Source organism: Chloroflexia bacterium SDU3-3, from assembly GCA_009268125.1.
GTDB lineage: Bacteria > Chloroflexota > Chloroflexia > Chloroflexales > Roseiflexaceae > SDU3-3.
In genome coordinates this window covers 373,150-430,820 of the sequence record WBOU01000006.1, presented here as the reverse complement: position 1 = coordinate 430,820, position 57,671 = coordinate 373,150, and the positions used below count along the sequence as shown (strand labels likewise).

Here is a 57,671-nt window from a genome sequence, read left to right as displayed (position 1 = left end):
CCAGCACCTCGGCCAGCAGCCCCTCGGCGAAGTCCTCCTGCACGCCTAGCCGCACGCCGCCGCGCAGATCTGCGCCGCGCAGGGCGTCCAGCGCCTCGTCGTTCAGGGCCAGCATGCGGCGGGCGTAGCCCAGCAGCGCCTCGCCCTGCGCGGTGAGCGCCAGGCCGCGCCCAGCGCGCTCGAACAGCGGCGCGCCCGCCTGCTGCTCCAGCCTGCGCAGGTGCCCGCTGAGGGTGGAGGGCGAGCGGGACAGGCGCTCGGCGGCCATGGCGAAGCTGCCCAGCTCCACCCCCATCACAAAGCTGCGCAGCGCCTCAAGGTCGAGGTTGGTGCGATGTCGCGGCATCGTTCGACTTTCTCAAAGGATCGCTTCGGATCTTGGCGATTGATGCGCGCAGAATACATGGCTAGACTGGGCGTGTCAACCGAGCATAGTGAGGAGATCGATCATGGAGAGCGATACAACGCAGCGTAGCGCCCGCCAGCACCTGCTGACGGCGGCCCTGGCCGAGGAGCGCGCGGTCGAGCGGGTGGAGGTGGTGGAGGTGACGCTCGCGCCGCGCCAGGCGGCGGGGCTGCACCTGCACCCCTGCCCGGTGGTGGGCTGTGTGCTGGCGGGCAGCATCCGCGTGCAGGTCGAGGGCCAGCCAGCCCAGGTGCTTGGCCCGGGCGACGCCTTCTACGAGCCTGCCGACACGCCGGTGCCCCACTTCGACAACCTTGGCGACGAGCCGGCGCGGTTTGTGGCCTGCTACCTGCTGGGCGCGGGCCAGCACGAGCTGATCCGCATGCTCTAGGCGGGCCGGATGCGGTAGACCACCTCGACCTCGGCGGTGATGCGCTTGGCGTGGGTCACATCCATGCCCAGATCTTCGGATGTGAGCGAGCGTGTGCGGGGAGCCTTCGCCATCGCCGCCTGGGGGTAGAAGGGCCGCCCCTCCTCGTGGTCGAGCAGCGACTCGGTGGCGGTGTGCACGCGGTCGAGCGCGCTGCCCAGGCTCTGGGCGATCAGCTCGGCCTTGGCGCGGGCGCGGGCTAGGCCCTGGCGCAGCAGGCCATCCTGCACCGCGTCGAGGTCGGCGTAGAGCCAGGTGGTGGCGATGATCTGGGCGTTTTTCTGCGCGGTGATCGCGCCCAGCACATTGGCTAGGTTGTCCAGCGGGGTGCGCACGCGCAGCTGGTAGTTGGCCGACGAGCTTTTGCCGATCACGCTGCTGGATGTCTCCGCCGTGACCGAGCGCAGCGTCACCGCCTGCTCGGGCAGACCCACGCGGGCCAGATCCTGCACCAGCTGGCGCACCTCCTGGGCCTTGGTGAGCGCCGCCCCGCCGGTGACGAGCGAGGAGCCGCGCACCGACACCAGCAGGTCGGCGCGGTCGGCGTAGACCTCCTCGCTGGCGCTGGCGCGGACGGTGATGGTGTCAATCGGATGTTCCATAGCTGCTCCTTTGCTGTGCGCTTGGCTGCGGTGGTATGGTACCATTTTTCTCGCTCGCTGGGCGAAACATTACCCCTGGATGCGCGTATCCATCTCTACAGAGCGATGTTTTTTTGTAGAAATGTGTGTAACGATGAATGCGCGTGCGTGGGCGATCTGGCTTGTGTGGCTTGCTACGGCGATTATTTGTGGGCTTATAGGTGGCGTGGTTGCCAGCATCGGATCCCCAGCGATCATGCTGGCGGGCCTTGCGCTGTTTCTTGCGCTGTGGGTTGTGGCCCCACATCTGGCCCTGCGTCTGGGCGGCGACCGCGCCCTGGTGTGGCTGGTGGCGCGCTATCTGTTTGAGTCTATGTGGGTGCTGCTCCTGCTTATGAGCATGGGCTACCGCGGACTCAGCCAGTTTCCATCGTTTGGCACTCCTCTCTTGCTGCTGTCGGGGGTGCTGTGTACCGTGCTGGTGAGCGCGCTGCTGGCGGGCGGCATACTGCACAGGCTCTGGCCGGTGCTGCGCGGGCGCTGGCGGCAGTGGATGCTGGCCATGGGCGGCGGCGTGGCGCTGAGCGTGCTGCTGGTGGTGGCGCTGGCCCGCCCTGGGTTCTACTGGGTCGCGATGCCCAGCGCGTTGCTGGCCGGGGCGATCTTCGGGCTGGGCTGGGGGCTGCTGCCGGGGGCCGTGCTGGGCCTTGCGATGCGTGATCTGCCCCAGCAGCAAGAGGCGGAGGCAGCCCAGACCGCCGAGCGCTACGCCCGCCCTCGCCAGGGCTGGCTGGCGGCGAGCGCCGCCGTGGCGCTGCTGGCCGGGGCCTGCGCGGGCGTGGCCGCCGAGCGCTGCCACTTCGTCGCGTGCCAGCCGCTCACGTGGCCCGAGCTGCGCGCCCTGGCCCAGCAGCAGGCCGCCAGCGCTGGCGCGGGCTACCAGGTCGAGTCGATCTCGGCATCCCCCAGCGCCCCCACCGCGATGACCGAGGATGGCCCCTACGATCTGGAGTTCACCATTTCGGCGCAAGATCCCCAAGAGTCAAAAGTAGCGCCTGGGATGTATGGCAACAAAATCTTTGAGATACAGGATCGCAGCCGCAGCATCCGCTGGTGGGGTGACGAGGGCGGCAGCTCGGATGCGCTGCCCGCCGATGCGGCAGCTCGGCTTCAGCGCGTGCAGTTCGGCCCGCGGGAGGTGATCGCTATCACGTGGCCCGAGGCGCAGCGCGAGATCCAGGCTTCCCAGATCACCAATATCCAAACGCTGCTGTATATCAACTCGTGGACAAAGCAGATGACCGGCGTGGATACGACGTGGTCGGTCTCCTACATCGGACGGGGCGTCTCTATCTCCTACCGCGTGGATGCCGAGACGGGGAAGATTGTCGAGACTAGGCGGACGGCGTATTAATTTTGGCGGTGTAGGATCCATATGGAACGACGCGCGCTTTTGCTGTGGCTGCTCGGCTGGGCTGTGCGCTAGGCAGCTCGCTGCTGGGCATTTTCTATCGACGTGTGGATGGCATGCGCTCGGTTGGCTATCTGGTGGTATTTGTGGCGCTGGGCGTTGGCCTACCCTAGCTTATGGTGCTGGTGCAGCGCAAGCTCTTCGGCCCCCGTTCACTTGCGACGCTGCAGCGATTTTTCAACGCCATCATCGCGGGGGCGCTGATACTGCCGGGCGCGCTGGCCTTCTCTATGCCCACAATCGTCGCCCTGCTGCGGTCATCGGCGCTGGGCCTGGGGCTGCTGGCCGGGCTGGGGCTGCTGGCCGGGCTTGCCGTGGGCGCTCAGATGTGGCGCTTGGTCGACCGCGCGGCGCTGCCGGGCTGGCTGGCCGCGCACGCCGCGTGCGGCGCGCTGACGCTGCCCATGGGCTTCGCCACGCTGTGGCTGCTGCCCGCCGGTGCGCCCGCGCTGCTGGCGTGTGGTGCGCTGCTAGGCGTAGGGCTGGGTGCGGTGCCTGGGGCCATGGCCACCACGCTGGCGGTCGCCCGTGCCGATGCTGCAGCGCCCACGCAGCTCAATGCCCGCCCGCGACCGAGCATCCGCCGTATGCTAGGTCCGAGAAGGTAGCAAATTCGTTCGTTTGATGGGTAGCGCGGCCTCACGATCTCTGGTACGATAGGCGCGCCGAGCAAATGTTTAATAGCGCCAAACGCCACCAGGAGGGAACGATGGCCGAGATGATGCAGACCAAATTCCTGACCGACACGCTGCAGATCGTGCTGGAGGAGACGTTTGAGAAGGTGACCGGCATCTACCTAGATCGCGGCACCTCGCTGGGCGAGACCCTGGCCGATGTGACGGCGGAGGAGGCCTCGCGCCCGATCTCATCGCGCTGTGCCAGCCTGGCCGCGCAGGTGCGCCATGTGTGCTACTACCTCGATGTGCTGTCCGAGTACACCCAGGGCCGCAAGCCGACCGATGTGGACTGGACGATCAGCTGGACGCAGACCACCGCCACAGCGGAGGAGTGGGACGCCCTGCGCGAGGATCTGCGCTCGGCCTACGCCCGCACCCGCGCCCTGTTCTCCCGCATATCGGACTGGAACGACGACGCGGTGGGCGGCGCGGTGGCCATGCTGGTGCACACCGCCTACCACCTGGGCGAGATCCGCCAGGCCATCGGGGTGCTGCGCGGCTAGGGAGTGGCTATGGAGACGCTCGATCTGCGGCGCATCCGCTGTGTGGTCTTCGACTTTGGCTTCACGCTCTCGTCCGACCACTACTTTCGCACGGGGCCGACTGGCTGCCCCGAGTGGCGCGAGGTGATCCAGCGCCATGTGTTTGGCAGCCAGCTGGTGGTCGAGGGCTGGATGCGCGGCGACCTGCGGCTGGCCGACATCGCCTTGATCGTTGGGCACCATGTCGATCTGCCCCAGCGCGAGATCGTGGCGGCCATGGAGCGCGGCTGCGTCGAGATCGGCTTCAACCCGGCGGTGTGGGGCTTCGCCTGCGCCCAGCGCGCCCAGGGCCGCCGCACGGCCCTGGTGACGGCGAACATGGACATCTTCACCAGTATTATTGTGCCCACCTTCCAGCTCGACCAGATCTTCGATGTGATCCTCAACACCGCCGACTACGGCCACCTGCGCAAGGAGCTGCTGTGGGACCGCGCCTTCGCCCAGCTGGGAGGGGGCATCGGCTACCGCAGCAGCCTGCTGATCGAGGATGGCGAGCGCGAGCCTGCCCTATTCCGCGAGCGCGGCGGCGTCGCCCACCAGTACGAGGGCGAGGCCGCGTTCCACCGCTGGCTTGGCGAGCTGGGCTGGGTGCCCTAGTTTCAGCATCAGGCCGCCACAAACTCGCGCTGGTAGATCTGCTGCATGCGCCGCAGCACCGCCTCGCCGTACTGCCCGAACCGCACCTGCTTCGCCTTCCCATTATCGATAAAAATGCCGACCTTGCCACGGTGCGGCCCGATGGCGGCCTCCAGGGTGCGCCGCGCGCCCTCCTCTGGCTCGACAAACAGCATGTTGCGCAGCAGCCGCAGCGGGAGGGGTATGCTCTTGCCCGCGCTCATCTTGGTGCGGTTGGGGCCGGGGCAGACGCTGCGGATGGCGATGCCCTCGGCCTGCAGCTCGGGGGCCAGCGCCTGCGTCCACAGCGACAGCGCCAGCTTGGATGCGCCGTATGGCCCGATGATCGGTCGATAGGTGGTGGGGTGCTCCATCAGGCCTAGGTCGAAGCGGCGCACGAACAGCTGGGCGTTGGATGAGGTGTTGATGATGGTCTTTAGCTCGCCTTTGTCCAGCAGCGGGCGCAGCTCGGTGGCGATGATGTAGGGCGCGACGGCGTTGGTCTCGAAGTGGCGCTCGTGGCCGCGCGGCGTGTGCTCGATCCCCGGCACCGCCACCCCGGCGTTGTTAAACAGGATGTCGATCTTCGCCTCGTGGGCCTGGATGTCGCGCAGGGCCTGCCGGAGCGCGTCAAAATCGGCAAAGTCCGCGCGGTAGATGCGCAGTCGCCCCTGCTCGCGGGCCTGGGTGATGGCGGCATCGTCTGCGGGGAATTCGGATCGGATCAGCGCGATCACATCCGCGCCCTCGGCCAGCAGCAGCCGCGTGAGCGCCAGCCCCACCCCCGAGTTCGCGCCGGTGACAAGGGTCGTTTTGCCCGCTAGTTTGCTCTCCATGGTCGCTCCTCTTGTGCTATTGATTTATTTTAACGATCACTATATAATATACAATACACGAGAACAGAGGTAATGTCAAATTTTTCTAGTGATCGCTATATAAATCAAATGGCAGAACAGAAACCACGCGGGCGACCGCGAACCTTCGACCGGCAGGCCGCGCTCGGCGCGGCCATGATACACTTTTGGGCGCACGGCTACGAGGGCACATCCATCTCCGACCTCACCGCCGCTATGGGCGTGACCGCACCGACGCTCTACGCCGCCTTTGGCTCGAAAGAGCAGCTCTACCGCGAGGCATTGCAGCAGTACTTCCAGCAGGGCATGGGCGGCTGGGCTGCCGCGCTACATGACGATACCCCCGCCTACAGCGTGCTTAAGGAGAGCATGCACATGATTGCCGAGCGATTCACCCACCCTGGTCGCCCGCGCGGCTGCATGGTCTCCACCGCATCGCTCTACTGCGCCGCCGAGAATGAGGCCGCCCGCCAGATCGCCGCCGACCTGCGCGATGTCTCGTTCCGCATGCTGCTGAGCAAACTTGAGCGGGCCAAGGCCACGGGTGAGCTGCCCGCCGAGGTGAACGTGGTGGTGCTGGCGCGCTTCTACAGCGCGGTGGTGGAGGGAATGTCGGTGCAGGCGGTGGATGGGGCTAGCACCGCCGAGCTACACGCACTGGTGGATGTGGCGCTGGCCGCATGGCCTGGGCAGCGGCCTAACTAGCCGCCGCGCTGCGTGAAGCCGTCGCCGTGCTGGATGAGCTCGATGCGGTTGCCGAAGGGGTCGCTGGCGTAGCAGCGGCGCACCCCGGCCACCGCTGTGTCGGGGGTGGTGGCCACGCCCGCCTCGGCCAGCCGACGCACCAGCGCCGCCAGATCGGCTACCAGGAAGGCGGGGTGGGCCTTGCGGGCCGCCGCGAACTCGGCCTCGACGCCCAGGTGCAGCTGCGCACCTGGCAGCGCGAACCAGCAGCCGCCGCGCCCGCGCAGCGCCTCGGGCTTGGCGATCTCGCGCAGGCCCAGCAGCTGGCCGTAGAAGGCGCGGGCGGCACCCTCGGCCCCGGCGGGCATGGCGATCTGGATGTGGTCTAGCCCGGTGATGGTCATCGCGCGCTCCGATCTGTTCTGTCACGGTTCCTGCACAGAAGCGTACCCAGATCGGAGCGCGCGCGCTAGCGGGATGTGGCTATGGGCGGCATAGGCCGCATCTATCGCCCTAGTACAGCGAGTAGGTGAACGAGCAGCTGACCGGCGTGGTGTACACGGTGGTCGCGCCGGTGTCGAGCAGGATGTAGGCGTGCACATTGGCCCCGCCCGCCACCGAGACCGCGCTGGCTGTCTGGTTGTACGAGTAGCTGTAGGCGTCGGTCATCGAGAGGCCGAGCGTGAAGCCGCTGAGGCCAGTGCGCAGGTTGGTGACCGCCTCGATCCAGCGGAACGAGCCGCTGTAGCCCACGTTGATGTCGGCGGTGGTGCTGAAGGTGGCCGCGCCCGCGTTCGCCGCGCACGAGCGGGTCACCAGGCCATAGCTGGTGGCGGCCACCGTGCCGCCGGGCTTGCGCGTGGCTGGCTCGGCGTAGCGCGTGTGGCTGCCGCGCGCCCCACGCGCCAGGCCCTTGGCCAGCGCCGCCAGCTGGGCGGGGCTGTGCACCCGCAGCGGGGTGATGCCGGGCGGCGCGGCCTGCACCACCTGCATGCCGTAGGAGTCGATCACCTCCTGGTAGCTGCCCTCGCCGCCCTCGGCGTATGCGCCCTGGAATGGCGCAAGAGCACACATCAGCGCCACAAGCATAAAGAACGTCTTCTTGAAACCCATGGTCTTCTCCCAATCCCTCGGTAGGTACAGCAAGAAACCCTTGCCGCGCTGATGGAATACATCAACAGTGATCAACAGGCAATTTTTTGGCATGGCGATAAAACACGGCATCAATCGTAAATATGCCGTATCGTACAAAATTCAGCGTAGAGAAGCAGCAGCGCACGCTGGCGCTTCTCTATGCCAGTAGGGTGAGCTATATGGTTTGCTGTAGTGCTAGTGGGTATCTGGGATGAAAGGGGTGGGAAAGCTAGCTGTTGGCCATATCCCTCGCCGATGGGTGTGTGAAAAGAAATGCCAGAGGGCCAAAGATTGGTACGAAGATGATCAAGAGCGACCAGAGCAGCATGGTGAAGCTTCCGGCCCTGCAGGCGCTCATGCGCTTGAAGGCCATGAGAATCAGCGCTATGATCGCAATCAGCAGCATAAGATTGACGATCTGCATCAGAAGAAGGGCTGATTCTGGGTTAAGGAGATTGAGGGGCGACAAGATATCCTCCATGCCAGGTTAGGTGATCTGGAATCTATCATAGAAAGATTTGTTTGTCAACGATTCTTTGTAATACGAAATAATATAGTAGCTCTTGTATTTCTGTGGATGCCAGCGGATGTGAGGGTGCCCGCCCTCACATGGTGTCACTTTTTCATCGATGCTGGGCTTCTTTCCCATGAGCGGTGGCGCGTGTTTGGTGGGTGGATGCCCTGCGTGGGCGGCGCCGAGGGACCAGCGCCTAGGAACCCCGCCAGGGGGTGTGACCCTCACATGGTGTCACTTTGTATGGTTTTCTGAGGCGTTGTTGACGAAACGGCGCGTTGCCGTTGATTTGGCCAGGGTATGCCTTCGTGGAATAGTGGGTGTGTTTAGATGGTGGTGTATGCCCTGTGCGGGCGGCACCAAGGGCTCCGCGCCCTTGGAACCCCGCCAGGGGCGATGCCCCTTGGAACCCCAATTTGCAGCGTTCCGATGCCGAATGCTGGCCGCTGATGTTCGTGCATATGGCCAGCAAAACATCAGCAGCACCTTCGCCGCATGGGAACGGTGGGAGGGTTCGTCCCGATCATGAGGTGGCACAATGTGCATGGTTTGTATGGCCCGCCATGCGGGTTTGCAGCATGTACCGCATCCAGAGGCCCCGCTCATGAAAGTGACACCTGCTGAGCGGCGTGACCCCCTTGGAACCTCCAATTTTGAGTGTTCCTGTGCTGCAAACTGGTGGCTGGTGTTTGGGCATATGACCATCAAAACACAAGCGGCACCTTCGCCGCATGGGTCGGCTGGGCGGGGCTGGCTTCTGGCCCTTTCTTGTGGTGCTTGGTGTCTTGGTGGTAAAAAACGTCGTGCCTTCGTGTCTTCGTGGTATGGGTTTTTTGTACTCTTTGGTGTCTTTGTGGTGAAAGCTCTCCTGTGTGTTGAGAGCGCAGCGGCCCGAGATGTGGCACCTGCGCGGGGCAGATCTGGTATAGTAGCAGCGACATCCTGTTGATCTATGGCGGGCGCAGCAAGCGCGTGCCATGGCTGTTTCTCGCGTCGTGGCGATATCAGTTCGCCACGGCGCGTGCTGTATCAGAAGGCGAAAATCAATGCTCAAATCGATCACGGCACTGCTTATTTTCCAGCTGCTCGGCGAAGTCATAAGCCGCACGCTCGGCCTGCCCATACCTGGCCCGGTCATCGGCATGCTGCTGCTGGTGGCGGCGCTGTTTGTGCGCGGCTCGGCCCCGGCCTCGCTCACCCGCGCGGCGGGCGGCCTCATCCAGAACCTCTCGCTGCTGTACGTGCCCGTGGGCGTGGGCATCATGGTGCAGTTCGGGCTGCTGCAGCGCGAGTGGCTGGCCATCCTGCTCACCCTGGTGGTCAGCACCGTGGTTACGATCGTGATCACCGCGCTGAGCATGCGTTTCCTGATGCGCTGGCTGACGCCGGGCGCGCTGGGCGAGGAGGCGTAGCATGAACGACCGCATGACCGGCGTGTGGGTCTATCTGGCCCAGGCCCCGCTGTTCTGGCTGACGGTGACGCTGCTGGTGTATCAGTTCGCCAGCTGGCTCTACGCCAGATCGCGCAGCTTCCCGCTCATCCACCCGGTGATCGCCTCGATCCTGATGCTGGTGGGCCTGCTGCTGCTGACCCACACCGAGTACAAGGCCTACTTCGACGGCGCGCAGTTCATCCACTTTCTGCTTGGCCCGGCCACGGTGGCGCTGGCCATACCGCTCTACGAGCAGCGCGCCATGCTGCGGCGGCTGATGCTGCCGATCGTGGGCGCGTTGCTGATCGGCTCGGCCTCGGCGATTGCGGTAGCGTGCCTGTGCGCGCGGCTGTTTGGCGCATCCAGCGTCACCGTGCTGTCGTTCGCGCCCAAGTCGGTGACGACGCCCATAGCCATGGGTGTGGCCGAGCAGATCGGTGGGCTGCCAGCCCTAACGGCGGTGTTCGTTATCCTCACCGGCATCATAGGCGGGGCGATCGCGAACGAGGTGCTGAACCTGATCGGCGTGAAGGAGCACCCGGTGCGCGGCTTTGCGATGGGGCTGGCCGCCCACGGCGTGGGCACGGCGCGGGCCTTCCAGATCCACGCCGAGATGGGCGCGTTCTCGGGCCTGGCCATGGGCCTGAACGGCGCGGTGACGGCGCTGATCGCGCCGATCATCATCCGGCTGCTGGGGCTTGGCTAGATCTGCCGATTTGTCTTTGCGCCGCCCTGTCTCCTGAACTGGATGCGGGGCGGCGTTTTTTATTTTTTGGGTTTCATATCCAAGAAGGCGGCGTGCTGGCATACATGGCATTGGAATGCCTCAGATCTTTGTTTTAAACACAAACAATTTAACTAGAAAAAACTTGACAAATAGTGGTTATTAGTATAGTCTAATACCGATTTGATGCAGATATTAACATAATGAATTTTTGCCCTATGTGCAGTACTCTATAGATACCGCAGAAATTTGCTGTGCCGAAGCATCCCAGGCGGGCGGCTATGGCGTAAGGAAGAGAACAGACCATGGGTTCTGAGCAGGTGGCGCTGGTGACGGGCGCGGCGCAGGGGATCGGGGCGGCGGTGGCCTGGGCCTTGGCCCGCGAGGGCATGGCCGTGGCCGCGCTCGACCGGCAGGCCGAGGGCGCGCAGGCCGTGGCCGCCGCGCTGCGCGCCGAGGGGCACCGCGCCCTGGCGCTGGCCGCCGACGTGGCCGACCGCCGCGCCGCCGAGGCCGCCGTGGCCGAGGCCGAGGCCGCGCTGGGGCCGATCGGCGTGCTGGCCAACGTGGCCGGGGTGCTGCGCATGGGCGCGGCGCTGGATGTGGACGAGGCCGACTGGCACGCGACCTTCGCGGTGAACACCAGCGGGGTGCTGTTCATGTCGCAGTCGGTGGGGCGGCGCATGCTGGCGCGCGGCGGCGGCTGCATCGTCACGGTTGGCTCGAACGCGGCCAGCGTGCCACGGGTGGGCATGGCCGCCTACGCCGCATCCAAGGCCGCCACGGCCATGCTGGTGAAGACCATGGGGCTGGAGCTGGCCGTACACGGCATCCGCTGCAATCTGGTGTCGCCTGGCTCGACCGACACGGCCATGCAGCGCCAGCTCTGGCGCGACGAGCGCGGGGCCGCCGCCACCATCGCGGGCGCGCCCGAGGCCTACCGCGTGGGCATCCCGCTGGGCCGGATCGCCGCGCCGGAGGATGTGGCCGAGGCGGTGGTGTTTCTGGCATCCGAGCGGGCGCGCCATATCACCATGCACGACCTGCGGGTGGATGGCGGGGCGACGTTGGGCTGCCTGTAGCCGCAGCCCGCGCTTTCTGCGGTATCCTTGGCCTGTACCTTGTCTGTACGCTGAATGCGAAGGAGTGCGCCTGTGATAAACGAATGCGACGCGGCCCCGGCGGTCTATGCCGCCGAGCTGCTTGACGAGTATAGGCCTGGCGAGTCATTTTTCTTCTCGACCGCCCGCCACACCATGCTGGCCCAGGGCAGCTGCGCCGAGATCCGCTGCCCCGCTGGGCTGAACTTGCCCGATGTGGTGGCGAGCGCGCTGGGCAATGCGCTGGGGCTGGCGGGCGAGCCGCCGGTGGCGGTGGGCGCGGTGCCCTTCGACTCGGCCCAGCAGGCGCGGCTGCGCATTCCCGCCCAGGTGCTGCGCGGCGGGCCGCTGCGGCTGCCGCTGGAGCACGCGCCCCAGCGCCCGGTGCTCACATCCTACGCCGCCCGCTCGGTGCCCGAGCCAGCCGAGCATATGCGCAATGTCGAGCGTGCGCTGGCGATCATGGCGGCGGGCGAGGTGCGCAAGATCGTGCTGGCCCGCACGCTGGAGCTGGAGTCGCCCGAGGCTGTGGATGTGCACCAGCTGCTGCGCAACCTAGCCCAGCGCAACCCCGGCAGCTACACCTTCGCCGCCGAGACGGGCGGCGGGCGTGGCCAGCGCTGCACGATGGTGGGCGCTAGCCCCGAGCTGCTGGTGGCCCGCAGCGGCACCCAGGTCATCTCCAACCCGCTGGCCGGGTCGGCGGCGCGCAGCCCCGACCAGGCCGAGGACAAGCGCCGCGCCGCCGCGCTGCTGGCCTCGGCCAAGGACCGCCGCGAGCACGCGGTGGTGGTGGAGGCGGTGGCCGCCGCGCTGCGCCCGTTTTGCCGCACGCTGGATGTGCCCGCCGAGCCGTCGCTGATCAGCACGCCCACCATGTGGCACCTCTCCACCCGCGTCACCGGCGAGCTGCTGGACCCCGCGATCAGCTCGCTGACGCTGGCGCTGGCGCTGCACCCCACCCCGGCGGTGTGCGGCACGCCCACCGCGCAGGCCCGCGAGGCCATCCGCAGCATCGAGCCGTTCGACCGTGGCTTCTACAGCGGCGTGGTCGGCTGGTGCGACGCCGAGGGCGATGGCGAGTGGGTGGTGACGCTGCGCTGCGCCGAGGTGGCCGAGCGCGCCGTCCGGCTGTTTGCGGGCGGCGGGATCGTGCCTGGCTCGCGCCCCGAGGCCGAGCTGGCCGAGACATCCGCCAAGTTTCGCACCATGCTCCAGGCTATGGGCCTGGGCCAGGAGGCAAAGGATCTATGAGCGAGCGACAGGTGCGCGCATGGCCCCCGCTGCCGGGGGTGGTGCCGTGGCCCGAGGATGTGGCCGCGCGCTACCTCGACGAGGGCTACTGGCGCGGCGAGACGTTTGGCGCGATGCTGCGTGAGCGCGCCGAGCGCCACGGCGACCGCGAGGCGCTGGTGTGTGGCGAGCGCCGCTGGAGCTACCGCGAGCTGGATGCGCGGGCCGATGCGCTGGCCGCCGGTTTCCACGCCCTGGGCATCCGCCCGCAGGATCGTGTGGTGGTGCAGCTGCCAAACATCGCCGAGCTGTTCGAGGTGATCTTCGCGCTGTTCCGGCTGGGCGCGCTGCCGGTGTTCGCGCTGCCCGCCCACCGCAGCGCCGAGATCGGCTACTTCTGCCAGCTGACCGAGGCCGTGGCCTACATCATCCCCCAGAGCTTCGCGGGCTTCGACTACCGCGCGCTGGCGGCCCAGGTGCAGGCCCAGGCCCCCAGCCTGCGCCACGTGGTGGTGGCCCAGGGCGACGCGGGCGCGTTCACGCCGCTGGATGCGCTGCGCGCCGCGCCTGTGGCGCTGCCCGAGCCAGGGCCGGGCGACATGGCCTTCTTCCAGCTCTCGGGCGGCAGCACCGGCCTGCCCAAGCTCATCCCGCGCACCCACGACGAGTACATCTACAGCCTGCGCGGCAGCGCCGAGATCTGCCAGCTGGATGAGCGCAGCACCTACCTGTGCGCGCTGCCCGCCGCCCACAACTTCACGCTCAGCTCGCCGGGCACGCTGGGCGTGCTCTACGCGGGCGGGCGCGTGGTCATGTCGCCCTTCCCCAGCCCCGATGTGGCCTTCCCGCTGATCGAGCGCGAGCGCGTGACGATCACCGCGCTGGTGCCGCCGCTGGCCATGGTCTGGCTGGATGCCGCGCCCAGCAGCCGCCACGACCTCTCCAGCCTGCAGGTGCTGCAGGTGGGCGGCGCGAAGCTGAGCTACGAGGCCGCGCGGCGTGTGCGCCCCACGCTGGGCTGCACGCTCCAGCAGGTGTTCGGCATGGCCGAGGGCCTGGTGAACTACACCCGGCTGGATGACCCCGAGGATGTGATCGTGGCCACCCAGGGCAGGCCGATCTCGCCCGCCGACGAGGTGCTGGTGGTGGATGACGCGGGCCAGCCTGTGCCCCAGGGCGCGGCGGGCCACCTGCTGACGCGCGGCCCCTACACCATCCGAGGCTACTACAAGGCCGATGCGCACAACGCCGAGGCCTTCACGCCCGATGGCTTCTACCGCACCGGCGACATCGTGCAGCTCACGCCCGAGGGCAACCTGGTGGTCGAGGGCCGCGCCAAGGACCAGATCAACCGTGGGGGCGACAAGATCGCCGCCGAGGAGGTGGAGAACCACCTGCTGGCCCACCCGGCCATCCACGATGTGGCCGTGGTCTCGGTGCCCGACCCGTTCCTGGGCGAGCGCACCTGCGCCTTTGTGATCACGCGCGGGCAGCCGCCCCGCCCCGCCGAGCTGGGCCGCTTCCTGCGCGAGCGCGGTCTGGCCGCCTTCAAGGTGCCCGACAAGTTTGCCTTCGTCGAGTCCTTCCCCGCCACCGGCGTGGGCAAGACCAGCAAGAAAGACCTGCGGCGGCTGCTGGCCGAGCGCGCCGCCGCGCCGACCGCACCGCCCAGCTGACCGACCGCTGAAGCCAGCGCACCGCCCGTTTTCCGCATCGCGAAGAGCACCATAGAAAGGACTGCCCTATGGCACTGCCCGCCATAGCTCCATACCCTATGCCCTCCGCCGCCGAGCTGCCGCCCAACAGGGTGGCCTGGGCCGCCGACCCGTCGCGCGCCGCCCTGCTCATCCACGACATGCAGAACCACTTCCTGAACGCCTTCCGGCGCGACGAGCAGCCCGTGCCGCAGCTGCTGGCCAACATCGCCCGCCTGCGCGAGGCCTGCGCGGCCCAGGGCGTGCCGGTGTTCTTCTCGGCCCAGCCGGGCGGCCAGAGCCTGGCCCAGCGCGGGCTGCTCCAGGATTTCTGGGGCGGCGGCATCGCGGCGGGCGAGCAGCCGCAGCGGATCGTGGATGAGCTGCACCCCCGCCCCGGCGAGACCCACCTGACCAAGTGGCGCTACAGCGCGTTCCAGCGCACCGACCTGCTGGCCCAGCTGCGCGCCCAGGGCCGCGACCAGCTGATCATCTGCGGCATCTACGCCCACATCGGCTGCCTGATGACGGCCTGCGAGGCGTTTATGAGCGACATTCAGCCGTTCTTCGTGGCCGACGCCGTGGCCGACTTCACCCCCGAGGATCACCAGATGGCCATCGCCTACGCGGCCCGCCGCTGCGCCGTGGTGGCCACCACCGACGCCGTGCTGGCCACGCTGGCCCCCGCGCCCGCCGCCGAGGCGCTGAGCCTGGAGGGCCTGCGCCAGGCTATCGCCGACCTGCTGGATGAGTCGCCCGCCAAGATCGGCGACGACGACAACCTGATGTACCTGGGACTCGACTCCATCCGCCTCATGACGCTGATGGAGCAGTGGCGGCGCGCCGGGGTAGAGATCTCGTTCATCGAGCTGGCCGAGCGCCCGACGCTGGCCGGCTTCTGGTCGCTGATCTCGGCCCAGGCCACGGCGTAGGGAACTGCTTCACCACGAAGACGCGAAGGCACGACGTTTCTTACCACCAAGACTCCAAGGCACCAAGGGAATGAAGGAACTGCTTCACCACGAAGATGCGAAGGCACGACGATTTTTACCACCAAGACTCCAAGGCACCAAGGGAATGAAGAACAGTAGCCCTCATCTCATCTTTCCCATGCGGCGAAGGTGCCGCTGATGTTTTGATGGTCATATGCACGAACAATAGTGGCCAGGGGCCAGCGAAGACGCGAAGGCACGACGATTTTTACCACCAAGACTCCAAGGGTTGGGGGACGAATACCACGAAGGCACGAAGGGGACGAGCGGGAAGAGGGGGCAGTGGCCCATCATCTCATCTTTCCCATGAGGCGAAGGTGCCGCTAGCGTCTTGATGGCCATATGCACGAACACCAGCGGCCAGCGAACAGCACGGGAACGCCCAAAATTGGGGGTTCCAAGGGGGTTACACCCCCTGGCGGGGTTCCTAGGGGCTGGCCCCTAGGCGCCGCCCGCGCAGGGCATTCACCCACCAAACACGCGCCACCACCATGGTGGATGGGTGCGAAAACGCACAACGAAGGCGGGTGAGCGCACGACGAAGGCAGGTGAGCGCACGACGAAGGCAGGTGAACACCAGAGAGAGACGAGAGAGAGGTTGGCTTGTCCTCCCCAGCGCAGGGGAATGATGGCGATGACGCCACGGTGTTTTTTTGAGACAAAGGTGAAGACCCATGCGAAAACTGCTCATCTCCCTTGCGCTCTCCAGCGCCCTGCTGGCATCCTGCCAGTCGGCCCCGGCGGCCACTGCGCCCACCGAGGCCCCCGCCGCCACCCAGGCTCCCGCCGCTACGGCGGCGCCCACCGAGGCCCCGGCTGCCACGGCTGAGGCCAGCGCGACCCGCACCATCACCGACGCGGCTAGCCGCGAGGTCGCGGTGCCCACCAGCCCGCAGCGGATCGTCACGATCAGCGAGCAGGATCTGGATGGCGCGCTGGCCCTCGGCCTCAAGCCCGTCGGCTCGGTCAACGGGCGCGGCCAGCAGAGCCTGCCCAGCTACCTAGGCGACAAGGTCGCGGGCATCGAGTCGGTCGGCAGCCTGGCCGAGCCATCGCTGGAGAAGATCGCCGCGCTCAAGCCCGACATCATCCTGTTTGGCAGCCTGAGCGACGCGCTGAGCGATCAGCTGGCCCAGATGGAGAAGATCGCCCCGGTGGTCGTCACCTACAAGCTGGCCGACGACTGGAAGACCGCCTTCCGTGGCACCGCCAGCGCCCTGAACCAGGATGCGCAGGCCGAGGCCTTCCTGGCCAGCTACGACGCGCGGGTGAAAGAGGTGCGGGCCGCGCTCGGCGAGCACGCATCCGACCTGATCAGCATTGTGCGCTGGAACGCCACCGGCCCGGGCATCATGGCCCGCGACGCCTTCTCTAGCCTGGTGGCCCGCGACCTGGGCCTGCAGCGCTCGGCCTTCCAGCAGACCGTCGAGGGCTTCTCGCACTCCGAGCCGCTGAGCATGGAGGAGCTGGACAAGCTCGACGGCGACTGGCTGTTCGTGGGCACGCTGAACGCCGAGGGCGACGCCGCACTGACGGCGGCCAAGGAAAGCCCGCTGTTCCAGCAGCTGGGCGTGGTGAAGGGCGGGCGTGTGGTCGCGGTCACCGGCCAGATCTGGGGCAGCCGTGGCGGCCCGCTGGCCTCGCTGATCGTGCTGGATGAGATCCAGAAGGCTATGGGCAGCGCCTCATAGCGCCGAGATATTGTGGGAGTCTTCTCATGCGTGAACTGTGGGATACCGATCTTCCGCTGCTCGCCGCCCAGTCGGGCGTGTGGTTTGCCCAGCAGCTCGACCCGGCCAACCCGATCTACAACACCGGCGAGTACCTAGAGCTGCGCGGGCCGGTCGACCATGCCCTGCTGGCGCGGGCCATCCGCCAGGCCGTGGGCGAGGCCGAGGCGCTGCACGTGCGCCTTGCCGAGCGCGGCGGCGAGCTGCGCCAGTCGCCTGCGGCGGGGGAAACCTGGCCGCTGCACATGCTCGATCTGAGCGACGCGCCCGACCCGCGCGCCGCCGCCGAGGACTGGATGCGCGCCGACCTGGCCAGCCCGACCGACCTGCGGCGCGGGCCGCTGTTCGCCCAGGCGATCATCCGGCTGGGGCGCGACCACCTGCTGTGGTACCAGCGCATCCACCACGCCGTGATCGACGGCTACGGGCTGGCCCTGATCGAGCGCCGCGCCGCCGAGGTCTACGCCGCGCTGGCCGCTGGCACGCCCGCCGAGGCGGGCGCGTTTGCGCCGCTGCGCCCGCTGATCGAGGAGGAGGCGGCCTACCGCGCCTCGCCCGATTTCGCCAGCGATGCGGCCTACTGGCGCGAGCAGCTGGCCGACGCGCCCGAGGCCGCGACCCTGGCCGGGCGGGCGGCGGAGACATCCCACAGCTTCACGCGGCGCAGCACCGCGCTGCCCCGGCCCACGGCCCTGGCCCTGCGCGCCGCCGCCGAGCGCTGCAAGGCCAGCTGGCCCGAGCTGGTGCTGGCCGCCGCCGCGATCTACCTGCACCGCATGACCGGCGCGCAGGATGTGGTGCTGGGCCTGCCCAGCATGAACCGGCTGGGCAGCGCCGCGCTGCGGGTGCCCGCCATGGTGGTGAACGTGCTGCCGCTGCGGCTGGCGGTCCAGCCTGCCATGCCCGTGGCCGACCTCGTGCGCCAGGTGGTGCGCCAGGTGCGCGCCGCCCGCCGCCACCAGCGCTACCGCTACGAGGACATATTGCGCGACACGCGGCGGGTCGGCGGGCGGCTGATCGGGCCGATGGTTAACATCCTGCCGTTCCAGGAGCGGCTGTCGTTTGGCGAGGTGATCGCCGAGGCCCACAACCTCTCGGCGGGGCCGGTGGATGATCTCTCGATCGCGGTCTACGACCGGGGCGACGGCCTGCGGATCGACCTGGACGCCAACCCCGCGCTGTACTGCCCCGAGGAGCTAGAGACGCACCTGCGCCGCTTTGTGGCCCTGCTGGGGCATATGGCGGCAGGCGATGCGGCCACGGTTGGCGGCCTGCCCATGCTGCTGCCCGAGGAGCGGGCCGCGCTGGAGGCCCAGTGGGCCAGGGCCGAGCATCCCATCCCCGCCCTGGCCATCCCAGCCTTGTTCGAGGCCCAGGCCGACCGCAGCCCCGACGCGCTGGCGCTGGTGGCCGGGCCGGAGCGCCTGAGCTTTGCGCAGCTCGATGAGCGGGCCAACCGGCTGGCCCACGAGCTGATCGCGCGGGGCGCGGGGCGCGGCCAGGTGGTGGCCGTGGCGCTGCCGCGCAACGCGTGGGCCATCGTGGCCCTGCTGGCCGCGCTGAAGGCGGGCGCGGCCTACCTGCCGCTGAACCCCGACTACCCGGCGGAGCGGCTGGCCTTCATGCTGAATGACGCCAAGCCCGCCCTGCTGCTCACCGCCGCCCAGCTCGCGCCCGCGCTGCCGGGCGGCGCGGCCACGCTGGCGCTCGACACGGCGGAGCTTTCCGCCGCCCTGCGCGCCCACCCGAGCATCCGCCCGCCCGCGCCCCGCCCCGACGACGCGGCCTACATCATCTACACATCCGGCTCGACGGGCGCGCCCAAGGGCGTGGTGGTGGAGCACCGCAGCCTGGTCAACCTATTCTGCTGCCACCAGCACGAGCGCTTCGCCCCGGCCATGGCGAGCGGGCGGCTGCGCGTGGCCCACACCGCCGCGCTCAGCTTCGACGCCGCGTGGGACCCGATTCTATGGATGTTCGCGGGCAACGAGCTGCACCTGCTGGATGAGCAGACCTACCTCGACCCCGCCGCGCTGGCCGCCTACGTGGCCGCGATGAAGATCGACTACCTCGACTTCACGCCCTCGCACTTTCAGCAGCTGCTGGCCTACGGCATGTTTGGCCAGGGCCGCCACCGCCCCAAACTGGTGGTGCTGGGCGGCGAGGCCCTGCCCGCGCCGCTCTGGGACGCGCTCCAGCAGATCGGGGGCCTGACCAGCTACAACTACTACGGCCCCACCGAGGCCACCGTGGACGCCTACATCTGGCGGGCCGACGCCGACGGCGCGCAGCTGGGCGAGCCGGTCTGGAACACGCGGGCCTATGTGCTGGATGCGGCGGGCCAGCTTGCGCCCCCCGGCGTGGCGGGCGAGCTGCACCTGGCGGGCTTGGGGCTGGCGCGTGGCTACCTGAACCGCCCCGAGCTGACCGCCGAGCGATTCGTGGCCGACCCGTTCGGCCCCGCCGGATCGCGCATGTACCGCACGGGCGATCTGGTGCGCGCCGATGGGCGCGGCACGCTCACCTTCCTGGGCCGCACCGACGATCAGGTGAAGATTCGCGGCCACCGCATCGAGCTGGGCGAGGTGGAGGCCGCGCTGGCCCGCCTGCCCGGCGTGGCCCAGGCGGCGGCGCTGGTGCGCGAGGATGCCCCGGGCGAGCGGCGGCTGGTGGCCTACGTGGCGGGCCAGGGCCACATGCCCGACCCCGCCGCCCTGCGCGCGGCGCTGGCCGCAGCGCTGCCCGCGCCCATGGTGCCCGCCGCTATTGTGGCGCTGGGCGCGCTGCCGCTCACGCCCAACGGCAAGCTGGACCGCAAGGCCCTGCCCGCCCCCGAGGCCCCCGCCGCCCCGGCTGGCCGCGCCCCGCGCACCCCGCAGGAGGCCGCGCTGTGCGGCCTGTTCGCCGAGGTGCTGGGCCTGCCCGCCGTCGGCATCGACGAGGGCTTCTTCGACCTGGGCGGCCACTCGCTGCTGGCGGTGCGGCTGATCACCCGCGTGCGCGAGGCGCTGGGGGTGGATGTGGCCATCGGCGCGCTGTTCGAGCGGCCCACGGTGGCCGGGCTGGCCGCCCGCCTAGGCGCCGCCGCCGCCCAGCGGCCCGCGCTGGTGCCCGCGCCGCGCGGCGCGGATGCGCCGCTCTCCTTCGCCCAGCGGCGGCTGTGGTTCCTGGGCCAGCTGGAGGGGCCAAGCCCCACCTACAACCTGCCGCTGGTGCTGCGGCTCTCCGGCCCGCTCGACCGCGCCGCCCTAGAGCAGGCCCTGGCCGACCTGCTGGCCCGCCACGAGAGCCTGCGCACCGTCTTCCCCGCCGAGCAGGGCGCGCCCCGCCAGCGCATCCTGCCCGAGCGCACGCGGCTGCCGCTGCACCTGGTGGAATGCCAGTCCGCCGCGCTGGACGCGGCCCTGCTGGAGGCCGCGCGCCACGGCTTCGACCTAGCCAGCGAGCTGCCGCTGCGGGCCACGCTGTTCGCGCTCGGCCCTGGCGAGCACGCGCTGCTGCTGCTGCTGCACCACATCGCTGGCGACGGCGCGTCGCTCGACCCGCTGGCGCGCGACCTGGCCCAGGCCTACGCCGCCCGCCGGGCCGGGGGAGCGCCCGCCTGGCAGCCCCTGCCCGTGCAGTACGCCGACTACGCCGCTTGGCAAGCCCGCCTGCTGGGCGACGACGCCGACCCGGAGAGCCTGATCGCCCGCCAGCTGGCCTTCTGGCGCGGCGCGCTGGCGGGAGCACCCGACCAGCTGGAGCTGCCGACCGACCGACCGCGCCCCGCCGTGGCCAGCTACCGCGGCGCGACGGTGCCGCTGGCCATCCCGCCCGCGCTGCACGCCCGCCTGGCCGCCCTGGCCCGCGAGCGCGGCGCGACCGTGTTTATGGTCATCCAGGCCGCGCTGGCGGCGCTGCTCACCCGCCTGGGCGCTGGCAGCGACATCCCGATCGGCAGCCCCGTGGCGGGCCGCGATGAGCGCGCGCTCGACGGCCTGATCGGCTTCTTTGTGAACACGCTGGTGCTGCGCACGCGCACCGAGGGCAACCCCAGCTTCGCCGCGCTGGTCGACCGCGTGCGCGAGGCCGATCTGGCCGCCTACGCCCACCAGGATGTGCCCTTCGAGCGGCTGGTCGAGGCCCTGAACCCGCCCCGCTCGCTGGCCCGCCACCCGCTGTTCCAGGTGATGCTGGCCTTCCAGAGCGCGCCCGACGCGCCGCTGGCCATGGCCGATCTGCGCGCCAGCATGCGCCCGCTGCACATCGGTGCGGCCAAGTTCGACCTGCTGCTGAATCTGGACGAGCGGCGCAGCGCCGACGGCTCGCCCGCAGGCATCGAGGGCTTTCTGGAGTACAGCGCCGACCTGTTCGGCCTGCCCAGCGCCCAGGCCCTGGCCGCGCGGCTGCTGCGCCTGATCGAGGCGGCGGCGGCCAGCCCATCCACGCCCATCGGCCTGCTGCCGCTGCTCTCCGCCCAGGAGCTGGCCCAGATCGAGGCCTGGAACCGCACCGCGCACCCCGTCGCACCCGAGACGCTGCCCAGCGCCTTCCTGGCCCAGGTGGCGCGCAGCCCCGACGCGCCCGCCGTGGTGTTCGAGGGTGCGCAGCTCACCTACGCCGAGCTAGATGCCGCCGCCTGCCGCCTGGCCCGCCTGCTGATCGACCACGGCGCGGGGCCGGAGCGGATCGTGGCGGTGGTGGTGCCGCGCTCGCTGGAGCTGATCACCGCGCTGTATGCCATCCACAAGGCGGGCGCGGCCTATCTGCCGATCGACCCAGACTACCCGCTCGACCGCATCGCCTTCATGCTGGAAGATGCGGCCCCGGCCTGCGTGCTCAGCCTCGCGCCGGTGGTGGGGGTGCTGCCGCAGGATCTGGTCGCGCCCGTGCTGGTGCTCGACACGCCCTCGCTGGCCGAGGAGCTGCGCCGCTACCCCGCGCACGCCCTGGCCCCCGCCGAGCTGGCCGAGCCGCTGCGCCCCGACCACCCGGCCTATGTGATCTACACCTCTGGCTCCACGGGCCGCCCCAAGGGCGTGGTGGTGCCGCATGCGGGCATCATCAACCGGCTGCGCTGGATGCAGGCCGAGTACCGCCTGGGCGCGGATGACCGCGTGCTCCAGAAGACCCCATCCAGCTTCGATGTGTCGGTGTGGGAGTTCTTCTGGCCGCTGCTAGAGGGCGCGACGCTGGTGGTGGCCCGCCCCGACGGCCACAAAGACCCAGCCTATCTGGCCGAGCTGATCCAGGCCGAGCGGATCACCACCATCCACTTCGTGCCATCTATGCTCCAGGTCTTCATCCACGAGCCGAGCGCGGCCCGCTGCACCGGCCTGCGCCGCGTGATCTGCAGCGGAGAGGCGCTGCCCGCCGAGCTGGTGGGCCAGTTCTACGCGCGGCTGGATGTGCCGCTGCACAACCTCTACGGCCCCACCGAGGCCTCGGTGGATGTGACCTACTGGCCATGCCGCCCCGGCGATGCCGCCACGTCGGTGCCCATCGGTCGGCCTGTGTGGAACACCCAGCTGCGCATCCTAGACGCCAACATGCAGCCGCTGCCTGTTGGCGTGGCGGGCGAGCTGTACCTAGCTGGGGTGCAGCTGGCGCGCGGCTACCTGAACCGCCCCGAGCTGACTGCCGAGCGCTTCGTGGCCGACCCGTTCGGCCCTGCCGGAGCGCGCATGTACCGCACGGGCGACCTGGCCCGCTGGCGCGACGACGGCGCGGTCGAGTATATTGGGCGGATCGACCACCAGGTGAAGATTCGCGGCTTCCGCATCGAGCTGGAGGAGATCGAGGCCCAGCTGGCCCAGCGCCCCGAGGTGGCCCAGGTGGCCGTGGTGGTGCGCGAGGACGCGCCGGGCGACCGGCGGATCGTGGCCTATGTGGTGCCTACCGCCCTGGCCGAGTATGATCCCGTGCGCCTGCGCCGCCACCTGGCCGGTCGGCTGCCCGAGTATATGGTGCCCTCGGCCTTCGTGGCTGTGGCCGCGCTGCCGCTCTCGCCCAACGGCAAGCTGGACCGCAAGGCCCTGCCCGCGCCCGACGCCCCCGCCAGCGTAGGCGGTCGCCCGCCCCGCACCCCGCAGGAGGCCGCGCTCTGCGAGATCTTCGCCGAGGTGCTGGGCCTGTCCGAGGTCGGCGCGGAGGACAGCTTCTTCGACCTGGGCGGCCACTCGCTGCTGGCCGTGCAGCTGATCAGCCGCGCCCGCGAGGCGCTGGGGGCCGCCCTGAGCATCGGCAGCCTGTTCGCGGCCCCCACCCCCGCCGCCCTGGCCGCCTCGCTTGACGCGGGCGCGGCAGCCGACGCGCTGGGCGTGCTGCTGCCCCTGCGCGCCAAGGGCGACCAGCCGCCGCTGTTCTGCCTGCACCCGGCGGGCGGCCTGAGCTGGTGCTACTCGGGGCTGGCCCGCAGCCTGGGCGCTGGACGCCCGGTCTACGGCATCCAGGCCAGGGGCGCGGCCTGCGACGAGCCGCTGCCCGCATCCATGGACGAGATGGCCGCCGACTACATCGCCCAGCTGCGCGCCGTGCAGCCCAGCGGCCCCTACCACCTGCTCGGCTGGTCCACCGGCGGCATCATCGCCCACGCCATGGCCCGCCAGCTCCAGCGCCAGGGCGAGGAGCTGGCCCTGCTGGCGATCATCGATGCCTACCCCGCCGACCTGATGGCCGGGCTGCCGGTCTCCGACGAGATCGAGGCCATGGAGGCCCTGCTGATCATGGCGGGCTACGACCTGGATGCGCTGGGCGACCTGCCGATGGAGTTCGGCAGCGTGATCGGCGTGCTGCGCCAGGATGGCAGCCCGCTGGCCAGCCTGGATGAGGCCACGATCATGCGGCTCAAGCAGATCTACCTCAATACCAACTGGGCCATGCGCGCCTACCGCCACCAGCGTGTCGCGGGCGACCTGCTGTTCTTCCGCGCCACCGTGGAGACCGCCGATGACGCGCTGACCGCCGAGACATGGCGGCCCTACGTGGCGGGCGAGATCGAGAGCCACGACATCGCCTGCTCGCACAAGGACATCACCCAGCCCGGCCCGCTGGCCGAGATAGGCCGCATCCTAGCCGCCCGCCTCGCCGCCGCGCTGGAGACACGCTAGCCACGAAGGCGCGAAGACGCGAAGGAGAAGAGGGGACTGATTCACCACCAAGACACCAAGGCTCCAAGGGGTAAACGGGGAGTTGGGCGTGAGACTATCTCACCTCTAAGGTCTTGATGGCCATATGCGCGAACACCAGCCGCCAGCGAACAGCACGGGAACACCCAAAATTGGGGGATCGAAGGGGGCGATGCCCCCTGCGCGGGGTTCATAGGGGCCAGCCCCCTATGCGCCGCCCGCGCAGGGCACACACCCAGTGCCCACGAGGAACCGCCATCGCCGAAGGCACACCCTGCCTGACCCGACGGCAACGCACATGTTCACCAAAAATGTCCGATTCTGCACGAAAAAAACAAGGCTCACCAAAACCCACGAAACCTTGGCGTCCGAGCGCCTTGGTAGCAAAAAAACATATGCCAAAGATCAGCCCCAAGCTTGCCATCTGCATCGTCTACGTCGCCGCCATGATGATGGACGGCCTCGACGCCACTATTGTCGGCCCGGCCCTGCTCGCCATCGGCGGTGCGCTGGGCGTCTCGCCCGCCGCCACCAACATGGTCGAGGTCTCCTTCCTGGTCAGCTTCGCGCTGGTCATCCCGGCGGCGGGCTGGCTGGCCGACCGCTTCGGCACGCGGCGCGTGTTCCTGGGCGCGCTGGCCGTGTTCACCCTGGCCTCGGGGCTGTGTGGCGCGGCCACCACGGCGGGCGGCCTGGTGGCGGCCCGTGTGCTCCAGGGCCTGGCGGGCGGCATGCTGGCCCCCGTGGGCATGGCCATGCTCTTCCGCAGCTTCCCGCCCGAGGAGCGCCTGGGCGTCTCGCGCTTCCTGATGCTGCCCACCACGCTGGCCCCCGCGCTCGGCCCCATCCTGGGCGGCTTCCTCACCGACCACCTCTCGTGGCGCTGGGTGTTCTGGATCAATCTGCCGCTGGGGCTGGCCACTGTGCTGTTCGGCCTGCTGGCCCTGCCCGAGCATGTGGAGGAGGACGCGGGCCGCTTCGATCTGCGCGGCTTCGCCCTGGCCACGCCTGGCCTGGGCCTGCTGATGTTCGCGCTGGGCGAGGGCGCGGCGCGCGGCTGGGGCGACCCGCTGGTGCTGGGCGCGGGCCTGCTGGGCGCGTGCCTGCTGGCCCTGCTCATCCCCGCCGAGCTGCGCAGCCCCGCGCCCATGCTCGACCTGCGGCTGCTGGCCGACGCCCCGTTCCGCAGCGCCGCGCTGGTGGCCGTGCTGGCATCCGGCGGGCTGCTGGGCATGCTCTACGTCTTCCCGCTGATGTACCAGGATGCGCTGGGCGCGACCGCGCTGGACGCGGGCCTGACCGTCTTCCCCGAGTCGCTAGGGCTGATGCTGGCCACCGCCGCGATTGGCTGGAGCTTCCCGCGCCTGGGTGCGCGCCGCGTGATGGCGCTGGGCCTGCTGGGCGCTGCCGCCGCCTTTGTGCTGATGAGCCGGGTCGCGCCGGGCACCAGCCCGTGGGCCGTGCGCGCCCTGCTGCTGGCGGTGGGCTTCTTCCTGGGCCACGCCGTGCTGGCCGTGCAGACGGTGGTGTTCGATACTATCGCCGACGAGGCAATGGGCCGCGCCAGCTCGCTGCTCAGCGTGCTGCGCCAGATCGGCGGGGCGGCGGGCGTGGCCGCATCCGCCGCCGTGCTGGCGGCCTCGGGCGGCGCGGGCCTGGGCGCGTACCAGGCGGCCCTGCTGGCCAGCGTCGCCTTCTTGGGCGGGGCGCTGCTGTTCGCGCTCCAGATCCGGCCCGCGCCCGCCCCGCAGCTGCGCGCCGAGGCCGAGCCGAGTGTATGAGAGGAGCGACATGACCACCCAAGCCCCACAGTCCCCATCCGACCGCCGCACGCGCCCGCTGCCCGTGGCCGCGAGCCAGCGTATCGCCGCCCTCGCCCACGCGCTGGCCCAGGGCGATGCCGACGCGCTGGCCGAATTTTGGCGCGAGGCCGAGGCCCACGGCACGCCGCTGGTCGAGCCTGCCCCCGACGGCTCGGGCGACTGCATCGCCACCTTCCTCTGGCGCGACGGCGCGGCGGGGGCCGAGGGCGCGCTGGTGCTGCTGCACACCGTCACCGACAGCGCCCGCGACGACCTGCGCCAGAGCATGATGGAGCGCATCCCCGGCAGCGACGTGTGGCACCGCAGCTTCCGGCTGGGCGCGGCCTTCCACGCCACCTACCAGCTGCTGCCGCTGGCAGGCGCGTACGCCGCGTTCGACCCTCTTGCCCACGGCAGGCGGCCCGAGTGGCTGCGGATCATGGCCGCCGCCGCGCCCGACCCGCTGTGCCTGCGCCGCTTCCCCAACACCCAGGAGCAGCGCCAGCCCATGTCGGTGGCCGCCATGCCGCAGGCCCCGCTGCCGCCGCTCGATCTGGCGGGCGGCGGGTGCGAGCGACACCGCTTCGCCAGCGCCGCGCTGGGCAACCAGCGCGACGTGTGGGCCTACCTGCCCAAGGGTGCCGCGCCGCGCGGCCTGCTGGTGCTGTTCGACGGCGAGGTCTGGGAGCCGCGCATGCGCCTCTCCGCGTTGCTCGACCACATGATCGCGGCTGGCCGCATCCCGCCGCTGGCCGTGCTGATGCTGGACTCGATCGACGCCGAGGCGCGCGGACGCGAGCTGCCCTGCAACCCGCAGCTGGCCCGCATGCTGGGCGAGGAGCTGCTGCCCTGGGCGGCGGCGCGCTGGCCGCAGCTGGCCTTCGGCCCCGAGCGCACCGTGGTCTCGGGCCAGAGCTACGGCGGGCTGGCCTCGCTCTACCTGGGGCTGCACGCGCCCCACCTGTTCGGGCACGCCCTGGCGCAGTCGGCCTCGCTGTGGTGGCCGGGCGAGGCCCTGCCGGGCCGCGAGCCGGGCTGGCTCGCCCGCGAGATCGCGCAGGTCGCGCCGCCCACGCGCTTCCTCATCACCGTGGGCCAGCGCGAGTGGATGCTGGCCGAGCCAGCCCGCGAGCTGCGCGACGCGCTGGCGGCGGTGGGCCGCCCCGCGCTCTACCGCGAGTACGACGGCGGCCACGACTACCTGTGCTGGATGGGCGGGCTGGAGCGCGGTCTGACCGAGCTGTGCGCGGGCTGGTAGGGGGCTGATTTACCACCAAGACACCAAGAGATACGGAAAACCAAGGGCAGGGTCTGAGAGCAGGAATGGAGCATTCCCATGCAGGGCCGACCGGGTAATGCTTCAAGCATTGCCCGGTCGGCCCTCCGTATATGGCCACGTTACCCTATGTGTAAATTGCAAGGAGTGACATCAACTGAAGGGTTCGCACCTCAGCAGGTGTCGCTTTTGTATTGATGAGGTGCATGTCTGAGTTGACAAAAGCCAAAGCGGAATTAACGAGAGCCAGAGCGAGGTTGACGAAGGTCAGAGTAGTGTTGACAAGGGTCAGAGCGGGGTTGATGAGAGTCAAAGCAGAGTTGACGAGGGTCAGAGCGGGATTGACGAAGGTCAGAGCAGTATTGACGAGGGCCAGGGTGATGTTGACGAAGTCCAGAGCAGTATTGACGAGGGCCAGGGTGATGTTGACGAAGGTCAGAGCGGGGTTGACGAAGGTCAGAGCGGGGTTGACGAGGGCCAGAGCGGGGTTGACGAGGGCCAGAGCAGTATTGACGAGGGCCAGGGTAAGATTGGGCAAAGAACAAAACCACCTTGCCCATGCGGCGAAGGTGCCGCTCACACAAACTGGCCATATGCACGAACACCAGCTGCCAGCATTCGGCATAGGAACGCTCCAAATTGGGGGTTTCGAAGGGGGCCACGCCCCCTCGCGGGGTTCCTAGGGGCTGGCCCCTAGGCGCCGCCCGCGCAGGGCATCCACCCACCAAATACCTACCAGCGCCATCGCTCATTGGGAAACACATCAAAAAAGTGACACTCTGTGAGGGTGATGTCCGCTGGCGGGGTTCCTAGGCGCTGCTCGCGCAGGGCACACACCAATCAACAAAGAGAAACCAGTATTATCGAAGCCGCACCATGGTCGGGCCGATGCCGGCAGCCCCTTGAGCCCGCGCCGCTCAGGCGCGACACACAAAGCAGGCCCCGCCGCACGTGGGTGCGGCGGGGCCTGCTTCTGCGCACGCTAGAACAGCTTCTGAAACTTATTTTCGCGGCCCTCGCGCAGGCGCTGGATATTCTCGCGGTGCAGGTAGAAGATCACCGTCACCGCCACCCAGGACAGCAGCGTGTAGGGCAGGGGCAGCACGCCCATCGCCAGCATCACCACCGAGGTGATGCCGACCGAGGCCGCGCCCGCCAGCGACGCCACCGACGAGATCCGGCCCACCGCGAACACCACCGCCCAGATCGCCAGCGCGATCGCGATCATCAGCGGGCTGATGGCCACCAGCACCCCGCCCGACGTGGCCACCGCCTTGCCGCCCTTGAAGCCAAGGAACAGCGGGAAGGTGTGGCCCAGGATGGCCGCCACGCCCACCAGCACCACCGCCGCAGGCGGCAGGCCCAGCAGGTACATGGCCGCCAGCGTCGGCAGCGTGCCCTTCAGCAGGTCGCCCACCACCGCCATCAGAAAGGCGCTGAAGCCCACGCTGCGCCACACATTCGACCCGCCGATGTTGCCGCTGCCCACCGTGCGCAGGTCCACGCCGTGGGCCTTGGCCACCAGAAAGCTGAAGGGGATCGATCCGGCGAGGTAGCCCACCGCCACCATGCCGAGCGTCGCCAGAACCAGTTGTGTTGTCATCGCGGCCTCCTTTGGCCTGGGTGGATACGTTATGCGAAATTATACCTTGGCCGGACGCCCGCTGGCCGCCGCGATCAGGCGCGAGGGGTTGTGGCGGTAGTCATCCCACGCGATCCGGCCCTCGGCGATGCCCTGGAGCGTGGCCCACAGCGCCGCGTTGGCCGGGGCTGGCAGCCCCAGCTTGGCGGCCTGCTCGGCCACCGCGCCGTAGAGGAAGCGGCCCTCGGAGCGCGGGTTGCCGCGCCGCAGCTCGATCAGCAGCGAGGGCAGCTTGCTGCCGCGCCCGCCCGCCACGGTGCGCCGCAGCAGCGGGTAGAGCAGCGGCGTGGGCGCGTAGCGCATGGCCAGCGCCAGCGGCGCGGCGGGGTAGCGCGGCAGGCTCACCGGGCGGATGCCCAGCCGGTCCATCACCGCCAGCGCCTCGCGGAAGGCCTGGCGCTCCAGCGCCACCAGCGCGTCGTCGGCGTAGACCTGGGCCACGCTGCGGTCGAGGATGGCGGCGGTGGCGTTGCCCAGCATGTTCAGCAGCGCCTTCGACCACTTCATGGCCTGGTGGCTGGCGTAGGTTTTGGTGGTGAAGCCCGCCCGCGTGAAGACCTGGGCCAGCGCGCCCAGCTGCTGCCCGGCCACCGGGGCCAGCCCCACGCCGCCCTGCTTGGTCACGGCCACCCGGCCCTCGCCCGCCACATCCACCGAGGTGGTGATGGCCCCGCTGATCACGCGGCCCGGCCCGAAGCGCTCGGCCAGCGCCTCCTCGTGGCCGATGCCATTCTGCAGCGTCAGTATGCTGCTCGCGCCCAGCTGGGCCAGCGTCTCCATGGCGGCGGGCGTGTCGTAGCCCTTCACGCACAGGATGGCCAGCTCGGGGCGCACCGGCGGCGCGGCGGGGTCGCTGAAGATCTGCACGCTGCGGATGGCGCGCTCCTGCCCGGCCTCGGCGAGGGCGATGCCGCTCTGGGCCAGCGCCGCCGCGTTCGAGCGGGCCAGCAGGGCCACGCGCTCGCCCGACTCGGCTAGGCGCGCGGCCACCAGCAGGCCGATCGCCCCGCCGCCAACAATCACAATATCCACGGTCGTTCCTCTACTACAAACGGCTGGCCAAAGGGATTTTCGCCAGCGGGGCGCATAGAAACGGCGCGGCCAAACCATTGGCCGCGCCGCCTATCCTACCGGTCGCTTTGATCGCTACAGGTTGGCGATCAGCGCGTCGGCAAACTCGCTGGTCTTCACCTCGGTCGCGCCCTCCATCAGGCGGGCGAAGTCGTAGGTGACGACCTTGTCGTTGATGGTCTTCTCGATCGAGCTGATCAGGCTGTCGGCCACCTCGGTCCAGCCCATGTAGCGGAACATCATCTCGCCGGAGAGGATGACCGAGCAGGGGTTGACCTTGTCGAGGTTGGCGTACTTGGGCGCGGTGCCGTGGGTGGCCTCGAAGATCGCGTGGCCGGTGACGTAGTTGATATTGCCGCCGGGGGCGATGCCGATGCCGCCCACCTGGGCCGCCAGCGCGTCGGAGAGGTAGTCGCCGTTCAGGTTCAGCGTGGCGATCACGTCGAAGTCCTCGGGGCGGGTGAGCACCTGCTGCAGCGTGATGTCGGCGATCGCGTCCTTGATCACGATGCCGTTGGGCAGCTTGCACCACGGGCCGCCGTCGATCTCCACCGCGCCGAACTCGCGCTTGGCCAGCTCGTAGCCCCAGTCGCGGAACGCGCCCTCGGTGTACTTCATGATGTTGCCCTTGTGGACAAACGTCACGCTCTTGCGGCCATTGTCGATGGCGTACTGGATGGCGGCGCGCACCAGGCGCTCGGTGCCCGGCTGCGACACGGGCTTGATGCCCACGCCCACCGAGGCGATCTCATCCGCGCCGAAGCGCACCTTCTTGAACTCCTTGGGCAGCTGCTCCTTCAGGAAGTTCAGGATGTTCTGGGCCGCCTCGCTGCCGGCCTGGAAGTCGATCCCGGCGTAGATGTCCTCGGTGTTCTCGCGGAAGATCACCATGTCGACCTTCTCGGGGTGCTTCACGGGCGAGGGCACGCCAGCGAAGTACTGCACCGGGCGCAGGCAGACGTAGAGGTCGAGCAGCTGGCGCAGGGCCACGTTCAGCGAGCGGATGCCGCCGCCCACCGGCGTGGTGAGCGGCCCCTTGATGCCCACCAGGTACTCCGAGAACGCGTCCACGGTGGCCTGGGGCAGCCAGTCGCCGCTCTGGTTGAAGGCCTTCTCGCCTGCCAGAACCTCCATCCAGCTGACCTTGCGCGTGCCGCCGTAGGCCTTCTCCACCGCCGCGTCGAACACGCGCACGCTGGCACGCCAGATATCGGGGCCGGTGCCGTCGCCCTCCACGAAGGGCAGGATGGGGTTGTCGGGCACAAACAGCTTGCCGTCGGCGATCCGAACCTTCTCGCCCGCGGGCGGGGTATACGTCACGTTGCTCATGGTTGCTCCCTTGCTCTCTCATGCCTGGCGGAATAGGGCCGTAGGTAGGGCGCTATTATAGTAGCTTGTGAAGGGCGGCGCAACTACAGCGGGTGGCGGGATTTCCCTTCTGCTCGGGGCAGATGCGCGGTGCGGGCGGGCGGGGCTGGCACACATATTGCTGTATCCACGCGTGTTTGGCTATACCTGCGCTGCTAGGGCGGCAGGTGCGCGCTGCGGCGTGCGCCTGCCGCCCTCGCGTGATTCTGGCGCGGCCCGGCTTGGGCGTTTGGTACTGGTCTGGGGTGCTTGCCGCCTGCCCTGTGCGTGATGTACAATCTGTGTGCCCAGACCATGCCGAGCTGCATATCCCGAAAGGACGCATATTGTACGTTCCAACCTCCGCCTTCCTGCGGCTGCTTGAGAACCGCATTCAGCTCGATAGAATCCCCTTCAGCGACCGCGGCTCGCGCCTGCTGATCTACCAGGAGCAGCGCTTCGCGCACACGCTGTACCTGAAGCTGGCCGAGCGCCTGACCTCGCTGGTGCCTGGGCTCTCCTCGTACCGCGCGCGCCCGCCGTTCATCCACGGCATGCGCTTTATCGACGAGGATGGCCACACTCTCCCCTTCGACGTGATCTCGTACCCGCACGCGCTGCTGTTCCAGACGCCGCTGGGCGAGTTTATGCTGATCTTTCAGGACAACGCCACGCTCAGCGTCGGCATCCCGCCCGATGTGGCCTGCGGCATCCGCTTCAGCATCACGCCCGACCTGGCCCGCCCCGACGCGGCGGGCGGCGAGTTCAAATCGGTGCGCAACTGCGCCTACTCCACCAACGGCACGGTGCTGATGAACCGCGTGGACAACAACGGCAACGGCTACGACGTGGCGCTGGTGGTGCAGGGCGGCTACGACACCGCGATCACGCTCACGGTGCAGGCCGGGCTGGATCTGAACCGCGAGGTGCTGCCCTTCCGCGCCGCGCTGGCCGCCGCCGAGTCGCGCTGGCACGAGTGGTTCGCCGCCGTGCCCGAGGTGGCCGCGCCGTACCGCTCGCAGTACTACTACGCCTGGTGGGTGATGGGCAACAACATCCTCTCGCCCCAGGGCTACTTCCGGCGCGAGAGCGTCGCGCCATCCAAGGCCCACTACGTGGGCGCGTGGCAGTGGGACAACTACTTCCACGCCCTGGCCTTCCGCTACACCAACCGCCAGCTGGCCAACGACCAGATCCAGTTCATGCTCGACCACCAGCAGCCCGACGGCATGATCCCCGACGCGGTGTACGACGAGGGCACGATCACCCAGCTGGAGATCCCGATCAGCGCGGCGGTCACCAAGCCGCCGATCATCGGCTGGGTGGCCATGCACGTGTACGACAAGACCGGCGACCAGCAGCTGCTGCGCGACATCTACGAGCCGCTGGTGCGCTGGAACTCGTGGTGGTTCGGCCTGAACGACGATGACTCCGACGGGATCGTGCAGTACTCGCACCCGTTCTCCTCCGGCCTGGATGACAGCCCGCTGTGGGATGGCGGCGTGCCGGTGGAGGCGGTGGACCTGAACACCTATCTGTGCCTACAGATGGAGGCGCTGGGCCGCATGGCCAAGATCCTGGGCCGCCCGCGCGAGGCCGAGATGTGGGGGCGCAAGTCGGACGCGCTGGCCAAGCGCATGATCGACCACTTCTACGACCCCAAGGCGGGCCTGTTCTGGAGCCAGAAGGACCACACCCCCATCCATGTGCTCACGCCCTTCAGCCTCTACCCGATCTGGACGGGCAAGATGCCCCAGCCCATCCTGCGCCGCCTGCTGGCGCACCTGGATGACGAGCGCAGCTTCCGCACCACCCACCCGCTGCCCACGGTGGCCCGCTGCGACACCACCTACAACCCGATGCAGATGTGGCGCGGGCCGGTGTGGATCAACATCAACTATATCTTTGTGGAGGCTCTGCAGCGCGTGGGCGAGCGCGAGCGGGCGCGCGACCTGGCCGAGCGCACCCTGCAGCTGGTGATGCTCCACAATGACATCTACGAGTACTACCACCCCGACACGGGCGAGCCGCCCCCCAAGGCCGCGCCGATGTTCGGCTGGTCGGCGGCGTGCTTTATCGACCTGGCCATCCGCATGTCTCGCGGCGAGATCTAGCGGCCCCAGGCAAGAGACACATCGGAGCAGACATCATGGCACAGATTGGCATACTGCACTACGCCGGCCCGCCGGTGGTCGGCGGGGTCGAGATCACGATGGCGGCGCACGCCCGCTGGCTGGCGGCCATGGGCCATAGCGTGCGCGTGATCGCGGGCAGCGGCGGGGAGGGCGGCATGGGCGTGGAGACATGGCTGCGCCCCGAGTTCTCCTCGCGCGGCGGCCTGATCGAGCTGGTGAACGCCGAGCTGGCCAGGGGCGTGCGCAGCGCGGCCTACGCCGCCCTGGTAGACCGCATTGCGGGCGAGCTGGCTGACGCGCTGGCGGGCCTGGATGTGCTGATGGTGCACAATGTGCTGACCCTGCAGAAGAACCTGGCGCTGACCGCCGCGCTGCACCGGCTGGCGGCGGCGGGCCAGGCCCCGCGCCTGCTGGCCTGGTGCCACGACTTCGCCTGGCTCGACCCGCTCTACACCCCCGAGCTGCACGCGGGCGAGCCGTGGGATCTGCTGCGCAGGCCCTGGCCGCACACGCGCTATGTGGTGGTCTCGCAGGATAGGCGGGGCATGCTGGCCGGGCTGCTGGGCCTGCCCGAGGACGAGATCACCGTGGTGACGCCAGGGGTGGATCTGGACGCGCTGCTGAAGCTGGAGCCGGAGACATCCGCGCTGGTGCGGCGGCTCGACCTGCTGCACGCCGACCCGCTGCTGCTGCTGCCCGCCCGCATCACCCGCCGCAAGAACATCGAGGCGGCGGTGGCGATCACCGGGGCGCTGCGGGCGCAGGGCCTGGCCCCCCGGCTGGTGGTTACCGGGCCGCCTGGCCCGCACAACCCTAGCAACGCCGCCTACCTGGCCCAGCTGCAGGCCCTGCGCGACGCTACCGGCGACCCCGCCTCGGTGGTGTTCCTCTACGAGTCGTTCTGCGACGCGGCGGGCGCGCCCCTGCCCGTGAGCGATGCGATGCTGGCCGACTTCTACCGCCTGGCCGACGCGCTGCTGCTGCCCAGCCGCTACGAGGGTTTTGGCATCCCCGTGATCGAGGCTGGCCTGGTGGGTATGCCGATCTTTGCCAGCGACATCCCACCCTTCCACGAGACGGCGGGCGACGCCGCCCTGCTGTTCGATCTTGAGCTGCCCGCCCACCAGGTGGCCGAGCGCATCGCCCAGGCCATGCGCGGCGACGCGCGGCTGGCCCTGCGGCGCAGGGTGCGCCTCGCGTACACCTGGGAGGCGATCATCCGCCGCGATATTGAACCCTTGCTTGCCTAGCTATGGTGCGCGGCCTGCCCCACGATCGCGCCGCGCCGCGCACTACCTACGAGGAGAAACCCGCATGACCATCGAACACCTGCCCACCCCGGCCCATGCGAACGGCTTTATCGTGCTGCTGCCCGTGATCGACCCCGACGAGGCGATCCGCCTGCTGCCGATGGCCGAGGCGCTGGCCGAGCACCACCGCGGGCGGATCGTTGCCGTGCGCGCCATGGTTGTCGAGCCTGGCACGCCCATGGGCGAGACCCTGGCCGAGAGCCGCCGCCTGCGCGCCGAGCTTGATACGATCTTCGCCGCCAAGGGCGCGAGCTCCATCCCGTTTTCATCCACTGTGAATGTCGGCCACTCGCTCTCCGAGGCCTTCCGCAGCGCCGCCCAGGAGCAGCACGCCAGCCTGCTGCTGCTCGGCTGGCACGGCGAGCGCTCATCATCCGAGCGCATGTTCGGCCCGCCGATCGACGACCTGCTGCGCCAGCCGCCCTGCGATGTGATCGTGGCCCGCCTAGCTGGCCTAGCCGACTGGCGGCGCATCCTGCTGCCGGTGCGCGGCGGCCCCCACACCCAGCTGGCCTGCGACACCGCCCTAGCGATCGCCGAGAGCCACGACGCATCCATCACCATGCTCTACGCCAGCGACCCGCGCCAGGCCGACAACATCGCCGCCCGCGAGAGCATCCAGTCGCTGCGCACCATGCCGCGCGTCAATCGCTGGCTGGAGCGCGCCATCCCCGCCGAGCAGGCCATCGTGGCCGAGGCCCCCGAGCATCAGGTGATCGTGCTGGGCGTGACGGGCCGCAGCGGCGACCCCGAGGCCCCCACTGGCCCCCTGGCCGACCGCATCCTGCGCCAGGCCAACACCACCGTGGTGCTGGTGCGCCACCGCATGGAGCAGTCCGAGGAGCAGGCCCAGCAGATCTGGCAGCGCCAGCGCGATCTCTCGGCCACCGTGGACCGCTGGTTCGCCGAGAACACCTTCTCCAGCGCCGAGTTCGAGGACATCCAGCGCCTGCTGGCCCTCAAGCAGCAGCAGAAGATCACGATCAGCCTGGGCCTGCCCGCCCTGAACGAGGAGGAGACCATCGGCGAGATCCTGGGCGTGCTCAAGCGCACCATGATGGATGAGGTGCCCCTGCTCGACGAGATCGTGCTGATCGACAGCCGCTCGACCGACCGCACGCGCGAGATCGCCGAGGAGCTGGGTATCCCGGTCCACGTCCATCAGGACATCCTGCCGCAGTACGGCGCGTTTATGGGCAAGGGCGAGGCGCTCTGGAAGAGCCTCTACGTGCTGAAGGGCGATATCGTTGCCTGGATCGACACCGACATCCGCAACTTCCACCCGCGCTTTGTCTACGGTATCATCGGCCCGCTGCTGCGCGAGCCGCACCTGCTCTACTGCAAGGGCTTCTACCGCCGCCCCATCCAGATGGGCGAGACGATCTCGGCCACCGGCGGGGGCCGCGTGACCGAGCTGACCGCCCGCCCGCTGCTCAACCTGTTCTACCCCGAGCTGTCCGGCATGGTGCAGCCGCTCTCGGGCGAGTACGCCGCCCGCCGCAGCGCGATCGAGGCCGTGCCGTTTTTCACCGGCTACGGCGTAGAGACCGGGCTGCTGATCGACCTGCTGCAGAACCACGGCCTCACCTCGCTGGCCCAGGCCGATCTGCAGCAGCGCGTGCACCGCAACCAAGAGCTGGTGCCGCTCTCCAAGATGGCCTTCGCGATCACCCAGGTGGTGATGCAGCGCCTTGAGGAGCGCCAGCGCGTGCGCCTGCTGGAGCCGATCAACCAGAGTATGAAGCTCATCCGCCCCGCCGAGGACGAGCAGTTTCACCTTGAGGTGCGCCAGATCCGCGACCACGAGCGTCCCGCGATGCTTTCCATCCCCGAGTACCGAAAGCTGCGCGGCATGGAGGACTGATGCCCATGAGCCACCACCGAGAATCCATCCAGTCGAAGCTTGCTGTGCTGTACGGCCACGAGCGCGCCGCCGAGCTGGTCGGCCCGCTTGTGGCGCGGCTCGATGCCTTCGCCGCCGCCCACCCGCCGCGCCCGCCACTGGCCCCCGCCGAGCGCCTGACCGAGGATGATGTCATCCTGATCACCTACGGCGACCAGGTGTGCGCCGAGGGCGAGCCGCCGCTGCACACCCTGGGCCACGCCATCGACGATCTGTTCGGCGGCGTGGTTAGCGGCGTGCACATCCTGCCGTTCTACCCCTACACATCCGACGATGGGTTTTCGGTGGTGGACTACACCGCCGTGGACCCCATGCTTGGCAGCTGGGAGGATCTGGCCCCCCTGCGCGGGCGCTACCGCCTGATGTACGATGCGGTGCTCAACCACATCTCCGCGTCGAGCGCCTGGTTCAAATCGTTCCTGCTGGGCGAGCCGGAGGCCGAGGCCCGCTTTATCACGCTCGACCCCGCCACCGATGTCTCGCAGGTGACGCGCCCGCGCACCCACCCGCTGCTCACCCGCTTCGAGACCGCCGACGGCGACCGCTGGGTCTGGACCACGTTTAGCGAAGATCAGATCGACATCAACTTTGCCAACCCCGAGGTGCTGCTGGCCATCCTGGATGTGGTGCTGTTCTACGTGGCGCAGGGGGCTGATCTGCTGCGCCTGGATGCCGTGGGCTACATCTGGAAGGAGCTTGGCACCCGCTGCATCCACCTGCCCCAGGCCCACGCTATCGTGCAGCTGCTGCGCAGCGCGCTGGATGTGGCCGCGCCCCACGTGCTGCTGGTGACGGAGACCAATGTGCCCCACGCCGACAACATCAGCTACTTTGGCGATGGCACCAACGAGGCCCAGATGGTCTACCAGTTCCCGCTCGCGCCGCTGGTGCTCAATGCCTTTCAGGCTGGCGCGGCCACCCACCTGACCCGCTGGGCCAGCGGGCTGGCCGCGCCCACCGCGCAGACCACCTTCTTCAACTTTTTGGCCTCGCACGATGGCATCGGCGTCGTGCCCGCCAGCGGCATCCTTTCCAACGACGAGGTGGATGCGCTGGTGCTGCAGGCGCTGGAGCATGGCGGCAGGGTTTCCTACAAGACCAACCCCGACGGCACCCAAAGCCCCTACGAGCTGAACATAACCCTGTTCGACATGCTCTCCAACCCGGCCAGCGCCGACCCCTACGCCATCGATCGCATGGTCTGCGCCAACGCGATTATGCTGGCGCTGCAGGGCGTGCCGGGGGTGTACGTGCATAGCCTGGTCGGCTCGCACAACAACCTGCTGGGCCTGGCCTCCACCGGTCGCGCCCGCACGATCAACCGCGAGAAGTGGAGCTACGAGGCCCTGCGCCAGCAGCTGGCCGAGCCGGGCGGGCGCGCCGCCACGGTGCTCGCGCGCATGTCGCGGCTCATCCAGGCTCGTCGTCACATGCGCGCCTTCCACCCCAACAGCCCGCAGAAGGTGCTGGCCGGCGACCCCGCTGTGTTCTCGCTGCTGCGCGGCGGCGACGACGCTGCGCCGCTGGTGCTGTGCCTGCACAACGTGTCGGCGCTGCCGCACGAGCTGTCGCTCACCGCCGCGCGGCTGGGCTTCGACGATGGCGCGTCGCTGGTGGACATGCTGGGCGGCGCGCACTATCGCCCCAGTGGCGATGGCCTGCTGCGGATCACGCTCGCGCCCTACCAGGTGTTGTGGCTGGGCGCCGAGTAGCCGCCCGCTCGCTTTTCCCCAACCATAGCACAGCGCCGCGCCAGGAAAGAAACCCTGGCGCGGCGCTGTGTTGTGCTGCGGCCCGCCTGTGGCGGCCTAGCCCGCGCTACTGCCTGCGATCCTCCCAGTAGGCCGGTCGATCGTAGTGGCGGTGCAGCGCCGCCTCGTACTCGCGGGTCAGCGCCGCCGGGTCGTACTCGGGCGCGTGCTGGATGGTGTCTTTGGCAACCTTCACCGATACCGTCGCGCTCTCCCAGTCGATGCTATCGATCCACTTTGGCGCGATCAGCACGTGCTTGCCGGGCCACCAGTTGCGCGTATCGAGCACCAGGTAGCGGATCTGCCATGTCTCCTCGTCGATCAGGAAGTCGGACACGTGGCCGATCTCGCCATCGCTGGCGTGGATGTGGTAGCCGCGCACCTCGCGGGTGCTGCGCAGGTGTGGGTCGCCCTCGGGCCGGGCCAGCTGGTCGGCTTCGCGGGCCAGCTCGTGCGCTGCCGGGGCGGGCGGGATGGGCGGCATGGCCAGGCCGGTGGGCGCGTAGGGGTACAGCCCTGTGCCCCACAGCGCCACGCCATCCCAGTAGGGCTGGTAGCCATAGTGGTTGGAAAGCTCGGCCTCCGCCTGGCGCGAGATCGGCATGTGTGTGGAGATGTCGGGGCTGTTTTTCACCTGCTCGCGGGTGATGCCCACCTGCACGCCCTTGGTCTCCCAGTCGACGCCGCGCACCACGGCGGGCGAGAGCAGCACCTGGCGGTCGGTCAGCCACCCGCCGGTGTCGGTGACAAGGTAGCGCACGGTCCAGCTCTGATCATCGAAGAAGAACTCTTCGACAGTGCCGATATCGCCATCGGTGGCGTGGAGGGCGTTGCCCTGTAGATCGTTGATACTTCGCAGCATGGTGGGTGCTCCTTTCATCCTGGCAGCTCCGCCAGCGATATGGATTCCTACGCATCCATGGGCAAGAAGTGCGCCAGGGGTTGGGGGCGCTGCGGTGGCTGGGCGCTGGTGCTGCGGTGGCTGGCGCATAGCAGCGCGGAATGGCCAGAGCTGGCGGTGTAAAAAACCACCTAACTCCGTTCATGGTACCCCCCTCCATGATTGCTAACGTCGGCGCTTGGATTGCAAGCATGCCTGCGAGGCTTCCAAGCAGCAGCGCTTGGATTGCAAGCATGCCTGCGAGGCTTCCAAACAGCGGCGCTTGGATTGCAAACATTGTGGATAACTACCGAGTTAGGCAAAAATTCAAAAAATTGACCTGGATTTGGCTTCATGTTGGGGGTGTTTCCTTTCCTCACCGACGTGTGCGGAAGCCTCCGCGCCATGTGCGGAAGCCCACGCGGCAGGCGCGGAATCCAGGCGCAAGCGCGGGGTTTGCTCGGCAGCGTGTTTGGCTTCATGCGGTGGGGGGCGAACGTTCCTGCGTAGCCTGCGAGGAAGCCAAGCGGCGGTGCGAGCAAGGCTGCGGCGGATGTGTTGTGCGCTGGCGGCATGCGCAGGAGGGGCGGGGCATTGTGTGCATTGTGGGGGCGCAGGGTGGGTTCGATGGGTTCGATGGCTGCGCTGCGGGCGGGCACGAGACCCGCCCCTACGGCGGCGTGCGGTCATGGCGAGGCATTGTGTGGTGGTATCTTGGTGCTTTCCCCTTTCGCGTCTTCGTGTCTTCGTGGTGAAGATCTCCCGTTTCCCTTGGAGCCTTGGCGTCTTGGTGGTAAAACGGTTCTCTCTGTCTTTGTGCCTTCGTGTCTTCGTGGTAAGAATCCCCTTCGTCCCCTTGGAGCCTTGGAGCCTTGGTGGTAAAACGGTTCTTTTCTCCCCTTCGTGCCTTCACGTCTTCGTGGTGAAAAAATCTACATGTGCGTCGTTCGCGGGATGCTATACTGGGGCCGATCACCCCAGTGCAGCAAGACAAGCGAGGTTGCTATGTGGCAAGGGCTGGTAGCCGAAGCGCAGCCAGAGTTTCGCGACGCGATGCGCACGCTCTTGGAATCGACCACCCGCACGATGATCGCCAGCATCGGCGCACTCTACGCCGTGTGGCATGTGGTGGCCGTGCTCAGCTGGCCGGTGCAGCTGGGCGGGCAGGTCTGGCTCACCAGCCTGGTGCTGGGCAGCGCCAGCGCGCTGGCCCTGGTGCAGATCCGGCGCAGGCTGCTGCTGGCCCAGGCGGTGTGGCTGGCTGGGCTGGCGGGCACGATCAGCGTGGCGCTGCTGGCCTTCCGCCAGCCGCAGCTGGCCTACATCTACGCGCTGCTGCCCCTGGCGGCGGTGGTGCTGATCGGCTATCGGGCCGGGCTGGCCATGCTGGTCGTGGTGGCTGCCATTGTGTGGGCCATGGGCCTGGGCGGGGATGCCCCGCTGCCTGCCGATGGCATGCTGGCCATCCCCGTGGCGGGCGCGGTGGCCTGGCTGCTGGGCTGGGCCTCCTCGCACACGCTGGCCACCGTCACGCAGTGGTCGCTGTTCAGCTTCCGCCAGTCGCAGGAGAGCCTGGCGGTGGCCCAGGAGCAGCGCGGCCAGCTCTCGCATATGCTGAAAGATCTGGATCAGGCCTACTACCGGCTGGAGCGCGCCAACGCCGCGCTGGTGGCCGCCCGCAAGCGGGCCGAGGATGCCGAGCGCTTCAAGGCCGAGTTTGTCACCAACATCAGCCACGAGCTGCGCACCCCGCTCAACCTGATCGTGGGCTTCAGCGAGGTGATGATGACTGCGCCGCAGAGCTACCAGGATGTGCCGCTGCCCGGCATCTACCGCCGCGATATGAATGCGATCTACCGCAGCGCCCAGCACCTGCTGTCGCTGGTGGATGATGTGCTGGATATGGCCCGGATCGAGTCGGGGAAGATCGCGCTGGCGCGCGAGCAGGTGGATCTGGGCGCGCTGGCCAGCGAGGCGCTGGAGACCATGCGCGACTACATCCGCGCCAAGGGCCTAGCGCTGGAGGTGGAGATCGAAGCGGGCCTGCCGCCCTTCTGGATCGACCGCGTGCGGGTGCGCCAGGTGCTGCTGAACTTGCTGGTGAACGCCACACGCTTCACCCAGCGGGGCGCGATCGGCCTGCAGATCAGCCGCGAGGGCGATATGGTGGTGGTGCGGGTGCGCGACACCGGCACCGGCATCCCCGAGCCAGATCTGCCAAAGGTCTTCGAGGCCTTCCGCACCACCGAGCAGCCCATGTCCGAGTGGCACAGCGGCACGGGGCTTGGCCTGCCGATCAGCAAGCAGTTTATCGAGCTGCACCAGGGCAAGATGGGCGTGGCGAGCGTGCTTGGCGAGGGCAGCACCTTTTGGTTCACGCTGCCCTGCGCCCGCCAGCCGCAGCCCGAGGCTGTGCGCAGCCAGGCGGGGCGCTGGGTGCCGGTGGTGCCGCTGGGTGCCAGCGAGAAGATCGTGGTGGTGGTGCACGATGACGCCCAGGTGGCGGCGCTGCTGCAGCGCCACCTGGATGGCTACCGCGTGCTGGCCGCGCCCAGCTTGGCCGAGGGCGCGGCCATGGCCGCCGAGCTGCACGCTATCGCGCTTGTCACCGACAGCAGCGCGCCTGCGCCCGCGCCGGGCCTTGCGGTGCCGCACATCCAGTGCCCGCTGCCCAGCAGCCACCAGGCCGCGCTGCTGTTCGGCGCTCGCGACATGCTGGTGAAGCCGGTATCGCGCGAGCGTCTGCTGGCTGCGCTGGCCACGATCGACGCGCCCATCCGGCGCATGCTGGTGGTGGATGACGACCCCGACATGGCGCGGCTGGTGCAGCGCATGCTGGCCACGCTGCCGCAGCCCCCGGCCTGCCTGGTGGCCCACAACGGGGCCGAGGCCCTGGCTTTGCTGCAGGAAAACGAGGTCGATCTGGTGCTGATGGATCTGGCCATGCCCGGCATGAATGGGCACGAGCTGCTAGAGCAGCTGGGCGGGCGGGCGGGCCCAGCCCGCCCGCCGGTGATCATCATCTCGGGGCAGGACCAGGGCTATAGCGCGGGGCGGCTGGCTGGCCAGCTGGCGCTGCACCAGCCGCAGGGCTGGCGGCTGGGCCAGCTGATCGCGGGCGTGGGGGCGCTGCTGGCTACGATCTCGCTTGGCTGGGGGCAGGAAGAGCCAGCTGCGCCAGCGCGCGCAGCAGCGCCATCTGCGAGATAGGCTTGGGCAGGTACGCAGCGCCCAGCGCCCCGGCCAGCTGCGGCTCGTTCAGCACCGAGCAGATGATCACCGGCACCGCCTGGGTGCGCGGGCTGGCGCGCAGCGCCATCAGCAGCTCCCAGCCATCCTCGCGCGGCATCATGATATCCAGCGCGATCGCCGAGGGCACATGCTCGGCCAGCTGCTGCCGCGCCGCCTCGGCGTCGGTCGCGCCGATCACGCGCCAGCCGTGGCCCGAGAGGTAGCGGCGAAACAGGTCGATAAACTCCTCGTTGTCGTCGATTACCAGCAGGCTGCGGGTGGCGGCCTCGGGCCATGTCAGCTGGGCCGACCAGCGCTGCTCGTCGCCCTGCCACTCCATGCTGCCGCCCATGGCCGCCATTAGGCCCTTGCAGACATCCAGGCCCAGGCTCTGGTGCGGCTGGGGCCTGCCCTCGGCGCGGCTGCCCGCCGCCGCGATGCGGATGCCCACCTGCCCCGGCCCCGCGAAGCTGGCGATGCTCACCTGGCCGCCCTGCCGCACATCCAGCGCGTAGGTGATGGTGCCCAGGATGGCCTGCCGCATCAGCACGCGGTCGGCGTGGGCCAGCGCGGCCTGGGGCGCGGGGCCGTAGGCCAGGGTCGCGCCCTTGGCCTGGGCCAGCGGGGCCACGATCGGGCGCAGGCTCTCGATCAGCTGGGCCAGGTCGGTGTCCTCCCAGGTGGCGTGGGCCGAGAGCCGCTCGACCTCGGCGCGGGCCAGGGCCTCGCGGCTCTCCTGCGCGGCTGGCGCGGGCTGCGGCTGGCGCTGCTGCCACTCCTGCCACAGCAGCACGGCCAGCTGCTCAAGCGCGCGGGCCTGCTCGCGGAAGTAGGTGCTGCGGCTGAGCGCCAGCTCCTGCATCGCCTCGGCGGGGCTGAGGCCCGCGATGTAGCGCAGCTCAAGGATCTGGTGGCTGCGCCAGCGCGGCGACTGCGCCGCCAGCCCTGGCTCGGGGCGCAGCCGCTCGATGCCCTGCAGGATGCTGCGCCGCAGCTGCTGGTCGCGCTGCATGGCGTTGGCGTTTGGCTCGGCCAGCAGCCGCGCCAGCGGGTGGTTCTGGATGGCTGGTGGGTCGTAGAGCTGGCCGAGGGCGTCGTGCAGCCACTGCTCGAAGGTGGCGTAGTCGGGGTCTTCGGCAGAAGGGGACATCGGCTTGCCTCCGCTAGGTGGGACTGCCTTGGGACTAGGCTAGGACTGGCTGCGTTGCAACTATCTGTAAGGCTATGGTAGAGTAGGCCCTATCATACCATATCCCTTATAGGTGCACCGAGGCACAGGGCGCATACGATAGGCGTGCGGGCCAAGCCCGCTGGCTTGGGTGCGGCGTGCGTGGGCCAGCCTCCAAGCTCCCACATGTTATGGCAGAGAAGCCGTGAGCGCAGCTTGCTGCGAGAAGGGGACGACCATGGCGCGTCGAACGATCGATCGGCGGACATTTCTGAAGGGCGTGAGCCTGGGCGGTATGGGGCTGGTGCTGGGCGCGTGCGGCGCGCAGGAGCAGGGTGCCAACGCATCCACCGGCGGCGCGCAGGCACCGGGCAGCACCACCACGCAGCCCATCTCGCTCTGGTACAACGCCGACAACCATAAGGCCGAGTACGAGAAGCGGGTGGCCGAGATCAATAAGAAGTTTAACGTCGATCTCAAGCTGGAGCTGCTCACATCCGATGCCCAGCTGAAGAAGCTTCAGGCCACGCTCATGTCGGGCAGCGGCACCCCCGATATCTGCGAGCTGAACGCCGAGGACATGGTCAAGTTCCTCAAGGGCACCGAGAAGGCCATCCCCTTCCTTGCGCTCAATGATGTGCTGAAAGACAACCCCTACTACCCCCAGGTGCTGGAAAGCCGCTGGGCGCGCTACACCAAAGATGGCAAGATCTTCGGCGCGCCGCACGATGTCCACCCTATGCTGATGCTCTACAACGATACGGCCTGGCAGAGCTTTGGCGTCGATCTTTCCAAGGTGACCACATGGAAAGAGTTCCTCGACGCCTGCGCCAAGGTCGACAAGAAGATGCCCGACGGCAGCGCCCGCTACGCCCTGATGGATAGCCCGCTCGACCAGTCGGTGCCCGCGCGCATGCTTGAGCAGAAGCTCTGGTGGACCGATGATACCGGCAAGTCGATGCTCGGCGACCCGCGCTTCAAGGCGATCATCGAGGATGCGCTCCAGTTCAAGCCCTACTATGTGGATATCGACTGGACCAACCAGGTGGCGATGATGAAGGCGGGCCAGGCCATGACCGAGCTGACCCCCGACTGGCTCTACGGCATCCACAAGCAGGGCACCGCGAAAGATACCGAGCTGCTGAAGAACTCGCCCATGCGCCTGATGCGCATCCCGGGCATCGCCGCCGACGACCCGCGCGTCAGCACCTGGGGCGGCACCACCGGCACCGTGATGAAGATGTCGCCCAATAAAGAGCTGGCCACCCAGATCATGCTCTACCTCTACTTCGAGAACGGCGAGAAGCAGCTGGAGGAGCGCTACAAGTCGATCGGCATCCTGCCGCCGGTGAAATCGTGCTGGGATGGCGAGGCCTTCCATACCGAAGACCCCTACGTGGGCGGCCAGAAGGCCGGCGAGGTGTTTATCGAGGCCGCAGGCGCGCTGCCCAGCTACTCGGAGAGCTGGACGACCGAGCTGGTGAAGAGCGCGTGGCGCGAGCAGTCGCTGCTGCTCTGGGCCGACCAGACCGATGTCGATACGGCGATCGCCAATGCTATCAAGTCTGCCGAGGAGCAGATCGCCAAGAATAGCTAGGCTGGCCTGGGCGCAGGCGCCACCGCAGCGCCTGCGCCCATCGTGCGGTTCTCGATACGGTAGGAAGGAGCGACTATGGCAACCATCTCGGTCCCGCGGGCGGCGCGCCCTACGCTGTGGGCGCGCATCGTGCGGTTTTTTAGCGACCAGCGCAAGTGGGCACCCTACCTCTTCATCGCACCGTTCTTCATCACCTTCGCGCTCTTCACGCTCTACCCGCTGCTGCGGGCGGTGCTGATGGCCTTTCAGGAGTCGCTGGGCTATGGCGACGAGTGGGAGTGGGTCGGCCTCGCCAACTTCGCCGAGGCCTTTACCAACGACGGGCGGCTGCAGAGCGCCTTCCGCAACGCGCTGCTCTACGCACTGGGCAGCATCGTCACGCAGCTGCCGGTGGCCTTTGGGCTGGCGCTGCTGCTCACCTCGCGCTTTATCAAGTCGCGCGGCCTGCTGCGCACCCTGTTCTATGTGCCGGTGGCACTGCCCGGCCTGACGATGGGCGCGATCGGCGCGTGGTTCTTCAACAAAGATCGCGGCTTTGCCAACGCGCTGCTGATGCAGTTCGGCGCAGATCGGATCGACTGGCTGGGCTTCCCGCAGTTTGTGCTGCCCATGATGCTGACGCTGGCGTTCTGGAGCTATGTGGGCAGCCACGTGGTCTACTTCATCGCCGGGATCACCGGCGTCGACCCCTCGATCGAGGAGGCGGCGATTGTAGATGGCGCGAATCTCTGGCAGCGGATCTGGCATGTGCTGCTGCCGCTGCTGCGCCCGGTGATCGCGTACATGACGATCACTATGACCGCAGGCTCGCTGATGATTTACGAGGTCACGCTGATGCTGTACAACAACGGCGATGGCGGCGGCCCCGGCGGGCGCGGCTGGTTCCTGGTGCCGTATATCACCTGGCTCTCGTTCAACCAGCTGCGGCTGGGCTACGCCACCGCCATCGGCTGGATGGTGTTTGCGGTGTCGGTCGGGCTTACGGTGCTTCAGCTCAAGCTGTATCGATTTGGCGAGGTGGACTGATGGCAGCACAACCCATGCAACCGTCGCAGCAGGCGCTGCGCGTCCAGCGCAGGCTCAGCCGCGAGCGCAGGCTCAGCCTGGTGGTGACCGCCTGCACCGCGCTGCTGGCGGTGATCTTCCTGTGGCCATTCATGGCAGTTCTGGCGCAGAGCTTCAACCGGCTGGATGTGGTGAAGAACCCCATGTCGATCATCCCGACCGCGTTCACCTTCGAGCTCTACGAGATGATCGTGACGCGCTACCATCTTGAGCGCTACTTTCTGAACACGCTGGGCGTGGTCACCACCACCACGGTGCTCAGCACCTTCGCCAGCGCGCTGGCTGGCTATGCCCTGGCCAAGCTGCCGTTTCGCGGGCGGAACATCGCGCTGCTTTTGATCCTGGCGGTGATGCTGCTGCCCACCGACTCGATGCTGGTCTCGAAGTTTGTGGTGATGCGCCAGCTGGGCTTGCTGAACAGCTACTGGGGCCTGGTGCTGCCCAGCATCGGCGGCGGGGCGTTCGGCATCTTCCTGATGCGGCAGTTCATGCTGCAGATCCCCACCGAGATGCTGGAGTCGGGGCGGATCGATGGCTGCAACGAGTTCGGGCTGTTTCTGCGGCTGGTGCTGCCCAACATGAAGGCCTCGGTGGCGGTGCTGGCCATCCTGTCGCTCTCGGGCAGCTGGAACTCGGTGCTGTGGCCGCAGATCCTGATCAGCGACGAGAACATGCAGCTGATCATGCCTGCTATAATGCGCCTGCGCAACGGTATGTCGACCGACGCATATGCCACACCAGTGACGATCGCGGCTGCGATCGTGTGCGCGCTGCTGCCGCTGGGGCTGTACCTCTACAGCCAGCGGTTCTTCACGGCGGCGCTGGCGGGGGCGCTGAAGGGGTAGACCCATGGAAACCGCCTTTGAGGATGATGAGCGCCGCGCGGCCTTCCTGCTGGCCGAGCTTGCTGCGGACCGGGCCTGCGGCAATGGCCGCGCCGATGTGTTCCACCAGATCCCTCGGCTGGAGCTGGGGCGCGGCGTGCTTGACGAGCGCTTCGTGCGGGCCTCGCTGGAGCTGGCCACGGCCATGCGCGACTGCGCCGACTTCGCCCTGGCCGGGCTGCTGCGCGCGCGCTACCGCTACGGCCAGGGCCACATGCTCGCACCCGCGCTGCGCGACGCTATCGACCAGGCGGCGCTGGCCTTCTGCTACTGGTACGACCAGCCCGGCATGCGCATGTGCTTCCACACCGAGAACCACCAGATCCTGTTCCACAGCTGTGAGCTGCTGGCCGGGCAGCTGTTCCCGCGCCAGGTGTTCGCGGCCAGCGGGCGCGATGGCGCGTGGCACGCCCAGCACGGCGCGGCGCTGGCGCGGCGGTGGATCGACCACCGCGCCCGCTTCGGCTACGCCGAGTGGCTGTCGAACTGCTACATCGAGGAAGACCTGACGGCGCTGCTGAATATCTACGACTTCGCGCTAGAGCCGGAGCTGCGGCAGCTGGCCGGGCAGGCGGTCGACATGCTGCTGCTCGACCTGGCCATGCACAGCTTCGGCGGCGCGCTGGCCAGCAGCCACGGGCGCACCTACGCCCAGCTGGTGAAGGGCGCGAGCGCCGACCCCAGCGCCACCATCGGCTGGCTGGCCTTCGGCACGGGCCAGCTGCACCTGACCACGGGCGTCTACCACATGGGCACCAATATGGCGGCGGTGAGCATGGCCACCAGCGCCTACCGCTGCCCGCCCGTCATCCAGGCGATCGCGCACCACCAGCCCGCCGAGCTGCTCATCCGCGAGCGCTTCGGGCTGGGCGTGGATGAGCTGCCGCGCTACGATATCCCCGCCGATGATCTGGACGCGAGCATGATCCTCTGGGCCTGCCAGAGCGCGCGCCACCCTGCGGTGCGCGCCACGGCCCAGCGGCTGGCACAGGCGGCTGGCGACCCCTGGCTCCAGGGCTTCGTGGCCCAGGCCGACGATAGACTGCCCGCCTGCCGCGCGCTGGCCGCCGAGCGCGGCGGCAGCTTCGACGGCGACGCGCTGGACACCGCGCTCTCGCCCGCCCACATCGTCACCTTCCGCACGCCGCACTACCAGCTGAGCAGCGCGCAGGACTTCCGCCCCGGCAAGCCCGGCTACCAGCAGCATGTGTGGCACGCCGCGCTGGGCCGCGACGCGGCGGTGTTCACCAGCCACCCCGGCACCGCCGACGAGCGCGACGACCACGAGGCCCGCCCGAACTTCTGGGCCGGCTGCCGCTGGCTGCCCAGGGTGGCCCAGCATCGCAGCACGCTGATCTGCATCCACCACATCCCGCCGGATGACCCCTTCCCCTTCTCGCACGCCTACTTCCCGCGCGCGGCCTTCGACGAGCTGGTGGAGCGCGGCGGCTGGGTGTTCGGGCGCAGGGGCGCGGGCTTCGTGGGGCTGGCGGCGCTGCCGGGGGCGCGCTGGGCGGGCGCGAGCGAGTTGCGCGCCCCCGAGCGCGATGCGGCGTGGGTCTGCGAGCTGGGCGACGCCGCGCAGTACGGCGGCTTCGCCGACTTCGTGGCCGCGTGCAGCCGCGCCCCGCTGCGCTGCGAGGGCCTGCGCGTGGAGTACGAGTCGCCCGCGTGCGGCTCGCTGGCCTTCGGCTGGCTCGGGCCGCTGGTGGTGGCGGGCCGCGTGCAGCCGCTCCACCCCGGGCCGCGCATCGACGCGCCCTACTGCCAGGCGGCGGTGGGCGAGCGGCGCATCCGCATCCGCCACGGCGCTGACGCGCTCGACCTCGACTTCCGCTAGTTTTTTACCACCAAGACACCAAGGCACCAAGATTCTTTTTTCTTGGGGTCTTGGTGTCTTGATTCATGATGCCAAGGCTTTTCTGGCGAAGGTACGAAGACTCCAAGATATTTTCTCTTGGAGTCTTGGAGGTGAATCTTCTGTGCCTTCGTGGTCTACTACAACGCCCGCAGGTACAGCGCGCTCTGGCCGTCGGCCTCGGTGGCGTGGGTGAAGCGCAGCAGCTGGTAGCCGTGCTCGGCCAGCAGGGCCAGCAGGTAGGGCTTGCTGTAGCGCACCACGTGCAGCGGGCCGTTGCAGCGCAGCCGGTAGCCCTCGGGGTTGATCGACACATCGGGCACGCCCTCCTCCACGAAGGTGGTGAAGAACAGGCTCCCGCCCGCGCCCAGCACGCGGCGGAAGTCGCGCAGGTAGGCGCGCATGTCCGCCTCGGTGGTGTGCGAGAACACCGAGAATAGGTAGGCGATGTCGGCGCTGGCCTCGGGCAGGTCGAACTGGAAGCCCTGGCCGATGGCCGCGCCGCCCTGGTTGTAGCGCTCGTTGTAGAGATCGAGGTGCAGGAAGCGGTAGGGTGGGCTGGCCTGGCCGATGTGGCGCTGGCACCACTCGACCGAGCGGCGGTCGATGTCGATGCCCACATAGCCGCCCAGCGCTGGCACCCTGCGCCGCAGCCCGATGGCCAGCCGCCCCTGGCCGCAGCCCACATCCAGCACGCGGCTGCCCGCGCCGCAGCCCAGGTGCTCCACCAGCCGCTGGGCCTCGCCCTCCGCCGAGCGCAGGTAGAAGGCGTCGTCCTTGAACTCGGGGCCGCACCAGCGGTGGTCGGGCAGCGGGATGATGCTCCCCTCCAGCTCCACGTAGTCGCGCCCCAGCACGCGGCTGATGAACTTGGTGCGGATGGTGTGGATGATGCTCACAGTGTGCTTTTCCTCTGCTGGTGCCGCAGGCTGCGGCGCGGCCTTCCCGCCGCTATTCTACCGCATCACAGCCCGGCGAGCGCGCGCAGGCTGGCCCGCAGGCGCTCGCCATCCTCGATGTCGGCGGGGGTGAGGTACACCGCGCTGATTAGCTCGGCGCACTCGCCGCGCGTAGGCAATGCTTGCATCTTTGTCCGGTGGGGCTGGCCTGCTGCGACCCCGATGATGATGGTTCCTCGTGGTTGGTGGGTGTGTGCCCTGCGCGGGCGGTGGCTAGGCCCGATCGGGCCGACCGGATGCGGCTTCGATGAGGATGGGTTTTTGTGGTTGGTGGGTGCGTGCCCTGCGCGGGCGGCGGCTAGGGGCCAGCCCCTAGCAACCCCGCCATGGGGCTACGCCCCCTTGGAACCCCCAATTTGCGGCATTCCCGTGCTGGCCGCTGGCCGCTGGTGTTCGTGCATATGGCCAGTGTGCGCGAGTAGCACCTTCGCCGCATGGGCCAGGTGGGTAGGGCTGGTACTGCTCCTATCTCCTATGCATTTCGTTTTCTTGGAGCCTTGGAGTCTTGGTGGTAAATGTTCCCCCTTCGCGTCTTCGAGGTATTCGTTTTCTGCCCCTTGGAGCCTTGGAGTCTTGGTGGTAAATGGGTTCCCCTACTGCAGGTCGGGCCGACCGGATGCGGCTTCGATGATGATGGTTCCTCGTGGTTGGTGGGTGCGTGCCCTGCGCGGGCGGCGGCTAGGGGCCAGCCCCTAGCAACCCCGCCATGGGGCTACGCCCCCTTGGAACCCCCAATTTTAGGCATTCCCGTGCTGGCCGCTGGTCGCTGGTGTTCGTGCATATGGCCAGTTTGCACGAGTAGCACCTTCGCCGCATGGGCCGGGTGGGTAGGGCTGGTACTGCTCCTATCTCCTATGCATTTCGTTTTCTTGGAGCCTTGGTGGTAAAAGGTTCCCCTTCGTGTCTTCGTGGCTTCGTGGTATTCGTCCCTACTACTGCAGCGGGATGCGGCGCAGCCGCCGAGGCACCACGGCCTCGCGGGCGATGCTGAGCGCGCGCATGGCCTCGCGGAAGGTGGATGTGCCCGCCGCGTGGGCCAGCATGGGGTTGCGCGCCACCACGCCGGGCAGGTCGAAGAACCAGCAGATCGGCATCAGCGGCGAGATCCACAGCGTGCTGCCGCTGGTCTTGCTGGTCATGTGGTAGTTGCCGTAGCGCCCCTGCGCCGCCGAGATGATCGACGAGTTGATCACGCTGGGGTCTTGGCCGGGGATGGCCTGGGCGTAGAGCGTGGCGTCCTCGTAGGCCTGGTAGCACTCCATGGCGCTGGTGAGCGAGCAGCTGCCTAGGAACGCGCCGTCGGCGGCCAGTGCGGCCATGTTCTCGAAGATGTGGGCGTGGGTCAGATCCTGCTCGGCCCCCAGCCCCACGCAGGCCAGCAGCCGCGTGGGCAGCTCGGCCAGCTCGGCGGCGGCGGCCAGCGACACCGCGTCCTCGATGTAGGTGCCCGGCTCGGCCTCGTCGCCGCGCGCCAGGCTGTCCACGCCGCCATCCACCAGCAGCAGCGCGTCGATGCCCAGCCGCTCGACCAGGCGGCGGTAGGCCTCGGCCAGGGGCCGCACGCCGGTGCGCTCGAAGGCCCAGACCGTCACCTCGCGGCCCCGCCGCTCGCGGAACCAGCGCGCCAGGTAGTGCTCGGGGAAGTAGCCCGCGCTCGCGGGGGCGGCCCCAGCGCTGGCGAAGGGGGCGGTGTCGGCGGTGACGCCCGCCAGCGCCGGGTGTGGCCGCTCCGCCGTCTCCAGCAGGTGCAGCGGCGAGAAGCTGAGGTTGGCCAGGTGCACCTGCATGCCCTGCTCCTCCAGCGCGAAGGCCAGCGGCAGCCCGCAGTAGATGTCGAACCCGCCGCCCATACCGGCGATCAGGATGCGCTGGCACCCCGCGAGCCTCTCGGCGATCGGTAGGTTGAGCTGCATGGTGTTCCTTCCCCTCGGCTGTCCCCGGGCTTTGTTGAAGGGTGAACATAGTTGTTTTTTTGACGTCTGTCAAATCCAGCGCCGCATGTGCCATCGCGCCGGACGCATCGCGGTGCCTGCCAAGTGAAACACCACTGTAGGGGTGGGTCTCGTGCCCGCCATGTGCGCATTGACCGCATCGCGCCGGATGTAGTGCAATGATCGCTACACGACCCTGATGCGGCTACGTTTTCCATGCCATTGAGGCCCATTGCTTTTGCGCACAAGCAGCAAAGGCGCTCAATACCATAGAAGATCGCGAAGAAGACACCACAAAGGGTGGGAAAATGATCTAATTCAGGTCTAGCATTATTCCATCAAGCAAAAGAGGCTCCCTATATCTCGAAGGAGCACGCTGCAGGCGGAAGCAGCGGCAGTGCAGGCAGAAGCAGCGGCAGTGCAGGCAGAAGCAGCGGCAGTGCAGGCGGAAGCAGTGGCGCTGCAGGCGGAAGCAGTGGCGCTGCAGGCGGAAGCAGCGGCGCTGCAGGCAGAAGCAGCGGCAGTGCAGGCAGAAGCAGTGGCAGTGCAGGCAGAAGCAGCGGCGCTGCAGGCAGAAGCAGCGGCAGTGCAGGCAGAAGCAGTGGCGCTGCAGGCAGAAGCAGCGGCAGTGCAGGCGGAAGCAGCGGCAGTGCAGGTTGGAACTACATTGCTGTCATGGCTTCCGACCCGATGCCCGCATTGCCCCGCCCCTACGTCAATGATCGCGTCGCGCGCATGCCGTGTTCACCGCATGGGCAGCGACGCGGGCCATTGCCGCCGTGGCGGATCGGGCCGCGCCATCACGCCTCCTCCTCGGGTGGGAACGAGCCAAGCTCGGGCAGGTCGTCGGGGCGCACCAGGCCGTAGCGCACGGCGATCAGGGCCGCCTGGGTGCGGTCGGCCACATACAGCTTGCGCAGGATGTCGCGCACGTAGCCTTTGACGGTGTACTCGGCCAGCGAGAGCGCGCCGCCGATCTCCTTGTTGCTCAGGCCGCGCACGATCAGGCGCAGCACCTCGCGCTCGCGCTGCGAGAAGCTGGCGAAGGGATCCTCTGGCCCGGCCATGCGCTCCATCAGCCTGCGGGCGATGGTGGGGTGCAGCTGCGGGTTGCCCCTGGCCGCGCCCCGGATGGCATCCACCAGCGCGTCGCCGTCCATCTCCTTCAGCAGGTAGCCCAGCGCGCCGGTGCGCATGGCGGCGTAGAGCCGCGCGTCGTCGGTGTAGCTGGTGAGCATCAGGATGGCGGCGTGGGGCTGGGCGGCGCGGATGGCGATGGCGGCCTCCACCCCATCCATGCGCGGCATCTCGATGTCCAGCAGGATGACGTCGGGTCGCAGCTGGGCGGCCATGGCCACCGCCTCCTGGCCGTCGCTGGCCTCGCCCAGCAGGCGCATGTCTGGCTCGCCCGCGATAGTCATGCGCAGGCCCAGCCGCACCACCGCGTGGTCGTCGGCGATCAGCACGCCGATCTGGCGTTTCTCGTTGCTCATGTTGGCCTCACTGCTAGAACGGTGACGGTGGTGCCCTCGCCGGGGGCCGACTGGATCTCGACCGACGCGCCGCATGCCGCCGCGCGCTCGCGCATTCCCTGGATGCCGTGGCCGACCGCGCGGGCCGGGTCGAAGCCGCGCCCGCTGTCGCAGATCTGGAGGATGCTGGCGTGATCTTCGGCGCAGAGCGCCACGCTGGCCTGGGCCGCGCCGCTGTGCTTGAGCGCGTTGTGCAGCGCCTCGCGGGCGATCATGGCCAGCTCGGCGGCCTGGGCGGCGGGCAGCAGCAGCGCGGGCGGCGCGTGCAGCGCCACCGCCAGCCCCTGGCGCGGCTCGGCGCAGAGCGCGGCCAGCGCGGGCACCAGGTCGGCCAGGCCGCTGGCCGGGGCGCGCAGGTGCGAGAGCAGCTGGCCCATCTCGCCCTGGGCCTGCACCACCAGCTGCTCCTGGGTGCGCAGCGCCGCGCTGGCGGCGGGCGGGTCGGCATCCAGCAGCCTGCGGGTGGCGCGCAGCCCCAGCCCCATGCTGAACAGCGTCTGCTTGACCGAGTCGTGCAGGTCGCGGGCGATCCGCTGGCGCTCGGCCAGGGCGGCCAGCTCGCGCTGCTGGGCCAGCATGTGGGCGGTGCGGGTGGCCACGCGCTCCTCTAGCTCGCGGTTGACGCCCTCTAGCTCGTCGAAGGTCTCGGCGTAGGCCAGGGCCAGGGCGGCCTGCCGCAGCAGGGTGCGCAGGTCGGCCTGCTCGGCGGCGGTGTAGGGCAGGTTGCGGGCGCGCGGCCCCAGCCAGTAGTGGCCCAGGGTGCGCCCGCCCACCACCAGCGCCCCGCACCACGCGCGGCCCAGCGCGGGCGGCGGCTCGCCGCCCATGGTCAGCCGCGCGCCCGCCGCGCCGATCTGCTCGGGCAGATCGTGGGCCAGCAGGGCCTCCACGGTATCGCGGCGCACCGCCTGCGAGAGCGCCTCGTGGGCCTGGGCCAGCACGCGCTGGAACTGGAGGCGCTCGGGGTAGAAGATTCGGTCGGCCATTGCCTTTGTCCCTCGGAAGAGCGGCCTGAACAGCGCGGCGGCGGCCAGCAGCCCCAGCAGCGCGCCCAGCCACGGCGTGGCGGGCACCACCCGCCGCAGCAGCGTGGTGGCGATGACGGTCAGCCCAAAGTAGAGCGTCAGCAGCGTGATCGAGATCGCGCCCGAGATGAAGGCGCGGTAGAGCACCGTGTCGATCTGGAAAAGGTCGTGCTGCAGCACCGCGTAGCAGATCCCCGCTGGCAGGATGAGCTGGGCCAGCAGCACCACCTCGTAGGGCATTACGACGCCGTGCATCAGCCCCACGGTGCGCAGGGCAAACGGGATCTCGGCCAGCAAGATGCATGTGAAGAGGATGCGGGCCAGCTGGGCGGCACGGGTGTCGCCGCTGCGGCTGTAGTGCAGCAGCAGGCGCAGCACGGCCACCTGTAGCCCGAAGAACAGCGCCAGCAGCAGCAGCACGCCGCCCAGCGTGGCTGCGCCAGGCGGGGTGAGCGTGGCCAGCAGCAGCAGCAGCGCGGTGCCCGCGTAGCCGCCCGCGATCGCCCAGGCGGGCACGATCCGCCGAGCGGGCAGGCTGGCCACCAGGTGCAGCGCCAGCGGCGCGAGGAAGACCGTGTTGACCATACGCAGCAGCACCCAGAGGCTCAGGGTCTTCTTGATCGCGGCCTCGAACGGCTTGCCGAGGATGGCCGGGTCGGGCTGGATGCGCCAGATCAGCGCGGCCTGGATGATCGCGAAGCAGCCGAACAGCGCGGTCTGCCTGCTGGGGCGCAGCGCCGCCGGGGCCAGGCCGGTGAGCAGCAGCACCGCCGCCACGACCAGCGAGAGCGGCGATGCGGCGCTCTCGCGGGCGGGCGGCGCGGTATACAGCACCAGCGCCTCGGCGGCCAGCAGCAGCGGGATGGGCCAGATAGCGCGGTAGCGCGCCCAGCGGCCCAGGGCGGGCGTCTCGATGGTTGGCGTGGCGTGCATTGGCCTCCTCTTCCTTCAGCGCTATTGTAGCCCCCGCCCCCCGCCCGCGCCATCCCCCCAACGAAGGGAAAAAACACCCCCGCTGTGGGGGTGCCCGGGCGGGCGCGCGCCGCTATGGTGTGGGTGGGCGATAGGGCCGCTCGGGGCGCTATCGGCAGCACACGTACCCGCCCGAGCACGACGAGGCGCTGAAAACCGCATGAGTACCGAGAAGAAGCCATCGCCGAAGCCCGCGCTGGATGGCATGATCATCTCCGACACGGCCATTCGGCAGCCGGTCTTTATCACCATGATGATGCTGCTGGCGGTGGTGATCGGCCTGATCTGCTATAGCTCGCTATCGGTCAGCCTGCTGCCCGACATCAACGTGCCCGTGGTCAGCATCCGCGTGACGTACGCGGGCGCAGGCCCCGACTCGGTGGCCGCCCAGGTGACGAGGCCGATCGAGGACTCGCTCTCGACGGTCAGCGGCGTCGACCGCATCACCTCCACATCCTCGCAGGGTGTCTCCTCGATTGTGGTCGAGTTCACCGACACCACCGAGGTGGACAGCGCCCTGCAGGATGTGCGCGAGAAGATATCGGCCATCCGCAACCAGCTGCCCGACGACATCGGCGAGCCGGTGTTTGCCCAGGTGGATCCCAACCAGAACCCGATCATCACCGTGGCGATCAGCCAGGGCCAGGGCCAGACCGACCTGCGCCAGCTGGTGGATGATGAGATCGTGCCGCAGATCCAGAGCGCCCCTGGCGTGGGGTCGGTGGATGTGACGGGTGGCCAGGAGCGCCAGATCAACGTGCTGCTAGACATGAGCCGCCTGCAGTGGCTGCGCGTGCTGCCCTCCACCGTCAGCGCGGCCATCGCGCAGGCCAACGCCGACGTGGGCCTGGGCACCGCCGTTAGCGGCGGCAGGGAGTACGACCTGCGCGCGCCCAGCGTGTTCCAGCGCCCCGAGGACATCGCCAGCGTGGGCCTGGGCACCACCGGCTACACCGTGGGCGATGTGGCCACCATCGAGGATGGCCGCGCCGACGCCACCACCCTGGTGCGCCTGAATGGGAGCGACGCGGTGGTGCTCGACATCCGCAACCAGAGCGAGACCAATGTGGTGGCCGTGGCCGACGCCGCGATCGCCAAGATCGACGCGCTGGCGGCGGCCTACCCCGACCTGCAGTTTGCCGTCATCCACAACGATGCGGTGCAGGTGCGCGCCAATGTCGACGGCGCGATCGAGGAGATCCTGATCTCGGTGGTGCTGGCCATGCTGGTGGTGTGGCTGTTCTTCCGCGATGTGCGCAACACGCTGGTGACGGTGGTGGGCCTGCCGGTGATCATCATCGCCACCTTCGCCATGATGTCGATCTTCCACATCACCATCAACATCGTCAGCCTGCTGGCCATCTCGGTGGCGGTGGGCCTGGTGATCGATGATGCGATCGTGGTGCGCGAGAACATTTTTCGCCACATGGAGCGCGGCGAGACGCCCGCCGTGGCCTCTAGCCGCGCCACCGCGCAGGTGGCCGCCTCGGTGCTGGCCATGACGCTGACGATCATCGTGGTGTTCGCGCCCACCGCCTTCACCACTGGCACCACTGGCATCCTGTTCTACTCGTTTGGTATCACGGTGGCCGCCGCCATGGCGCTCTCGCTGATCGAGGCCTTCACGCTGGCCCCCATGCTCTCGGCCTACTGGTTCAAGCAGCTGCCGCCCAAGCCGCTGCACATCAAGCCCGGCGAGGAGCACCTGCCCCACGAGGCCCACGAGCAGCTGGGGCGGCTGGAGCTGGCCTACGCCCGCCTGCTGCGCTGGACGCTGCGCCACCGCATGCTGACGCTGGGCATCGGCGCGGCCTTCGTGCTGCTGAGCGTGCTGGCGGCCAGCACGCTAAAGTTCTCGTTTCTGCCCACGATCAACAACCACCGCACCGCGCTGAGCATCCAGCTGCCCCCCGGCGCGACCCTGGCCGACACCGACGCGCAGGCCCGCCAGATCGAGCAGGTGGTGCTGGCCGACCACGCGGTCGCGTCGCTGCTGTCGGTCGTTGGCCCCGGCGGCGCATCCGAGAGCGCCACCTTCCAGATCGCCCTGCACGAAGACGCCTCGCCCGACGAGGTGCGCGAGCGGCTGCGGGCGCAGCTGGGCGGCTACCCCGGCGTGATCTTCGCGCTCGACCGCGCCCAGGGCGGCCTGGCCCTCTCCACCGCGCAGCGGCCCGTGGGCGTGCGGCTGCGCAGCACCGGCGATATCGACGACCTCGCGCCGGTGGCCGAGCGCCTGATGGCCAGCTTCCGCGACATCCCAGGCCTGGACGACATGGACATGACCTATGTGGCCGGGTCGCCACAGCTGCAATTCCAGCTGGACCAAGATCAGGCCAACCGCTACGGCCTGACCAACCAGACTATGGGGGCCACGCTGCGGGCTTTGAACGACGGCGACACGGCCAC

The 57,671-nt window shown here is 68.7% G+C and carries 42 protein-coding genes and 1 pseudogene (2 of these 43 only partly in view); 27 read left to right on the top strand and 16 right to left on the bottom strand.

Features of this window, described 5'->3' with window-relative positions; translation table 11 throughout:
• A protein-coding gene (locus tag F8S13_12925; protein ID KAB8143132.1) for a LysR family transcriptional regulator crosses the window boundary here: on the bottom strand, positions 1–346 show its beginning. The gene continues 524 nt to the left of window position 1, outside the view; 346 of the gene's 870 nt are visible here — the first part of the coding sequence; the start codon lies at positions 344–346; its stop codon lies beyond the left edge, outside the window.
• Between the two features lie 103 nt (positions 347–449).
• Here F8S13_12925 and F8S13_12920 point away from each other — a divergent pair, with 103 nt between their 5' ends.
• Entirely contained in the window at positions 450–797 is a 348-nt protein-coding gene (locus tag F8S13_12920) for a cupin domain-containing protein (GenBank protein KAB8143131.1), read from the top strand.
• Here the strand turns inward: F8S13_12920 and F8S13_12915 are convergent.
• The gene (locus F8S13_12915) at positions 794–1,483 is read right to left on the bottom strand and encodes an SIMPL domain-containing protein (protein KAB8143130.1); all 690 of its coding nucleotides are present in this window, start codon (positions 1,481–1,483) and stop codon (positions 794–796) included. The genes F8S13_12920 and F8S13_12915 overlap by 4 nt on opposite strands.
• 190 nt (positions 1,484–1,673) lie before the next feature.
• Between F8S13_12915 and F8S13_12910 the strand changes: the two genes are divergently transcribed.
• From F8S13_12910 to F8S13_12895, 4 genes are all read left to right on the top strand, one after another.
• The gene (locus F8S13_12910; GenBank protein ID KAB8143129.1) at positions 1,674–2,831 is read left to right on the top strand and encodes an MFS transporter; all 1,158 of its coding nucleotides are present in this window, start codon (positions 1,674–1,676) and stop codon (positions 2,829–2,831) included.
• A gap of 182 nt (positions 2,832–3,013) precedes the next feature.
• Positions 3,014–3,496 carry a hypothetical protein gene (locus F8S13_12905; GenBank protein ID KAB8143128.1) on the top strand — a complete coding sequence of 161 codons (483 nt, stop codon included), beginning with the start codon at positions 3,014–3,016 and terminating at the stop codon, positions 3,494–3,496.
• 101 nt (positions 3,497–3,597) lie between these two features.
• Positions 3,598–4,068: a DinB family protein gene (locus F8S13_12900; GenBank protein KAB8143127.1), complete on the top strand. Its 471-nt coding sequence runs from the start codon at positions 3,598–3,600 to the stop codon at positions 4,066–4,068.
• 9 nt (positions 4,069–4,077) lie between these two features.
• Complete coding sequence (locus tag F8S13_12895) at positions 4,078–4,704, top strand: hypothetical protein (GenBank protein ID KAB8143126.1); 627 nt, start codon at positions 4,078–4,080, stop codon at positions 4,702–4,704.
• An 8-nt stretch (positions 4,705–4,712) separates the two neighbouring features.
• Here the strand turns inward: F8S13_12895 and F8S13_12890 are convergent, their stop codons facing one another.
• A complete protein-coding gene (locus F8S13_12890) occupies positions 4,713–5,558 on the bottom strand; it encodes an SDR family NAD(P)-dependent oxidoreductase (GenBank protein ID KAB8143125.1) in 846 nt (281 codons plus the stop codon).
• Between the two features lie 108 nt (positions 5,559–5,666).
• Between F8S13_12890 and F8S13_12885 the strand changes: the two genes are divergently transcribed.
• On the top strand, positions 5,667–6,281 hold the full coding sequence (locus F8S13_12885; protein ID KAB8143124.1) for a TetR/AcrR family transcriptional regulator: 615 nt from the start codon (positions 5,667–5,669) through the stop codon (positions 6,279–6,281).
• Here the strand turns inward: F8S13_12885 and F8S13_12880 are convergent.
• The 3 genes from F8S13_12880 to F8S13_12870 form a co-directional block, all read right to left on the bottom strand.
• Complete coding sequence (locus F8S13_12880) at positions 6,278–6,664, bottom strand: glyoxalase (GenBank protein KAB8143123.1); 387 nt, start codon at positions 6,662–6,664, stop codon at positions 6,278–6,280. The two genes, F8S13_12885 and F8S13_12880, sit on opposite strands and share 4 nt — an antisense overlap.
• A gap of 109 nt (positions 6,665–6,773) precedes the next feature.
• Entirely contained in the window at positions 6,774–7,373 is a 600-nt protein-coding gene (locus F8S13_12875; GenBank protein ID KAB8143122.1) for a hypothetical protein, read from the bottom strand.
• A 250-nt stretch (positions 7,374–7,623) separates the two neighbouring features.
• A complete protein-coding gene (locus F8S13_12870; GenBank protein ID KAB8143121.1) occupies positions 7,624–7,875 on the bottom strand; it encodes a hypothetical protein in 252 nt (83 codons plus the stop codon).
• Between the two features lie 1,079 nt (positions 7,876–8,954).
• Here F8S13_12870 and F8S13_12865 point away from each other — a divergent pair.
• From F8S13_12865 to fes, 10 genes are all read left to right on the top strand, one after another.
• Positions 8,955–9,320 (top strand): CidA/LrgA family protein, encoded by a 366-nt coding sequence (locus F8S13_12865; GenBank protein ID KAB8143120.1) that lies wholly within the window; start codon positions 8,955–8,957, stop codon positions 9,318–9,320.
• A 1-nt stretch (position 9,321) separates the two neighbouring features.
• Complete coding sequence (locus F8S13_12860) at positions 9,322–10,047, top strand: LrgB family protein (GenBank protein KAB8143119.1); 726 nt, start codon at positions 9,322–9,324, stop codon at positions 10,045–10,047.
• Between the two features lie 323 nt (positions 10,048–10,370).
• Positions 10,371–11,147: a 2,3-dihydro-2,3-dihydroxybenzoate dehydrogenase gene (locus F8S13_12855; protein ID KAB8143118.1), complete on the top strand. Its 777-nt coding sequence runs from the start codon at positions 10,371–10,373 to the stop codon at positions 11,145–11,147.
• A 54-nt stretch (positions 11,148–11,201) separates the two neighbouring features.
• A complete protein-coding gene (gene dhbC, locus F8S13_12850; GenBank protein ID KAB8143117.1) occupies positions 11,202–12,419 on the top strand; it encodes an isochorismate synthase DhbC in 1,218 nt (405 codons plus the stop codon).
• The gene (locus F8S13_12845; protein ID KAB8143116.1) at positions 12,416–14,074 is read left to right on the top strand and encodes a (2,3-dihydroxybenzoyl)adenylate synthase; all 1,659 of its coding nucleotides are present in this window, start codon (positions 12,416–12,418) and stop codon (positions 14,072–14,074) included. The genes dhbC and F8S13_12845 overlap by 4 nt, the downstream gene beginning before the upstream one ends.
• A 68-nt stretch (positions 14,075–14,142) precedes the next feature.
• A complete protein-coding gene (locus F8S13_12840; protein KAB8143115.1) occupies positions 14,143–15,024 on the top strand; it encodes an isochorismatase family protein in 882 nt (293 codons plus the stop codon).
• A gap of 734 nt (positions 15,025–15,758) precedes the next feature.
• Entirely contained in the window at positions 15,759–16,775 is a 1,017-nt protein-coding gene (locus F8S13_12835; protein KAB8143114.1) for an iron-siderophore ABC transporter substrate-binding protein, read from the top strand.
• Positions 16,776–16,801: 26 nt separating this feature from the next.
• Positions 16,802–23,905, top strand: coding sequence for an amino acid adenylation domain-containing protein (locus F8S13_12830; protein KAB8143113.1), 7,104 nt, complete (start codon positions 16,802–16,804; stop codon positions 23,903–23,905).
• 413 nt (positions 23,906–24,318) lie between these two features.
• On the top strand, positions 24,319–25,704 hold the full coding sequence (locus tag F8S13_12825) for a DHA2 family efflux MFS transporter permease subunit (protein ID KAB8143112.1): 1,386 nt from the start codon (positions 24,319–24,321) through the stop codon (positions 25,702–25,704).
• Positions 25,705–25,714: 10 nt separating this feature from the next.
• A complete protein-coding gene (fes, locus tag F8S13_12820) occupies positions 25,715–26,983 on the top strand; it encodes an enterochelin esterase (protein ID KAB8143111.1) in 1,269 nt (422 codons plus the stop codon).
• 145 nt (positions 26,984–27,128) lie between these two features.
• On the opposite strand, the gene F8S13_12815 is transcribed toward fes, so the two are convergent.
• The 4 genes from F8S13_12815 to F8S13_12800 all read right to left on the bottom strand — a co-directional run bounded on the left by F8S13_12815 (position 27,129) and on the right by F8S13_12800 (position 31,043).
• Positions 27,129–27,581: a hypothetical protein gene (locus F8S13_12815; GenBank protein ID KAB8143110.1), complete on the bottom strand. Its 453-nt coding sequence runs from the start codon at positions 27,579–27,581 to the stop codon at positions 27,129–27,131.
• A 402-nt stretch (positions 27,582–27,983) separates the two neighbouring features.
• The gene (plsY, locus tag F8S13_12810) at positions 27,984–28,604 is read right to left on the bottom strand and encodes a glycerol-3-phosphate 1-O-acyltransferase PlsY (GenBank protein ID KAB8143109.1); all 621 of its coding nucleotides are present in this window, start codon (positions 28,602–28,604) and stop codon (positions 27,984–27,986) included.
• Positions 28,605–28,643: 39 nt separating this feature from the next.
• Positions 28,644–29,675, bottom strand: coding sequence for a 2-dehydropantoate 2-reductase (locus F8S13_12805; protein KAB8143108.1), 1,032 nt, complete (start codon positions 29,673–29,675; stop codon positions 28,644–28,646).
• A 114-nt stretch (positions 29,676–29,789) separates the two neighbouring features.
• On the bottom strand, positions 29,790–31,043 hold the full coding sequence (locus F8S13_12800) for an NADP-dependent isocitrate dehydrogenase (protein KAB8143107.1): 1,254 nt from the start codon (positions 31,041–31,043) through the stop codon (positions 29,790–29,792).
• 92 nt (positions 31,044–31,135) lie between these two features.
• Here F8S13_12800 and F8S13_12795 point away from each other — a divergent pair, with 92 nt between their 5' ends.
• From F8S13_12795 to F8S13_12780, 4 genes are all read left to right on the top strand, one after another.
• Positions 31,136–33,175, top strand: a complete 2,040-nt coding sequence (locus tag F8S13_12795; protein ID KAB8143106.1) for a hypothetical protein — start codon at positions 31,136–31,138, stop codon at positions 33,173–33,175.
• 35 nt (positions 33,176–33,210) lie between these two features.
• The gene (locus F8S13_12790) at positions 33,211–34,446 is read left to right on the top strand and encodes a glycosyltransferase (GenBank protein KAB8143105.1); all 1,236 of its coding nucleotides are present in this window, start codon (positions 33,211–33,213) and stop codon (positions 34,444–34,446) included.
• A gap of 64 nt (positions 34,447–34,510) precedes the next feature.
• Positions 34,511–36,370, top strand: coding sequence for a glucosyl-3-phosphoglycerate synthase (locus F8S13_12785; GenBank protein KAB8143104.1), 1,860 nt, complete (start codon positions 34,511–34,513; stop codon positions 36,368–36,370).
• 5 nt (positions 36,371–36,375) lie between these two features.
• Positions 36,376–38,121: a sugar phosphorylase gene (locus tag F8S13_12780; protein ID KAB8143103.1), complete on the top strand. Its 1,746-nt coding sequence runs from the start codon at positions 36,376–36,378 to the stop codon at positions 38,119–38,121.
• Between the two features lie 106 nt (positions 38,122–38,227).
• Here F8S13_12780 and F8S13_12775 read toward each other — a convergent pair whose 3' ends face one another.
• The gene (locus F8S13_12775) at positions 38,228–39,022 is read right to left on the bottom strand and encodes a PRC-barrel domain containing protein (protein KAB8143102.1); all 795 of its coding nucleotides are present in this window, start codon (positions 39,020–39,022) and stop codon (positions 38,228–38,230) included.
• 954 nt (positions 39,023–39,976) lie between these two features.
• Here F8S13_12775 and F8S13_12770 point away from each other — a divergent pair.
• Positions 39,977–42,250: a response regulator gene (locus tag F8S13_12770; GenBank protein KAB8143101.1), complete on the top strand. Its 2,274-nt coding sequence runs from the start codon at positions 39,977–39,979 to the stop codon at positions 42,248–42,250.
• Here the strand turns inward: F8S13_12770 and F8S13_12765 are convergent.
• A complete protein-coding gene (locus tag F8S13_12765; GenBank protein ID KAB8143100.1) occupies positions 42,177–43,421 on the bottom strand; it encodes a response regulator in 1,245 nt (414 codons plus the stop codon). The two genes, F8S13_12770 and F8S13_12765, sit on opposite strands and share 74 nt — an antisense overlap.
• A gap of 256 nt (positions 43,422–43,677) precedes the next feature.
• Between F8S13_12765 and F8S13_12760 the strand changes: the two genes are divergently transcribed.
• From F8S13_12760 to F8S13_12745, 4 genes are all read left to right on the top strand, one after another.
• On the top strand, positions 43,678–45,036 hold the full coding sequence (locus tag F8S13_12760) for a carbohydrate ABC transporter substrate-binding protein (GenBank protein ID KAB8143099.1): 1,359 nt from the start codon (positions 43,678–43,680) through the stop codon (positions 45,034–45,036).
• Positions 45,037–45,111: 75 nt separating this feature from the next.
• Positions 45,112–46,062, top strand: coding sequence for a sugar ABC transporter permease (locus F8S13_12755; GenBank protein ID KAB8143098.1), 951 nt, complete (start codon positions 45,112–45,114; stop codon positions 46,060–46,062).
• On the top strand, positions 46,062–46,946 hold the full coding sequence (locus F8S13_12750) for a carbohydrate ABC transporter permease (protein KAB8143097.1): 885 nt from the start codon (positions 46,062–46,064) through the stop codon (positions 46,944–46,946). The genes F8S13_12755 and F8S13_12750 overlap by 1 nt, the downstream gene beginning before the upstream one ends.
• A gap of 4 nt (positions 46,947–46,950) precedes the next feature.
• Positions 46,951–48,825, top strand: a complete 1,875-nt coding sequence (locus tag F8S13_12745) for a hypothetical protein (GenBank protein ID KAB8143096.1) — start codon at positions 46,951–46,953, stop codon at positions 48,823–48,825.
• Between the two features lie 158 nt (positions 48,826–48,983).
• Here the strand turns inward: F8S13_12745 and F8S13_12740 are convergent, their stop codons facing one another.
• Together F8S13_12740 and F8S13_12735 are read right to left on the bottom strand one after the other, a co-directional pair.
• The gene (locus tag F8S13_12740; GenBank protein ID KAB8143095.1) at positions 48,984–49,742 is read right to left on the bottom strand and encodes a class I SAM-dependent methyltransferase; all 759 of its coding nucleotides are present in this window, start codon (positions 49,740–49,742) and stop codon (positions 48,984–48,986) included.
• 992 nt (positions 49,743–50,734) lie between these two features.
• Positions 50,735–51,715, bottom strand: coding sequence for a DUF1152 domain-containing protein (locus F8S13_12735; protein ID KAB8143094.1), 981 nt, complete (start codon positions 51,713–51,715; stop codon positions 50,735–50,737).
• 393 nt (positions 51,716–52,108) lie between these two features.
• On the opposite strand from F8S13_12735, the pseudogene F8S13_12730 reads away from it, so the two are divergent.
• Positions 52,109–52,384, top strand: a pseudogene (locus F8S13_12730) (FmdB family transcriptional regulator).
• 149 nt (positions 52,385–52,533) lie between these two features.
• Here the strand turns inward: F8S13_12730 and F8S13_12725 are convergent.
• Both F8S13_12725 and F8S13_12720 read right to left on the bottom strand, forming a co-directional pair.
• A complete protein-coding gene (locus tag F8S13_12725) occupies positions 52,534–53,226 on the bottom strand; it encodes a response regulator transcription factor (protein ID KAB8143093.1) in 693 nt (230 codons plus the stop codon).
• Positions 53,223–55,223 (bottom strand): hypothetical protein, encoded by a 2,001-nt coding sequence (locus tag F8S13_12720; protein KAB8143092.1) that lies wholly within the window; start codon positions 55,221–55,223, stop codon positions 53,223–53,225. Before F8S13_12720 ends, F8S13_12725 begins: the two co-directional genes overlap by 4 nt.
• On the opposite strand from F8S13_12720, the gene F8S13_12715 reads away from it, so the two are divergent.
• Positions 55,204–57,671, top strand: partial view of an efflux RND transporter permease subunit gene (locus F8S13_12715; protein KAB8143091.1) — the 5' portion only. 877 nt of this gene lie beyond the right edge of the window; 2,468 of the gene's 3,345 nt are visible here — the first part of the coding sequence; the start codon lies at positions 55,204–55,206; its stop codon lies off the right edge, out of view. The two genes, F8S13_12720 and F8S13_12715, sit on opposite strands and share 20 nt — an antisense overlap.

Bases quoted from the DNA above. Each gene is read 5' to 3' on its own strand.
- F8S13_12870 (KAB8143121.1), bottom strand. From the start codon at position 7,875: ATGGAGGATATCTTGTCGCCCCTCAATCTCCTTAACCCAGAATCAGCC.
- dhbC (KAB8143117.1), top strand. From the start codon at position 11,202: ATGCGAAGGAGTGCGCCTGTGATAAACGAATGCGACGCGGCCCCGGCG.
- F8S13_12835 (KAB8143114.1), top strand. From the start codon at position 15,759: ATGCGAAAACTGCTCATCTCCCTTGCGCTCTCCAGCGCCCTGCTGGCA.
- F8S13_12845 (KAB8143116.1), top strand. From the start codon at position 12,416: ATGAGCGAGCGACAGGTGCGCGCATGGCCCCCGCTGCCGGGGGTGGTG.
- F8S13_12780 (KAB8143103.1), top strand. From the start codon at position 36,376: ATGAGCCACCACCGAGAATCCATCCAGTCGAAGCTTGCTGTGCTGTAC.
- F8S13_12755 (KAB8143098.1), top strand. From the start codon at position 45,112: ATGGCAACCATCTCGGTCCCGCGGGCGGCGCGCCCTACGCTGTGGGCG.
- F8S13_12910 (KAB8143129.1), top strand. From the start codon at position 1,674: ATGCTGGCGGGCCTTGCGCTGTTTCTTGCGCTGTGGGTTGTGGCCCCA.
- F8S13_12790 (KAB8143105.1), top strand. From the start codon at position 33,211: ATGGCACAGATTGGCATACTGCACTACGCCGGCCCGCCGGTGGTCGGC.
- F8S13_12875 (KAB8143122.1), bottom strand. From the start codon at position 7,373: ATGGGTTTCAAGAAGACGTTCTTTATGCTTGTGGCGCTGATGTGTGCT.
- F8S13_12865 (KAB8143120.1), top strand. From the start codon at position 8,955: ATGCTCAAATCGATCACGGCACTGCTTATTTTCCAGCTGCTCGGCGAA.
- F8S13_12900 (KAB8143127.1), top strand. From the start codon at position 3,598: ATGGCCGAGATGATGCAGACCAAATTCCTGACCGACACGCTGCAGATC.
- F8S13_12830 (KAB8143113.1), top strand. From the start codon at position 16,802: ATGCGTGAACTGTGGGATACCGATCTTCCGCTGCTCGCCGCCCAGTCG.
- F8S13_12720 (KAB8143092.1), bottom strand. From the start codon at position 55,223: ATGCACGCCACGCCAACCATCGAGACGCCCGCCCTGGGCCGCTGGGCG.
- F8S13_12885 (KAB8143124.1), top strand. From the start codon at position 5,667: ATGGCAGAACAGAAACCACGCGGGCGACCGCGAACCTTCGACCGGCAG.
- F8S13_12745 (KAB8143096.1), top strand. From the start codon at position 46,951: ATGGAAACCGCCTTTGAGGATGATGAGCGCCGCGCGGCCTTCCTGCTG.
- F8S13_12880 (KAB8143123.1), bottom strand. From the start codon at position 6,664: ATGACCATCACCGGGCTAGACCACATCCAGATCGCCATGCCCGCCGGG.
- F8S13_12825 (KAB8143112.1), top strand. From the start codon at position 24,319: ATGCCAAAGATCAGCCCCAAGCTTGCCATCTGCATCGTCTACGTCGCC.
- F8S13_12855 (KAB8143118.1), top strand. From the start codon at position 10,371: ATGGGTTCTGAGCAGGTGGCGCTGGTGACGGGCGCGGCGCAGGGGATC.
- fes (KAB8143111.1), top strand. From the start codon at position 25,715: ATGACCACCCAAGCCCCACAGTCCCCATCCGACCGCCGCACGCGCCCG.
- F8S13_12785 (KAB8143104.1), top strand. From the start codon at position 34,511: ATGACCATCGAACACCTGCCCACCCCGGCCCATGCGAACGGCTTTATC.
- F8S13_12915 (KAB8143130.1), bottom strand. From the start codon at position 1,483: ATGGTACCATACCACCGCAGCCAAGCGCACAGCAAAGGAGCAGCTATG.
- F8S13_12770 (KAB8143101.1), top strand. From the start codon at position 39,977: ATGTGCGTCGTTCGCGGGATGCTATACTGGGGCCGATCACCCCAGTGC.
- F8S13_12765 (KAB8143100.1), bottom strand. From the start codon at position 43,421: ATGTCCCCTTCTGCCGAAGACCCCGACTACGCCACCTTCGAGCAGTGG.
- F8S13_12750 (KAB8143097.1), top strand. From the start codon at position 46,062: ATGGCAGCACAACCCATGCAACCGTCGCAGCAGGCGCTGCGCGTCCAG.
- F8S13_12895 (KAB8143126.1), top strand. From the start codon at position 4,078: ATGGAGACGCTCGATCTGCGGCGCATCCGCTGTGTGGTCTTCGACTTT.
- F8S13_12920 (KAB8143131.1), top strand. From the start codon at position 450: ATGGAGAGCGATACAACGCAGCGTAGCGCCCGCCAGCACCTGCTGACG.
- F8S13_12890 (KAB8143125.1), bottom strand. From the start codon at position 5,558: ATGGAGAGCAAACTAGCGGGCAAAACGACCCTTGTCACCGGCGCGAAC.
- F8S13_12760 (KAB8143099.1), top strand. From the start codon at position 43,678: ATGGCGCGTCGAACGATCGATCGGCGGACATTTCTGAAGGGCGTGAGC.
- F8S13_12775 (KAB8143102.1), bottom strand. From the start codon at position 39,022: ATGCTGCGAAGTATCAACGATCTACAGGGCAACGCCCTCCACGCCACC.
- F8S13_12800 (KAB8143107.1), bottom strand. From the start codon at position 31,043: ATGAGCAACGTGACGTATACCCCGCCCGCGGGCGAGAAGGTTCGGATC.
- plsY (KAB8143109.1), bottom strand. From the start codon at position 28,604: ATGACAACACAACTGGTTCTGGCGACGCTCGGCATGGTGGCGGTGGGC.
- F8S13_12840 (KAB8143115.1), top strand. From the start codon at position 14,143: ATGGCACTGCCCGCCATAGCTCCATACCCTATGCCCTCCGCCGCCGAG.
- F8S13_12735 (KAB8143094.1), bottom strand. From the start codon at position 51,715: ATGCAGCTCAACCTACCGATCGCCGAGAGGCTCGCGGGGTGCCAGCGC.
- F8S13_12725 (KAB8143093.1), bottom strand. From the start codon at position 53,226: ATGAGCAACGAGAAACGCCAGATCGGCGTGCTGATCGCCGACGACCAC.
- F8S13_12860 (KAB8143119.1), top strand. From the start codon at position 9,322: ATGAACGACCGCATGACCGGCGTGTGGGTCTATCTGGCCCAGGCCCCG.